Source organism: Rhodococcus sp. MEB064 (genome assembly GCF_000834565.1).
In the GTDB taxonomy this organism is placed as follows: domain Bacteria; phylum Actinomycetota; class Actinomycetes; order Mycobacteriales; family Mycobacteriaceae; genus Rhodococcoides.
Genome location: NZ_JXQS01000015.1, coordinates 1 through 57,671, shown reverse-complemented (window position 1 = coordinate 57,671; position 57,671 = coordinate 1). Strand labels below are relative to the sequence as shown.

52 protein-coding genes (1 of these 52 running past the window's edge) are annotated in these 57,671 nt (G+C 67.8%); 39 read left to right on the top strand and 13 right to left on the bottom strand.

The window, feature by feature from the left end:
- The 4 genes in view from RU01_RS08080 to RU01_RS08065 are tightly spaced (at most 23 nt apart) and all read left to right on the top strand, a layout consistent with a single transcriptional unit that may run on beyond the window.
- On the top strand, positions 1-806 hold the 3' portion of the coding sequence (locus RU01_RS08080) for a WcbI family polysaccharide biosynthesis putative acetyltransferase (protein WP_042574023.1). The gene continues 133 nt to the left of window position 1, outside the view; 806 of the gene's 939 nt are visible here — the last part of the coding sequence; the start codon falls outside the window, past its left edge; its stop codon occupies positions 804-806.
- Positions 803-1,804 (top strand): glycosyltransferase, encoded by a 1,002-nt coding sequence (locus RU01_RS08075; RefSeq protein ID WP_042574022.1) that lies wholly within the window; start codon positions 803-805, stop codon positions 1,802-1,804. The genes RU01_RS08080 and RU01_RS08075 overlap by 4 nt, the downstream gene beginning before the upstream one ends.
- Entirely contained in the window at positions 1,801-3,126 is a 1,326-nt protein-coding gene (locus tag RU01_RS08070) for a glycosyltransferase (RefSeq protein WP_042574021.1), read from the top strand. Before RU01_RS08075 ends, RU01_RS08070 begins: the two co-directional genes overlap by 4 nt.
- A 23-nt stretch (positions 3,127-3,149) precedes the next feature.
- Positions 3,150-4,331 carry an NAD(P)/FAD-dependent oxidoreductase gene (locus RU01_RS08065; protein WP_042574112.1) on the top strand — a complete coding sequence of 394 codons (1,182 nt, stop codon included), beginning with the start codon at positions 3,150-3,152 and terminating at the stop codon, positions 4,329-4,331.
- A 1-nt stretch (position 4,332) separates the two neighbouring features.
- On the opposite strand, the gene RU01_RS08060 is transcribed toward RU01_RS08065, so the two are convergent.
- Positions 4,333-4,962 (bottom strand): TetR/AcrR family transcriptional regulator, encoded by a 630-nt coding sequence (locus RU01_RS08060; RefSeq protein WP_042574020.1) that lies wholly within the window; start codon positions 4,960-4,962, stop codon positions 4,333-4,335.
- A gap of 87 nt (positions 4,963-5,049) precedes the next feature.
- On the opposite strand from RU01_RS08060, the gene RU01_RS08055 reads away from it, so the two are divergent.
- Positions 5,050-6,393: a cytochrome P450 gene (locus tag RU01_RS08055; protein WP_042574019.1), complete on the top strand. Its 1,344-nt coding sequence runs from the start codon at positions 5,050-5,052 to the stop codon at positions 6,391-6,393.
- Here RU01_RS08055 and RU01_RS08050 read toward each other — a convergent pair.
- Positions 6,335-6,763, bottom strand: a complete 429-nt coding sequence (locus RU01_RS08050; RefSeq protein WP_052493173.1) for a DUF1707 SHOCT-like domain-containing protein — start codon at positions 6,761-6,763, stop codon at positions 6,335-6,337. The genes RU01_RS08055 and RU01_RS08050 overlap by 59 nt on opposite strands.
- 97 nt (positions 6,764-6,860) lie before the next feature.
- On the opposite strand from RU01_RS08050, the gene RU01_RS08045 reads away from it, so the two are divergent.
- The gene (locus RU01_RS08045) at positions 6,861-7,367 is read left to right on the top strand and encodes a PadR family transcriptional regulator (protein ID WP_231568640.1); all 507 of its coding nucleotides are present in this window, start codon (positions 6,861-6,863) and stop codon (positions 7,365-7,367) included.
- A 55-nt stretch (positions 7,368-7,422) separates the two neighbouring features.
- On the opposite strand, the gene RU01_RS08040 is transcribed toward RU01_RS08045, so the two are convergent.
- Both RU01_RS08040 and aroQ read right to left on the bottom strand, forming a co-directional pair.
- Positions 7,423-8,241 carry an acyl-[acyl-carrier-protein] thioesterase gene (locus RU01_RS08040; protein ID WP_042574018.1) on the bottom strand — a complete coding sequence of 273 codons (819 nt, stop codon included), beginning with the start codon at positions 8,239-8,241 and terminating at the stop codon, positions 7,423-7,425.
- Positions 8,238-8,726, bottom strand: a complete 489-nt coding sequence (gene aroQ / locus RU01_RS08035; protein WP_042574017.1) for a type II 3-dehydroquinate dehydratase — start codon at positions 8,724-8,726, stop codon at positions 8,238-8,240. Before aroQ ends, RU01_RS08040 begins: the two co-directional genes overlap by 4 nt.
- A gap of 32 nt (positions 8,727-8,758) precedes the next feature.
- On the opposite strand from aroQ, the gene RU01_RS08030 reads away from it, so the two are divergent.
- Positions 8,759-10,039, top strand: coding sequence for an MFS transporter (locus tag RU01_RS08030; protein WP_042574016.1), 1,281 nt, complete (start codon positions 8,759-8,761; stop codon positions 10,037-10,039).
- Here RU01_RS08030 and RU01_RS08025 read toward each other — a convergent pair.
- A complete protein-coding gene (locus RU01_RS08025) occupies positions 10,008-11,219 on the bottom strand; it encodes an MFS transporter (RefSeq protein ID WP_042574015.1) in 1,212 nt (403 codons plus the stop codon). The genes RU01_RS08030 and RU01_RS08025 overlap by 32 nt on opposite strands.
- Positions 11,220-11,268: 49 nt before the next feature.
- Between RU01_RS08025 and RU01_RS08020 the strand changes: the two genes are divergently transcribed.
- The 4 genes from RU01_RS08020 (at position 11,269) to RU01_RS08005 (ending at position 14,761) form a co-directional block, all read left to right on the top strand.
- The gene (locus RU01_RS08020; RefSeq protein WP_156148832.1) at positions 11,269-12,300 is read left to right on the top strand and encodes a substrate-binding domain-containing protein; all 1,032 of its coding nucleotides are present in this window, start codon (positions 11,269-11,271) and stop codon (positions 12,298-12,300) included.
- Positions 12,301-12,412: 112 nt separating this feature from the next.
- Positions 12,413-13,357, top strand: a complete 945-nt coding sequence (locus tag RU01_RS08015) for a lysophospholipid acyltransferase family protein (RefSeq protein ID WP_042574014.1) — start codon at positions 12,413-12,415, stop codon at positions 13,355-13,357.
- 16 nt (positions 13,358-13,373) lie between these two features.
- Positions 13,374-13,757: a MerR family transcriptional regulator gene (locus RU01_RS08010; protein WP_042574013.1), complete on the top strand. Its 384-nt coding sequence runs from the start codon at positions 13,374-13,376 to the stop codon at positions 13,755-13,757.
- Between the two features lie 8 nt (positions 13,758-13,765).
- Positions 13,766-14,761 (top strand): aldo/keto reductase, encoded by a 996-nt coding sequence (locus RU01_RS08005; RefSeq protein WP_042574012.1) that lies wholly within the window; start codon positions 13,766-13,768, stop codon positions 14,759-14,761.
- 4 nt (positions 14,762-14,765) lie between these two features.
- Here RU01_RS08005 and RU01_RS08000 read toward each other — a convergent pair whose 3' ends face one another.
- Positions 14,766-15,527, bottom strand: coding sequence for a hypothetical protein (locus RU01_RS08000; protein WP_052493172.1), 762 nt, complete (start codon positions 15,525-15,527; stop codon positions 14,766-14,768).
- A 245-nt stretch (positions 15,528-15,772) separates the two neighbouring features.
- Between RU01_RS08000 and RU01_RS07995 the strand changes: the two genes are divergently transcribed.
- From RU01_RS07995 to tuf, 14 genes are all read left to right on the top strand, one after another.
- Positions 15,773-16,585 (top strand): TIGR03084 family metal-binding protein, encoded by an 813-nt coding sequence (locus RU01_RS07995; RefSeq protein WP_042574011.1) that lies wholly within the window; start codon positions 15,773-15,775, stop codon positions 16,583-16,585.
- Positions 16,582-18,312 (top strand): acyclic terpene utilization AtuA family protein, encoded by a 1,731-nt coding sequence (locus tag RU01_RS07990; protein WP_042574010.1) that lies wholly within the window; start codon positions 16,582-16,584, stop codon positions 18,310-18,312. Before RU01_RS07995 ends, RU01_RS07990 begins: the two co-directional genes overlap by 4 nt.
- Positions 18,309-19,457, top strand: coding sequence for an acyl-CoA dehydrogenase family protein (locus RU01_RS07985; RefSeq protein WP_042574009.1), 1,149 nt, complete (start codon positions 18,309-18,311; stop codon positions 19,455-19,457). The genes RU01_RS07990 and RU01_RS07985 overlap by 4 nt, the downstream gene beginning before the upstream one ends.
- Positions 19,454-21,052: an acyl-CoA carboxylase subunit beta gene (locus tag RU01_RS07980; RefSeq protein ID WP_042574008.1), complete on the top strand. Its 1,599-nt coding sequence runs from the start codon at positions 19,454-19,456 to the stop codon at positions 21,050-21,052. Before RU01_RS07985 ends, RU01_RS07980 begins: the two co-directional genes overlap by 4 nt.
- A gap of 4 nt (positions 21,053-21,056) precedes the next feature.
- Positions 21,057-23,036 (top strand): acetyl/propionyl/methylcrotonyl-CoA carboxylase subunit alpha, encoded by a 1,980-nt coding sequence (locus tag RU01_RS07975; RefSeq protein WP_042574007.1) that lies wholly within the window; start codon positions 21,057-21,059, stop codon positions 23,034-23,036.
- The gene (locus RU01_RS07970) at positions 23,033-24,193 is read left to right on the top strand and encodes an acyl-CoA dehydrogenase family protein (protein ID WP_042574006.1); all 1,161 of its coding nucleotides are present in this window, start codon (positions 23,033-23,035) and stop codon (positions 24,191-24,193) included. Before RU01_RS07975 ends, RU01_RS07970 begins: the two co-directional genes overlap by 4 nt.
- Positions 24,193-24,957 (top strand): enoyl-CoA hydratase family protein, encoded by a 765-nt coding sequence (locus tag RU01_RS07965; protein WP_042574005.1) that lies wholly within the window; start codon positions 24,193-24,195, stop codon positions 24,955-24,957. The genes RU01_RS07970 and RU01_RS07965 overlap by 1 nt, the downstream gene beginning before the upstream one ends.
- Positions 24,954-25,601 carry a TetR/AcrR family transcriptional regulator gene (locus tag RU01_RS07960; RefSeq protein ID WP_231568639.1) on the top strand — a complete coding sequence of 216 codons (648 nt, stop codon included), beginning with the start codon at positions 24,954-24,956 and terminating at the stop codon, positions 25,599-25,601. Before RU01_RS07965 ends, RU01_RS07960 begins: the two co-directional genes overlap by 4 nt.
- Positions 25,602-25,631: 30 nt before the next feature.
- Complete coding sequence (locus RU01_RS07955; RefSeq protein WP_042574004.1) at positions 25,632-26,165, top strand: DUF3558 domain-containing protein; 534 nt, start codon at positions 25,632-25,634, stop codon at positions 26,163-26,165.
- Positions 26,166-26,179: 14 nt separating this feature from the next.
- Positions 26,180-26,680 carry a DUF3558 domain-containing protein gene (locus RU01_RS07950; protein ID WP_042574106.1) on the top strand — a complete coding sequence of 167 codons (501 nt, stop codon included), beginning with the start codon at positions 26,180-26,182 and terminating at the stop codon, positions 26,678-26,680.
- Between the two features lie 299 nt (positions 26,681-26,979).
- A complete protein-coding gene (gene rpsL / locus RU01_RS07945) occupies positions 26,980-27,354 on the top strand; it encodes a 30S ribosomal protein S12 (protein WP_042574003.1) in 375 nt (124 codons plus the stop codon).
- A 1-nt stretch (position 27,355) separates the two neighbouring features.
- The gene (rpsG, locus tag RU01_RS07940) at positions 27,356-27,826 is read left to right on the top strand and encodes a 30S ribosomal protein S7 (protein WP_042574002.1); all 471 of its coding nucleotides are present in this window, start codon (positions 27,356-27,358) and stop codon (positions 27,824-27,826) included.
- A 90-nt stretch (positions 27,827-27,916) separates the two neighbouring features.
- Positions 27,917-30,019: an elongation factor G gene (fusA, locus tag RU01_RS07935; RefSeq protein ID WP_042574001.1), complete on the top strand. Its 2,103-nt coding sequence runs from the start codon at positions 27,917-27,919 to the stop codon at positions 30,017-30,019.
- 100 nt (positions 30,020-30,119) lie between these two features.
- Positions 30,120-31,310 carry an elongation factor Tu gene (gene tuf, locus RU01_RS07930; protein WP_042574000.1) on the top strand — a complete coding sequence of 397 codons (1,191 nt, stop codon included), beginning with the start codon at positions 30,120-30,122 and terminating at the stop codon, positions 31,308-31,310.
- Between the two features lie 64 nt (positions 31,311-31,374).
- Here tuf and RU01_RS07925 read toward each other — a convergent pair whose 3' ends face one another.
- A complete protein-coding gene (locus RU01_RS07925; protein WP_042573999.1) occupies positions 31,375-32,043 on the bottom strand; it encodes a hypothetical protein in 669 nt (222 codons plus the stop codon).
- Between the two features lie 99 nt (positions 32,044-32,142).
- On the bottom strand, positions 32,143-32,427 hold the full coding sequence (locus tag RU01_RS07920) for a hypothetical protein (RefSeq protein ID WP_042573998.1): 285 nt from the start codon (positions 32,425-32,427) through the stop codon (positions 32,143-32,145).
- 78 nt (positions 32,428-32,505) lie between these two features.
- Between RU01_RS07920 and RU01_RS07915 the strand changes: the two genes are divergently transcribed.
- The 3 genes from RU01_RS07915 to RU01_RS07905 all read left to right on the top strand — a co-directional run bounded on the left by RU01_RS07915 (position 32,506) and on the right by RU01_RS07905 (position 35,757).
- Positions 32,506-33,270 carry a glutamate racemase gene (locus RU01_RS07915; protein WP_042573997.1) on the top strand — a complete coding sequence of 255 codons (765 nt, stop codon included), beginning with the start codon at positions 32,506-32,508 and terminating at the stop codon, positions 33,268-33,270.
- Positions 33,271-33,365: 95 nt separating this feature from the next.
- Entirely contained in the window at positions 33,366-34,613 is a 1,248-nt protein-coding gene (locus RU01_RS07910; protein ID WP_042573996.1) for an MFS transporter, read from the top strand.
- 70 nt (positions 34,614-34,683) lie between these two features.
- On the top strand, positions 34,684-35,757 hold the full coding sequence (locus RU01_RS07905) for a HoxN/HupN/NixA family nickel/cobalt transporter (protein WP_231568638.1): 1,074 nt from the start codon (positions 34,684-34,686) through the stop codon (positions 35,755-35,757).
- 5 nt (positions 35,758-35,762) lie between these two features.
- Here RU01_RS07905 and RU01_RS07900 read toward each other — a convergent pair whose 3' ends face one another.
- Entirely contained in the window at positions 35,763-37,283 is a 1,521-nt protein-coding gene (locus tag RU01_RS07900) for a UDP-N-acetylmuramoyl-L-alanyl-D-glutamate--2,6-diaminopimelate ligase (protein ID WP_231568637.1), read from the bottom strand.
- A gap of 87 nt (positions 37,284-37,370) precedes the next feature.
- On the opposite strand from RU01_RS07900, the gene RU01_RS07895 reads away from it, so the two are divergent.
- Both RU01_RS07895 and RU01_RS07890 read left to right on the top strand, forming a co-directional pair.
- The gene (locus RU01_RS07895) at positions 37,371-37,868 is read left to right on the top strand and encodes a GNAT family N-acetyltransferase (RefSeq protein ID WP_197074717.1); all 498 of its coding nucleotides are present in this window, start codon (positions 37,371-37,373) and stop codon (positions 37,866-37,868) included.
- Positions 37,865-38,593: a GTP pyrophosphokinase gene (locus RU01_RS07890; protein WP_082042968.1), complete on the top strand. Its 729-nt coding sequence runs from the start codon at positions 37,865-37,867 to the stop codon at positions 38,591-38,593. Before RU01_RS07895 ends, RU01_RS07890 begins: the two co-directional genes overlap by 4 nt.
- Here RU01_RS07890 and RU01_RS07885 read toward each other — a convergent pair.
- The 3 genes from RU01_RS07885 to RU01_RS07875 all read right to left on the bottom strand — a co-directional run bounded on the left by RU01_RS07885 (position 38,561) and on the right by RU01_RS07875 (position 41,695).
- Positions 38,561-39,298 carry an aspartate/glutamate racemase family protein gene (locus tag RU01_RS07885; RefSeq protein ID WP_042573995.1) on the bottom strand — a complete coding sequence of 246 codons (738 nt, stop codon included), beginning with the start codon at positions 39,296-39,298 and terminating at the stop codon, positions 38,561-38,563. The two genes, RU01_RS07890 and RU01_RS07885, sit on opposite strands and share 33 nt — an antisense overlap.
- A 9-nt stretch (positions 39,299-39,307) precedes the next feature.
- Positions 39,308-40,891 (bottom strand): NCS1 family nucleobase:cation symporter-1, encoded by a 1,584-nt coding sequence (locus tag RU01_RS07880; protein WP_042573994.1) that lies wholly within the window; start codon positions 40,889-40,891, stop codon positions 39,308-39,310.
- Between the two features lie 102 nt (positions 40,892-40,993).
- Complete coding sequence (locus RU01_RS07875; protein ID WP_042573993.1) at positions 40,994-41,695, bottom strand: GntR family transcriptional regulator; 702 nt, start codon at positions 41,693-41,695, stop codon at positions 40,994-40,996.
- 419 nt (positions 41,696-42,114) lie between these two features.
- Between RU01_RS07875 and mftF the strand changes: the two genes are divergently transcribed.
- The 4 genes from mftF (at position 42,115) to RU01_RS07855 (ending at position 47,042) form a co-directional block, all read left to right on the top strand.
- Positions 42,115-43,515, top strand: a complete 1,401-nt coding sequence (gene mftF / locus RU01_RS07870; protein WP_042573992.1) for a mycofactocin biosynthesis glycosyltransferase MftF — start codon at positions 42,115-42,117, stop codon at positions 43,513-43,515.
- A gap of 110 nt (positions 43,516-43,625) precedes the next feature.
- Positions 43,626-44,900, top strand: a complete 1,275-nt coding sequence (locus tag RU01_RS07865; RefSeq protein ID WP_042573991.1) for a helix-turn-helix domain-containing protein — start codon at positions 43,626-43,628, stop codon at positions 44,898-44,900.
- A gap of 91 nt (positions 44,901-44,991) precedes the next feature.
- Entirely contained in the window at positions 44,992-46,515 is a 1,524-nt protein-coding gene (gene adh / locus RU01_RS07860; RefSeq protein WP_042573990.1) for an aldehyde dehydrogenase, read from the top strand.
- A gap of 32 nt (positions 46,516-46,547) precedes the next feature.
- Positions 46,548-47,042 carry a DUF779 domain-containing protein gene (locus tag RU01_RS07855; protein ID WP_042573989.1) on the top strand — a complete coding sequence of 165 codons (495 nt, stop codon included), beginning with the start codon at positions 46,548-46,550 and terminating at the stop codon, positions 47,040-47,042.
- Positions 47,043-47,063: 21 nt separating this feature from the next.
- Here the strand turns inward: RU01_RS07855 and RU01_RS07850 are convergent, their stop codons facing one another.
- On the bottom strand, positions 47,064-47,927 hold the full coding sequence (locus tag RU01_RS07850; RefSeq protein WP_042573988.1) for a type IV toxin-antitoxin system AbiEi family antitoxin domain-containing protein: 864 nt from the start codon (positions 47,925-47,927) through the stop codon (positions 47,064-47,066).
- A gap of 166 nt (positions 47,928-48,093) precedes the next feature.
- Between RU01_RS07850 and eat the strand changes: the two genes are divergently transcribed.
- The 5 genes from eat to RU01_RS07820 all read left to right on the top strand — a co-directional run.
- Positions 48,094-49,524 carry an ethanolamine permease gene (gene eat / locus RU01_RS07845; protein WP_027504632.1) on the top strand — a complete coding sequence of 477 codons (1,431 nt, stop codon included), beginning with the start codon at positions 48,094-48,096 and terminating at the stop codon, positions 49,522-49,524.
- Positions 49,521-50,933 (top strand): ethanolamine ammonia-lyase subunit EutB, encoded by a 1,413-nt coding sequence (locus RU01_RS07840; RefSeq protein ID WP_042573987.1) that lies wholly within the window; start codon positions 49,521-49,523, stop codon positions 50,931-50,933. The genes eat and RU01_RS07840 overlap by 4 nt, the downstream gene beginning before the upstream one ends.
- Positions 50,930-51,655, top strand: coding sequence for an ethanolamine ammonia-lyase subunit EutC (gene eutC, locus RU01_RS07835; protein ID WP_042573986.1), 726 nt, complete (start codon positions 50,930-50,932; stop codon positions 51,653-51,655). The genes RU01_RS07840 and eutC overlap by 4 nt, the downstream gene beginning before the upstream one ends.
- A gap of 14 nt (positions 51,656-51,669) precedes the next feature.
- Entirely contained in the window at positions 51,670-53,160 is a 1,491-nt protein-coding gene (locus RU01_RS07830; protein WP_042573985.1) for an amidohydrolase, read from the top strand.
- A 546-nt stretch (positions 53,161-53,706) separates the two neighbouring features.
- Positions 53,707-57,671: non-ribosomal peptide synthetase (locus RU01_RS07820; protein WP_042573983.1), on the top strand; the 3,965-nt coding region annotated here is incomplete at its 3' end.

Sequence of the window (57,671 nt, the reverse complement as noted above, 5' to 3'; positions counted from 1 at the left end):
TCATGCTCGACACCGTGCCGGACGTGCCGTTCCGCACCGTGCGGATGCCGCCGGTCCACGAGCTGGAGTCCGCGGATCTGGTGCACCTCACGGAGTTGGCCGGCCGGGCCTCGGTGCTTCTGGCGCAGCCGGTGCGGGACGACTACCGGGACCTGCCGATCGGGACATCGCAGGTCGCCGGGCTGCTGCCGGACGGGGCTCGGGTGGTCCGCTGGCCGGTCTTCCGGTACAGCGGCCTGTACCCGTTCCAGGTCATCGTCCGACATCCCAGCGACCCCTCGGCCACCCCGGCCGGCGCTCCGTACCACGACCTCAGGACAGTTCTTGCTGCTCACGTCGGCATGACGGACGCGGAGGTGCCGCCCGGCGCCGTTCTCGCCAACGCGGAGGCGAGCATCTCCGAACTCGCGCGACGTGAGCGCCGGGACTGCGATGTCGCGATCTCCGACGTCGTGACGCGCCATGGCGCCGAGGCCGCCCACACGATCAACCACCCCGGTAACCCCGTGCTTCTCGAGCTTGCGACGCGTGTGCTCGGCGCAGCCGGAGTGGATGCTGCGCCGACCGATCCCGGGCGGGTGCTGCTCGACTCGGTGCACACACCGCTGGAGGCAGATGCCGTCGAGGCGTTGTCCCTGGGTGTCCCGCCGCGTCCGGACTGGACCATCGGCGGCGAGACCGTCGCCGCGGAGGAGATCGAACGACAGCAGTTGCAGTGGTACGAGGAGCACCCGGTGTTCGTCGACGCGGCGCTGACCCGTCATGCCGACACCCTCGACCTGCTTTTTCCCGGAGCGGTTCGATGACCGCGGTGACCAACCTCGTGGTGGGTCCGGATCGCCACGGTGTCGTGCAGTTCGCCCTGCGGATAAGGGAGGGAGTGTCGGCCGCCGGTCTCGACACCGCGCTGGTGCGCGTCGAGACGGCCGAGCAGGACACGCAGCTGCCCGACGCCGACGTCGTGCACCTGCACGTCACGGATCGCCTGTTCGGATCCCCTGCAGGAAAAGCGGCGGACGTCGTCGAGAACGTCGCAGCGCGGGTGCACGCGGCGGGTGCCGCGTTCGTGGTCACGCTGCACGACCTGCCGCAGCCGTCGGACGGGCGATCCGCGCAGGCCCGGATCGACTGCTACTCGCGGGTGCTCGGGTGCTGCGACACCGCGATCGTCAGCAGCGAGCACGAACGTGCGCTACTGGCTGCCGCAGGAATCGCTGCGGCAGCACCGGTGGCGGTGATTCCGCTGCCGGTGGCGACGGGAACCGGCGTGCGCTCGGTGTCCGACGACGTGTCGGTCGGCGTCTTGGGATTCCTGTACCCGGGCAAGGGCCATGCCGAGGTGCTCGACGCAGTGCCGGCCGGCGCACGGATGGTGGCTCTGGGCACTCCCTCGCCCGGTCACGACGACCTGGTCACCGACCTCGAGAAGGCCGCGGCCGACCGCGGTATTGGGCTGCAGGTCACCGGTTACATCGACGACGTGGATCTGCCCGACGTGCTGAGCCGGGTGACGGTGCCGGTGGCGCACCACCGCCACATGTCCGCGTCCGGATCGATCAACACCTGGATCGAGCACGGCCGTCGGCCGCTGGTCGTGGCCGGTCCGTATACCCGGGAGTTCGCACGCAGGTCGCCGGGAACGGTCACGGTGTACGACGAGGACGACCTGGCCGGGGCTCTGCAGCGCGCATCGCTGGATCCCTCGTCGACGTGGATCGAGGACGGCGTCGTCGCACATCCGACGCTTCTCGAGGTCGGCGCCGCGCACGTGGACCTGTACCGCACATCGACCGGTGGACGATGACGGCGCACGCGCTGTCCGTCGACGGGACGTACGCCGTACCGGGCAATCGCTGGGACCTCGTGGCGAACGACGGTGCACCGCCCCGCACGGTGAGTGTGGTGGTGCCGTACTACGAGCAACCCGAGCAACTGTCGATGCTGCTGACCGCGCTCGAGCAGCAGACGACGGCGGTGACGGAGGTGATCGTCGCCGACGACGGATCCCGGACGCCGCCGGTGATCGAATCGCCGCTGAACATTCGCGTCGTGCGGCAGGAGGACGACGGGTTCCGCGCCGCCGCGGCGCGCAACCTGGGTGCTCGGGCCGCGTCGGGAGACATCCTGTGCTTTCTCGACGCCGATACGATCCCGGAACCCGGATACATCGAGGCCCTGGTGCGACTGCCCTCGCTGATCCCCGACGCGGTGACCGTCGGCAGGCGTCGGCACGCGGACCTGACTGCGCTGGGCCATCTCCCCGGCCCGGGGGACGACGTTCTCGACGAGCCCGGGTGGTTGGTCGACGCATACCGGGGATCACGGAACCTGCTCGACGCCGACTACCGGTCGTACCGCCACATCATCAGCGCCGTGATGTGTTGCACAGCAGCGTTCTTCGACGAGATCGGCGGATTCGACGAGTCGTTCACCCGCTACGGCGGGGAGGACTGGGAGCTGGCGAACCGCGCATTCCTGGCCGGTGCGGTGTTGGCCCACGTGCCGGACGCCGTTGCCTGGCACGACGGTCCCGACTGGGCCGGCCGCGCCACGGCCGAGCGCAGGCAGCACAAGAACGCCGAGGCTCTGTCGCTGCTGCCGCTCGTCACCGATCCTGTGGCTCGGACACACGGCGTGCGCTACGCCGTCCCGGACGTCACGGCCGTCGTCCACGCCGACGGGCACAGCGCGGCGTCGCTGCTGGCAACGGTGGGATCGATTCTGGCGCACGGCGATGTGACGGTATGGATCGACGGCACGGATGCCGACGACCTTCTCGCGCAGTGGGGTCTGGACGACTCCCGCATCGCGCCGGGACGCCCGACCGAGGACGACGTGCGTCGCAGCCGATTCGGACTCGAGGTACACGGCCGAGTCGTCTTCGGTGCCGACGCGCTGCGCCGACTGGAGAGTGCGACGCCGGCGAACGGCCCCGCCTGCGCCCGTATCGCGCGTCTCGACGCGTCGGTCACGTGGTGGTCCTGGCGCGGCGTCCGCCGTGCGCGCCGATGGTCATCCTTGTTGAACGAACCCGAGAACGACGTACTGACAACTCTTTTCGGCATCGTCGAGCTCGACGACGTCGACGTCACGATCGGGCCGGCGCAGCCGGACCTGTCGTGGTGACACCCGAACGACGAGGAGACCCCATGACACCCCAGCGAGACATCGTCGTCATCGGCGGCGGCAACGCCGGGATCAGCGCCGCGGCCCGGTTCCTGAACAAGGGAATCGACGACGTCACCGTGATCGAACCGCAGACCGTGCACACCTACCGCCCGCTGCTGTCCTACGTCGGCGGCGGACAGGCGTCGCTCCGCAGCGCACAGCGGTCACAGCGCAGCGTGACGCCCAAGGGGTGCCGGTGGATCCAGGACTCCGTCGTGTCCATCGACCCGGTGAACCGCACGGTCCGCTGCGCGTCGGGAACCGAGGTGGGCTACCGGGACCTCGTCCTGGGGCCCGGCCTGGTGCCGGACCACGACGCCCTGCCGGGAATCGATGCTGCCCTGGCCACGGCGTCGGTGGCCAGCAACTACCTCGACGAAGCAACGCGCACATGGCATCTGGTGCAGACGATGCCCGCCGACGGGCACGCCGTCTTCACGGTTCCGCGCGCGCCGGTCAGTTGCACGGGCACCACCCTGAAGCCGTTGTTCCTCGCCGCGGCGCACTGGCAGAAGACCGGGCGATCACCGTCGATCACGCTGGTGGTCGATCGGCGCGGACTCGTCGACGTTCCGGCGCTCGACGAGCGACTCGAGGTACGTCTGCGCGAACTCGACGTGCGCGTCCTTCACGACACCGCCGTCACCGCGCTCGATCCCGGGGACCGCTCGCTGACGGTCACCGGTCCCGCCGGTGCGGAGTCGATCTCGTACGACATGCTCCATCTCGTCCCGCCGTATCGGGGACCGAAGTGGCTCGAGAACTGCGGCCCGGACTTCACCGCGGCGCACGGCCTGGTGAACATCGATTCCCGGACGTTCCGGCATCGCGTTCACGACAGCGTGTGGGCAGTGGGGGACGGCGCGGCCATCGACACCGATCCGTCGGGCGGCGGACTACGACAACAGGTGTCGATCATGGTCGACAACGTGCTGGCATCGCGGAACGGCGGCACCTTCGGCGAGTACGACGGTTACACGGTGGCGCCGATCCCGGTGCGTGCGCGTTCCTTGATCGCCGCCGAGTTCGACCGGACCGGCGAGGTGACGTCGTCGCTGCCGTCGTTCCTCGATCCGCTGAAGCCGCGCCTGCTGTCCTGGGCCGGTGACCGCTACGGCCTTCCCGTCGCCTACTGGAACCTGCTTCTGAAGGGGCATCTCTGAGTCAGCTGGTCGGGCGCAGCATTCCGGTGACGAAGAGCTGCGCTGCCGCGTCGACGATGTCCTCGGGCGTTGCGGCGACGTGGCCCTGCAGGAGGGCGGACACGAGCTCGGAGCACGCGCCGATGAACATCAGCGCCATCAGCCTGTCCTGCGGTGGGGAGGGCGCCCGGTCGGCCCACAGTTCGTGCGACTGCTCGAGGACGACGTCCGCCACCGCGTCGATCGTCGACTGACGTCGGGCGCGCAGCGTCGGTGACGCCATCGACTCGACGAAGGCGACTCGGCCCTTCCTCGGGTCGTCCACCAGGATCGACACGACCGCGGTCAGGGCTGCGTGCACACGGTCGGTGATGTCGCCGTCCGTGGTGGTGACCGCATACAGCGCAGCGTGTCTGACCTCGGCGGCGACACCGTCGAGGACGGCGACGAACAGGTCGGCCTTGGTCTTGAAGCTCTCGTAGAAGTAGCGCTCGGTGAGGCCGGCCGCCGAGCAGACCGCGGTCATCGTGGTCTTCTCCGTTCCGGTCGACGCCATCAGGTCCAGACCCGCCTCGAGCAGTGCCGCGCGCCGTCGCTCGACGCGGTCGGTGGCGTCCATCCCGCCGTAGGTCCTGCGTGCGGGGTCCGTCATACGGCCAGTCTGTCAGGTCTTGACGCGGCGGCTCGTGTGACGCAGACTACATCTGACAGGACGCCCTGTCAGATACGAGGAGGCCTCATGGCTCGCGCTCTCGCCACCCCGCCCGCCGGCACCCACCTGCGGCCCGTCATGGGCGGCGGGGGGATCCCGTACGTGGGCCGGTCGATGGAGTACATCCGGGATCCGCTCGCACTCTGGCGGAGCCAGGAGCGTAAGTACGGCCGCGTCTCGTGGCACACGATGGCCGGGCGGCGCGTGGTGCTCGTGCTCGGTGCGGACGGATGCGAGGAGATCCTCACCAACCGTGACAAGGCCTTCAGCAACGCGCTGGGGTGGCGGCCGCTCATCGGACCGTTCTTCGACAACGGGTTGATGCTGATGGACCTCGGCGAGCACCGGCAGAACCGGCGGCTGCTGCAGCAGGCGTTCACCAAGGAACGGCTGGCGTCGTACGCGTCGACGATGGAACCGCTGATCGAGAAGCGTGTCCGCGCGTGGGAACCGGCCGACGCGTTCCCGGTGTATCCGGCGGTGAAGTCGTTGACTCTGGGGCTGGCCACCGAGGTCTTCATGGGCGGAGTGCGTGACGACGACACCCGTCTGGACGCCGTCAATGCCGCGTTCGTCGACTGCGTGCAGGCGGCGACCTCGATCGTGCGCGTCAACGTTCCGGGTGGTCGTTGGCGACGCGGTCTCGTCGGCCGTCGGTACCTCGAAGCCTTCCTCCGCGACTACCTGCCGGAGCGTCGACGCGGCGACGGGCACGACTTGTTCACCGTCCTCGCGCACCTCGAGAACGAGAACGGGGAGCGCTTCTCCGACGACGCGATCATCGACCACATGATCTTCCTGCTCATGGCGGCACACGACACGTCGACATCCACGATCTCGACGATGATCGACCAGTTGGGACGATCGCCGCAGTGGCAGGACGAGTGTCGCAGGCAGTCTCTCGCAGTGGGATCGGACATCTCGTCGCCGGAGGTCAGAGCGTCGTTGACGGCGCTCGACTGCGTCATGAAGGAATCGCTGCGCATGTTGGCGCCGCTACCCACGATGGCGCGATGGACGGTGCGCGACACCGTGATCGGCGGCCACCATGTTCCGGCCGACGTCATGGTCGTGGCCACCCCGCACTACTCCCATCACGACGCGGCGCTCTGGACGGACCCGGAGACGTTCGACCCCACCCGGTTCGACGGCCGGGCACTCCCGCACAAGTACGCGTGGCAGCCGTTCGGCGGCGGCGTCCACACGTGTCTCGGCCAGTTCTTCTCGGCCATCGAGATCACGATGGTCGTGCATCATCTGCTGCGGAACTACACGTGGACGGTGCCGTCCGATCGGCAGACGCCGATCGACTTCACCTCGCTGCCTTTTCCCAAGGACGGACAGCCCGTGAGGTTGCGGCGGCGCAACTGAAGGTGCCCAGACCCGTTGTCGCCGCGGCGATGCTGTGCACGAGCAGCACCATGCCCCACGGCCCGGCCACCCAGATCGGCCACGGGTACAGCATCGATCCCGAGGCGACGCAGGTCATCACGTAGATCACGCTGCACAGCGCGACGACCGCCGCCCATGTCAGCCACGACGCCGCCAGTCCCGCGCGGGCGGGACGCGGAACGGGTGAGGGTCGCGGGAGATCGCGGACGGTGGCGTCCAGTTCCTCGGCGGTGCGTGCGGCGACGACGGCCTCGGAACGGCGATCGAACTCGGCCAGCGTGAGGTGACCGTCCCCCACCGCGGCGGTGAGGACTGCGAGTGCCTGCTCGTGCGTCTGCGGTGCGGTCATCGATCACTCGATTCGTCAGGTGACAGTCCACTGTGGACTGTCCTGCCTCAGCGTGCACCGTCCACTGTGGACTGTCAAGATGTGCGACGATGTGGCCATGGCAGAGACGAACGCGACCGCGGCGTCGCTGCTGGGATTCCTGCACAAGGGCCCGATGTCGGGATGGGACCTCGTGGCCACCGCAGAACTCTGCATCGGAGGGTTCTGGTCCGTCACGCGATCGCAGGTCTACCGCGAACTGTCGAACCTGGCGGCAGCCGGGCTGGTCGAGGAACTCGAGACCGAGGCCCGCGACCGCAAGCCGTACCGCATCACCGAGGCAGGCCGGGCCGCGTTCGCCCGCTGGATCTCGGTGCTGCCCGAGCCCGAGGTCATTCGTCATCCGTTGCTGCTGATGATCTCGTTCGGCGAGCACGTGCCGGCGTCGCTGCTCGGGGAGGCGGTGGCGGCGCACCGGAAAGCCCACGAGGAGAACCTGCGCCGGTATCGCGAGCAGAAGGACGCCGCGCTCGACGATCCGTTCGCCGCAGCCACCCTCGACTTCGGCATCGCCTACGAGGAGATGGTGCTGAGCTGGCTCGACGAACTGCCCTGGCAGCGCTGACTACCGCGGGTTTCTTTGCTCCCCTCGCGCCGCCTGCGAACGGGATCCCGCCGAATCAGTCGGCGAGAGGAGCAGAAACGCCACCCACCACGCGGGCGATGGTCCGCACCGCGCCGTCGACCATGAACCACACCGTCACGGCTTCGGCACCGTCCACCAGGTGACGACGCCACCGCAGCGTCACGTGGTCCGGCGCCATGATGGGGGAGAGGTACTCGATGACGGCGCGGTGCGGTCCGCCCGTGATCTCACCGGGTGTCGACGACTCCGCCCGAGCCAGCACTTCCTCGACGGCCTGCCAGTACGCGGCATTGTTGACGTGGTTGAACGCGTCGATGTCGGTGATGCGCAGCGGGAAGAAGACGTCCGTCGGAGACTCTTCGGGCGCGGGGTCGCGCAGCCACTGCTTCCACTTGAGCCGTGTCTCCTCGGCGGTGCGGGTCAGCAGCGTCAGGCCCTCGTCGGAGATTCTGGTGGGCATGCCGGACGTCGAGGAGATGCTGATCCAGAATCCCTCGGTGCGGATGTCCGCGCCCTTGTCCCCGGTGATGTCGACACGCATGTTCGACCACCGCGTCGACAAGCCGGAGCACCAGCGGCGCAACGAGATCCGTTCCGGCCACACGGACGGTCGGATCACGTCGATGACGGTGCGGCGCACGATCCAGAAGGGATCCGTCTCGCCCAACCCCGACGCGTCGAGATTGTCGGAGCCGATGTCCTGGAGGTAGCGGGCGACCGAGTCGTACCGCAGACGATTGGCCGTGTCGACGTCGCCGGCGCGGATCGGCCAGGCCGTCTCGAATCCTTCGCCTGCCGGCGGCTGGGACCCGAGGGCGTACTCGGTGACGGGATGCCGTGTCGGTTCGGTCATGAGCGCGCGCAGATCTCGTCGACGGCGTAGCCGTACCCGCGGATGCCGCACCCGGCGATCACCGCGACCGCGACGGGCGAGACGAAGCTGTGGTGCCGGAACTCCTCGCGGGCGTGGATGTTCGAGATGTGCACCTCGACGACGGGAATCTCGGGGATGACCAGGGCGTCGCGCAGGGCCACCGATGTATGGGTGAGGCCGCCGGGGTTGATGACGATTCCCGACGCCGTCCCGCGCGCCTCGTGGATCCAGTCGATCAACGCGCCTTCGTGGTTGGACTGTTCGGCGCGCACGGTGCGCCCGTGCCGTTCGGCAGTGGCGCGGCACAGCTCCACGACGTCGTCGATGCTCTCGTGGCCGTACACCTCGGGCTGGCGTGTACCCAACGTGTTCAGGTTGGGGCCGTTGAGAACCAGGATGGGAAGCGGAAGCGGGAAGGCCGGAGGCCGGCCGGGATTGTGTGGTGTGGCCGGACCATCTGTCATACGCCCGGACTCTACCCGGGAGACTGGGCACCATGCGCGCGTGGATCGTCTGGGGTACCGGTGTCCTCGCGTACGTGATCGGAGTCCTGCACCGCACATCGTTCGGCGTCTCGGGCCTGGATGCGGCGGATCGTTATGCGGCCGGCCCGTCGGTGTTGTCGTCGTTCGTGGTGCTGCAGGTGGTCGTCTACGCGGGGATGCAGATCCCGGCGGGAGTGCTGCTGGATCGAGTGGGTCCTCGGGCGATGATCGTCACGGGTGCGATGGTGATGGCGTCGGGCCAGTTGGTGTTGGCGTTCACCGAGTCGCTGCCGCTCGCCGTCGCGGCGCGCGCCGTCGTGGGCGTGGGCGATGCCTTGACGTTCATCTCGGTTCTGCGTCTGGTGCCCAAGTGGTTCGCTCCGCGTCGGGTTCCGTTGCTCTCGCAGCTGACGGGCATCCTGGGGCAGATCGGGCAGGTGCTGTCCGCGGTGCCGTTCCTGACGTTGCTGCACGGAGCAGGCTGGTCCGCGGCGTACGGCGCCGCTGCCGCGACCGGCGTCCTGGTGGCGGTCGCGGCGTTCGTGGCGGTGTCGAACTCGCCCGATACGGGTGTCGAGTCCGGTCCGGCGCAGCAGGCGTCGACGTTCCGGGAAACCGTGCGCGGCATCGGTGTCGTCTGGTCGAGGCCCGGAACCCGCCTCGGGTTCTTCTCGCACATGGGCACCCAGTTCTCCATCACGGTGTTCGCGCTGATGTGGGGAGTTCCGTACCTGACGTCGGCTCAGGGTGTGTCGTCGTCGGTGGTGGGCGCGTTGCTGACGACGTCGGTGGTGTCGGCGATCGTGTCGGGCATCGTCGTCGGCATCCTCACGGGTCGGTATCCGATGCGTCGGTCGTGGATGGTGCTGGCGATCATGGCGAGCAACGCCCTGATGTGGGGCATCGTGCTGGCATTGCCGGGCCCGGCGCCGACATGGTTGCTGTTCGTCCTCGTGGTCGTGATCTCGGTGGGCGGCCCCGGGTCCGCGATCGGGTTCGATTACGCGCGGACGTTCAACCCGTCGGTCGCCCTGGGCACCGCGCAGGGGATGGTGAACATCGGCGGATTCCTCGCATCGCTGCTGGTGATGCAGGCCATGGGCGCCATCCTGAACGCGATGGGCGGGTACACCTTCGACGCGTTCCGGGTCGCGTGGCTCACGCAGTACGCGGTCTGGGCGATCGCGGCGACGGGTGTGCTGGTGGCCCGCCGCAAGACTCGTCGCGACGCGGGGATCTCGCCCCGGACCTGGCGCGAGGTCAGGGAGCGGATGCGGTCGCAGGCTCGCTGACGCGGTCCTCGCTCGGCGCGGTGAACGCGGAGCGTCCGAGCAGCACTCCGATCAGGGCCGCGAGCATCGACGCCGCGGCGACGATCAGCACCACCGTGATGGAGGAGGCGTCGACGATCCCGCCGCCCACGAGGGCGCCGGTCGCGATGGCGACCTGGAACGTGACGACGTAGACGGCGGACGCCCGGTCGGCTGCAGCCCCGGCGGGTGCCGAGTGCAGCACCGCCGACTGGATGCAGACCGGGATGGTCGTGAAGGCCATGCCCCACAGTGCGACGCACACGATCGCGAGGACGGCCGATCCCGTCGAGAGGGCGAGTACGAGCCCGACCAGTGCGGCCGTCACCGATCCGAGCACGACGATGGTCGACACCCACGGTCCCCGGTCGTAGGTGCGCCCGATCAGCCAGATTCCGGCGACTCCGGCCAGCCCGTAGACGAACAACATGGTCGACAGCACGACGCCGGATGTGCCGATGCCGTCCGCGACGATCAGCGCGAAGTACGTGTAGCCGGCGAAGTGCCCCAGCGCGGCGAGGAACGTGATGCCGCACAGCAGGGCCAACACGGGACTCACGCGCGCACGTCGACGCGGCGCGGCGGTCGGCGCCGGAACGGGCAGCGGGGGGAGCAGGCGCGTCAGGGCGATCGTGATCGCCAGCGCGACCAGTCCGAGCGTGGCGGCGGCGATGCGCCAGTGCGTCCACTGACCCAGTGCCGCGGTGAGCGGGTTGCCCGCGACCAGGGCGAGCGAGGTTCCGGCGTAGACGAGGGCGATGGCCTTCGCGCGTTTCCCCGGGGCGGCGAGCGACGCCGCGACGGGTGCCACGACGGCCCAGAACACGCCGTGGGTGGCGGCGCAGATCAACCGCGCTCCGACGAGCATCGGATATCCGACCGACACCGCGGACACCAGCTGGGAAACGGCGAGTGCGGCCGCGGTGATGACGACGACCTTCCGACGGTCCCACGTCGTCACGGCAGCCATCAGCGGGAGCGTGATGACGGCGACCGCGTAGGCGTAGAAGGTGAGCAGCAGGCCGATGGCCGATTCGCCGACGCCGAGGTCGGCCGACATCTCGGGGAGCAGGCCCACGGGCAGGGTCTCGGCCGTGACGTAGATGAACGCGGTGGCCCCCAGGACCAGCAGGGCAGGGGTGTTCGCGCGTTCCGTGGACATGGTGTGTAACGATACACACCTCGTCGATATCACGATAGAGTCGTCGGTGATGACCCAGCACACACGCGTCACCATGGCCGACGTCGCGGCCGCTGCCGGCGTCTCGGTCATGAGCGTCTCCTACGCCTACGGCCGCCCGGACCGAGTCTCGGAGGAGACCCGCGGCAAGGTCTTCGCCGCGGCCGAACGCCTCGGTTACACCGGCCCGCACCGAGGTGCACAGTCACTGCGCAGCGGGCGCACCAACAACCTCGCCGTCGTCCTGACCGAGAAGTTGACGTACGCGTTCGACGATCCCCAGGCACGCCGGTTCCTGTCGGGAGTCGCTGACGCCTGCCTCGACACCGACACCGGACTCGTCCTGCTCCCCAATCGGTCCGTCGATGCCGACGCCGACCGCGTGCGCGACGCTGCCGTCGACGGCTATGTCTTCTGGACGACCGTGACCGGCGACCCGCTGCTGGACGTCGCCGTCTCCACGGGACGACCGGTCTGCGTCCAGGGCGGCCCACAGCACCCCGGCACCACGTTGATCAGCATCGACGACGTCGCGGCCGCGGAGGCGATAGCCCGCGTCGCCCTGACCGGAGCCCGGCGACCCCTGGTGTCGGCCTTCCCGTCGGACAAGCACCGCGAGCGCCGGCTCGAGTACGGACCCGATCCCGAGGGGGTCGAGTTCCCGGTGACCCGGAACCGGCTCCGCGGATACCGGGCAGCGGTCATCGCGGCGGGTCTCGACTGGGCCGACGTCCCCGTGGCGTTCGGCACCGGCAGTTTTCGCGCCGAGGGTGTGCGGGCGATGCAGGACCACGGCCGTGCCCTGCGTGCCGACGCCGTGCTCGCGATGAGCGACGAGGTGGCACTCGGAGCACTCGAGGTGGTGCACGAGGACGGGCTCGTCGTGCCCGGCGACATCGCGATCGTCGGGTGGGACGACACGGAGGATGCCGCGGGCGCCGGCCTGACCACCGTGGCGCAGTCGCTGTACGAGCAGGGGCGCAGTGCCGCGCGCGCCGTGCTGGGCGGAGATGCGGTGGCGACGCCGCAGTGGCGCGTCGTGCGGCGGACCTCGACGCGGTGAGGCGTGCGCAGGGTGCACACGAACTACTGCTACAGGGACGGATGTGCTGATTCGTCACGGCCTGTGTACAACCGGGGTACAGCGCTTCTGACCGTGCAGTAAGTTGCGATGCATGAGTGGCCCCCATCACACCGATCGCCGGGATCCGGAACTGCAGGACCAAGCCGAACGCGTCGCGGCTGCCGCGCGGATGAAGATGAAGGACAAGCGCGAGGACGCCGAGGGTGGCCTCGGCGGCATCGTCGCGTCACGCGCGGGCGACTGGGACCTCACCGATCAGGATGTCGACTCGATGCGTCGGCAGGAGAAGTTCTGGAACCCGTTGGTCGACAAGTACTTCCGAATGGAAATCGACGGGTGGGAGACCATCCCGCCGCCGCCCGTCCTGCTCGTCGGCGTGCACAGCGGAGCCCCGTTCGTGTGGGACGCATGGACGGTCGGGGCGCAGTGGTGGCGTCGGTTCGGGCCGAGCCGCACCCTGCACGGCACTGCCCACGACGCGCTGATGGCCTTTCCCGTCATCGGCAAGGTCTTCCGCTCGATGGGCGTTCTGCCGGCCGCACCCGACTCCATGTCGACGGCCCTGGCAGCGGGCCGCGATGTCATCGTGTGGCCGGGCGGTGAAGTCGACTCGCTGCGGCCGTGGAGCGAACGCGACGTCGCCACGCTCGGTGGGCGGACCGGCTTCATCAAACTCGCCATCAGGACCGGGGTGCCGATCGTTCCCATCGCCACCGTCGGGGGTGCCGACGCCATGCCGGTACTCGTGCGCGGAGACCGCCTGTCGAAGGCGTTGAGGCTCGACAAGATCGCCCGGCTCAAGGTGTTCCCCATCGCCGTGTCGTTGCCGTGGATCATCGCTCCGGCGGCGCTGCCGCAGATCCCGCTGCCCGCCAAGATCCGCACCCGCTTCATGCCGCCGGTGGAGGTCGACCACGATCTTGCACTCGTCGACGACGACGCGTACGTGGAGGCGAAGTACGAGGAGGTGCGGGCTTCCATCCAGTCCGGCATGGATGCGCTGGCGACCAAACGGAAGTTCCCCGTCTTCCGGTGATGGCTACGCTGATCGGGTGAGCCACAGCATCGCGGAGGCGTCCGCGCAGACCGGGCTGAGCATCGACACGTTGCGGTACTACGAGCGCGACGGCCTGCTGCTGCGCCCGGTGCCGCGCTCGTCCACCGGCCAGCGTCGCTACGACGACGAGGACGTCACGTGGATCGTGCTCATCACCCGCCTCCGTGCGACGGGGATGTCGATCGCCGAGGTGCGGCACTACGCCGAGCTGGTCCGTCAGGGTGAGGGCACGCAGCAGGAGCGACTCGATGCGCTGCGCGCTCATCGCGAGCGGGTGCTGGCGCAGCTGGAGGAAGTGTCCGGCCACCTGCGGGCGATCGACGACAAGATAGCCCTCTACGTCGGCAGACTTGACCTGGAGCGCACTCCAGCACGTTGAGTGGAGGCATGACCCTCACTTCACGCACGCTCGGCACACAGTCACCGCTCACCGTGTCCGCACTGGGACTCGGCTGCATGGGCATGTCCGAGTTCTACGGCGACACCGATCGCGCGTCCGGCATCGCCACCATCCACCGCGCCCTCGACCTCGGCGTCACCTTCCTCGACACGGCCGACATGTACGGGCCGTTCGTCAACGAGGAACTGGTCGGCGAGGCGATCCGCGACCGTCGTGACCAGGTGGTTCTGGCGACCAAGTTCGGCAACGAGCGGCTCGCCGACGGCACGCGCCTCGGCATCAACGGCACCCCCGAGTACGTGCGCGCTGCCTGCGACGCGTCGCTGTCACGGCTCGGCGTCGACCACATCGACCTCTACTACCAGCACCGCGTCGACAAGTCGGTTCCGATCGAGGACACCGTCGGCGCGATGGCCGAGCTCGTCCAGGCCGGCAAGGTCCGTCATCTCGGTATGTCCGAGGCGTCGGCCGCCACGATCCGACGCGCGCACACCGTGCATCCGATCACCGCGGTGCAGACCGAGTACTCGCTGTTCACGCGTGACCTCGAGGAGACCGTGTTGCCGACGCTGCGCGAGCTGGGAATCGGCCTGGTGCCGTACTCGCCGCTCGGACGCGGACTGCTGACCGGTGCGATTTCGCACGAGTCGGAGCTGGCGGGACAGGACTCGCGTCGCACCGCCTACTTCCCCCGTTTCCAGGGTGAGGCGCTGAAGTCGAATCTCGAACTGGTCGGCCGGATCCGTGCGATCGCCGACGGGTTGGACTGCACTCCCGGCCAGCTGGCGTTGGCGTGGGTGCTGGCGCAGGGCGACGACGTCGCACCGATCCCCGGTACGAAGCGGGTGAAATACCTCGAGGAGAACGTCGCGGCGCTCGATGTCGCCGTCACACAGAAGATCCTGGACGAGCTGGAATCGGCCGTGCCGGCCTCCGCCGTCACCGGTGCGCGCTACGGCGACATGTCGAGCATCGACGAGTAGAGCGTCAGGACTGGTCGAGCCGCACGGCGCGCACGAAGGTGTACAGCAAGGCGGGGAGGGCCACGATGAGCGACATCACCGGTGCCCACACGACCAGCGCGCCGAGCGGCGGGACGTCCTGGAACAGCAGGTTGTAGCCGATGATGGCCGTGACCAGGGTGCCGGTGAGCCCGATGTGGGTGAGCAGCATCCAGCGGTCCAGGAAGACGCCGGCGAACAGGCCGAGCACCACGAAGAACGCGGTCTTGCCGACGGCGTAGGCGGGCGGCATGTTCGCGCTCATGTTCGCCGCCGCTATGCCCAGGTCGGACAGGATGACGAAGCCGAACGCGGTGCGCAGCCGTGGCCACGACGTCACGGTCCACCACAGTGCTGCGGTGAAGGCGAAGACGGCGGACCCGATCTGCACGCCCAGGGCGATCGGGTTCGTCGCGCCGAAGCCGTACAGGATCTCGAGCGTCGCGCAGACACCCATGGACGCGGTGAAGAAGGCGATGATCCAGCGCACCAGGCGCTCGTCAGTGAAGGACGACATCAGCCCGACGATCCACTCGTACCGGCGTTCGAGTTCGCCGAGGTCCTCGTCGGCGTCCATCTCGTCATCGGGGGAGTAGTAGTTCTCATCCGACGGTCGGCCGGGGGCGGCCAGGTGGGGCGAGTACTCCGCCCGCGGTCCCGATCCGGGTGTGAATGCCGTCGTGAAGGCTGCGCCGTATGCCTGTTGTGCCGGGTAGGTGCCGCTTCGGCCGTCTCGTGCAGTCGCCATGGTCCGGTCCTGTTCCCTTCGGACCCTCACGGATGGAGGGTCTTCCTCGTGTCACCCGGCGCGTCGCGGGCTTCGTGTCGGGTGGCGTGAGGTAAAGAGTCGTTCCCCCCGATGGGAACACCGTAAGCCAGGCTTTCGTACCTGATCGGCGGATGGATGGTAGCCCGTGTTTGTTTGTGCTGCATCACAAAGAGAACAAGCAAGCGTGCTTGCTTTTTTGTCGGGCTGATGCGACTGTTCTCGGCATGGCAGATCTGGATGCACTTCTGGCCGACCTCCGTGCGGAGGGCGACGCCCTCGATGCCCTCGTGACCGACGCCGGAGAAGAGGGATGGCGCTCCGACACCCCCGCGGCAGGCTGGACAGTCGCGCACCAGATCGCGCATCTGCACTGGACCGACCATGTCGCGGCCCTGACCACGGCCGGTGCCGGCGGTGACGAGGAGGCCACGACGGCCTTCGACGCGGTGATCGCCGACGCGTGGGGCAACCCCGCGTCGTTCGTGGACACCGCCGCCGCGGAACTGGCCGCCGAGCAGACCAGCACGCTGCTGTCCCGGTGGCGTCTGGGACGAACGCAGCTTCTCGACGTGCTGCCGCAGGTCCCGGCAGGGGTGAAGATCCGCTGGTTCGGTCCACCGATGAGCGCGACCTCGATGGCGACCGCTCGCATCATGGAGACCTGGGCTCACGGCCAGGACGTCGCCGACGCTCTCGGCGTCGTCCGCGAACCCACGGATCGGCTCCGCCACGTCGCGCACATCGGAGTCCGCACTCGCGACTTCGCCTACGCCGTCCGCGACATCCCTGCACCGACCGCGCCCTTTCGCGTCGAGCTCGCCGCACCCGGTGGGGACGTGTGGACCTGGGGGCCGGAGGACGCGGAGCAGCGCGTCACCGGAACCGCGCTCGACTTCTGCCTCCTCGTCACCCAGCGGATCCATCGTGACGACACCGACCTGACCGCCGTCGGCGACGACGCGTCCACCTGGCTGACCCTCGCGCAGGCATTCGCCGGTGCGCCGGGCAACGGTCGCGCCAAGCGGGTCGCGTCATGACGGACGTGATCAGGGTCGGGAACTGCTCGGGTTTCTACGGTGACCGCCTGTCGGCGATGCGCGAGATGCTCGACGGGGGAGACCTCGACTACCTGACGGGCGACTACCTCGCCGAGTTGACGATGCTCATCCTCGGCCGCGATCGGATGAAGGACCCGGCCAAGGGGTACGCGAAGACGTACCTCCGCCAGCTCGAGGACTGCCTGGGCACGGCCATCGACAAGGGCGTCACGCTGGTGAGCAACGCGGGCGGTCTGGCACCGGCCCACCTCGCCGCGGAGATCCGCGCATTGGCCGAACGGCTCGGGCTCGAGGTGTCCGTCGCCCATGTGGAGGGTGACGATCTCCACGCCCGTGCCGACGAGCTGGGACTGGGATCGCCGCTCACCGCCAATGCGTACCTCGGAGCGTTCGGCATCGCACGGTGCCTCGACTCGGGCGCGCAGGTCGTGGTCACCGGCCGCGTGACCGACGCGTCCGTCGTGGTCGCCCCCGCGATATCCCGGTTCGGCTGGGGCCGCGAGGATCTGGACCCGCTCGCGGGCGCCGTGGTCGCCGGCCACGTCATCGAATGCGGCACCCAGGCCACCGGGGGCAACTACTCGTTCTTCACCGAGATCGCCGATCTGCGGCACCCGGGATTCCCGATCGCGGAGATTCACGCGGACGGCTCCTCGGTCATCACCAAACACGAGGGAACGGGCGGTGCGGTCAGCATCGGTACGGTCACCGCGCAGCTGATGTACGAGGTCACGGGTCCCCGCTATCTCGGCCCGGACGTCACCGCGCGGCTCGATACCGTGCGGCTGTCCGACGACGGGCCCGACCGCGTACGTATCACCGGCGTACGGGGTGAGGCGCCGCCGTCGACGCTGAAGGTCTCCCGCAACACGCTCGGCGGGTTCCGGAACGAGATGACGTTCGTGGTGACGGGCCTCGACATCGACGCCAAGGCCGAGTTGGTGCGCGGCCAGATGACGGCCGCGATGACCGCGCCTCCGCGCGACGTCGAGTGGACCCTCGCGCGTACCGACCACGCCGACGCGGACACCGAGGAGGCTGCGAGCGCTCTGCTGCGAGTCGTGGTCCGGGACTCCGATCCGAAGAAGGTCGGCCGCGCGTTCTCCTCCGCCGCAGTCGAACTCGCACTGGCCAGCTACCCCGGATTCTGCGTGACGGCACCGCCCGCCGAAGGCTCGCCGTACGGCGTCTTCGAGGCCGGCTACGTCGATCAGGCGGTGCCGCAGCACGTCGCGGTGTTGCCCGACGGAACCCGCGTGGACATCGATCCACCGTCGGTGACAGTCGAACCCGCACCCGAGGAGTCCGTCACGGCGGAGCCGGCCGAACCGATCGGCGAGCCCACGCGCGACCTGCCGCTCGGCACCCTTGCGGCGGCGCGCAGTGGCGACAAGGGCGGTAACGCCAATGTCGGCGTCTGGGTCCGGACGGACGCCGAATGGGACTGGCTCCGCACCACTCTCACCGACGACCGCATCGTCGACCTGCTCCCCGAGGCCGCGGTGTCGACCGTGCGCCGCTACGAGTTCCCGCACCTGCGGGCCGTCAACATCGTCATCGAGGGGATTCTCGGGGAGGGCGTCGCATCCGGCGCCCGCTTCGACCCTCAAGCCAAGGGGCTCGGAGAATGGCTGCGCTCGCGCCACGTCCCGATCCCCGCATCACTGCTTCCCGTATCCGACCGTGCAGAAAGAGGAATCGCATGAGTGCCTGGGGTGGACCCGACCGTCAGCAACTGCGCAAGACGGTGCGCGGCTTCGTCGACCGCGAGGTGCTCCCGCATCTCGCCGAGTGGGAGCGCGACGGCGAGATCCCCCGCAGTCTGCACCGCACGGCCGGTGAGCTGGGGCTCCTCGGCGCTCCGTTCCCGGAGTCCGTCGGCGGTGGAGGCGGCACGCTCGTCGACGCCACCGTCATCTGCGAGGAGATGCACGAGGCAGGGGCATCTGGCGGAGTGTTCGCATCTCTGTTCACCTGTGGAATCGCGTTGCCGCACATGGTCGTCGCGAACAACCCCGACCACATCGCGAAGTGGGTCACCCCGACGATCGAGGGCGAGTTGATCGGCTCGCTCGCCATCACCGAGCCGGGCGGCGGATCCGACGTGGGACATCTGCGCACCCGTGCGGTCCGCGACGGTGACCACTACGTCGTCAACGGATCCAAGACGTACATCACCTCGGGCTGCCGGGCGGACTTCGTCGTCACCGCCGTGCGGACCGGGGGAGACGGCGCCGCCGGCGTCTCGCTGCTCGTCGTCGAGAGGGACACACCGGGATTCGAGGTGTCCCGCAAGCTCGACAAGATGGGCTGGCGAGCATCGGACACTGCCGAGCTGTCGTACACCGACGTACGGGTTCCGGTCGAGAACCTGGTCGGCGCAGAGAATTCCGGCTTCGCCCAGATTGCGCAGGCCTTCGTGTCCGAGCGTGCCGGTCTCGCGGCGCAGGCGTACGCCTCCGCGCAGCGCTGCCTGGACCTCACCGTCGCGTGGACACGGGACCGGTCGACCTTCGGCAAGCCACTGATCGCACGACAGGCAGTGCAGAACACTCTCAGCGAGATGCATCGCAAGGTGGACGTCGCGCGGACCTACACCCATGCCCTGGTCGACCGGTACGTCGAGGAGGGCGACGACTGCATCGCCGAGGTGTGCTTCGCCAAGAACACCGCCGTCGAAGCCGGTGAATGGGTCGCGTCGCAGGCTGTGCAGTTGTTCGGCGGTCTCGGGTATATGGCGGAGACCGAGGTCGAACGTCAATACCGCGACATGCGCATCCTCGGCATCGGCGGAGGTACCACCGAGATCCTGACGTCGTTGGCCGCGAAAAGGTTGGGGTACACCGCATGACGACACTCGTCTCACGTCTCGACACCGTCGGCGACGCGTACGCGTCCGCCGCCGAGACGATGACGTCCAAGCTCACCGAGGTGGAGGCCGAGCACGCGAAGGCACTCGGCGGCGGCGGCGAGAAGTACGTCGCCCGTCACCGCGGACGCGGCAAGATGACGGCCCGCGAGCGCATCGAGCTCCTCGTCGACGCGGACTCCCCGTTCCTCGAACTGTGTCCTCTCGCGGCATGGGGTACCGACTTTCCGGTCGGCGCCAGTGTCGTCACCGGCATCGGCACCGTCAGCGGTGTCGAATGCCTGATCGTCGCCAATGACCCCACCGTCCGGGGCGGCACGTCGAACCCGTGGACCCTTCGTAAGACATTGCGCGCGAACGACATCGCGATGCAGAACCGGCTCCCGGTCATCTCGCTGGTCGAGTCGGGCGGCGCCGATCTGCCGACCCAGAAAGAAGTCTTCATTCCCGGCGGCCGCATCTTCCGCGACCTCACACGGTTGTCGGCGGCAGGCATTCCCACCGTCGCGCTGGTGTTCGGCAACTCCACCGCCGGCGGTGCCTACATTCCCGGCATGTCCGACCACGTCGTCATGATCGAGGAACGCTCGAAGGTGTTCCTGGCCGGTCCGCCGCTGGTCAAGATGGCCACAGGCGAGGAGACCGACGACGAGTCCCTCGGCGGCGCGCGGATGCACGCTCGCACGTCCGGTCTGGCCGATCACCTCGCGGTCGACGAACGCGACGCCATCCGCATCGGCCGGAACATCGTGTCCCGGTTGAACTGGCGCAAGCAGGGTCCGTCGCCGCGCGCGGAGGTGATGCCGCCGCGCTACTCCGAGGAAGAGCTCCTCGGCATCGTGCCCGCGGACCTGAAGGTGCCGTTCGACCCGCGCGACGTCATCGCGCGCATCGTCGACGACAGCGACTTCGACGAGTTCAAACCCCTCTACGGATCGTCGCTGGTCACCGGGTGGGCCGAGTTGCACGGCTACCCGGTCGGCATCCTGGCCAACGCCCGCGGGGTGCTCTTCAGCGAGGAATCGCAGAAGGCGACGCAGTTCATCCAGCTGGCGAACCGCTCGAACACCCCACTGTTGTTCCTGCACAACACCACCGGCTACATGGTGGGCAAGGAGTACGAGGAGGGCGGGATGATCAAGCACGGAGCGATGATGATCAACGCCGTCTCCAACTCCACCGTCCCGCACATCTCCGTTCTCCTCGGTGCCTCCTACGGCGCCGGTCACTACGGCATGTGCGGTCGAGCATTCGATCCGCGCTTCCTGTTCGCGTGGCCCAGTGCCAAGTCGGCGGTCATGGGCGGGGCTCAACTCGCCGGTGTCATCTCCATCGTCTCCCGCGCCTCCGCCGAGGCTCGCGGACAGGCGTTCGACGAGGAAGCCGACGCCGGGATGCGCGCGATGATCGAGCACCAGATCGAGGCCGAGTCGGTGCCCATGTTCCTGTCCGGGCGTCTCTACGACGACGGCGTCATCGACCCCCGCGATACCCGCACGGTGGTGGGGATGTGCCTGTCGGCCATCGCTTCCGCCCCGATCGAAGGCACCGCCAACTTCGGTGTCTTCCGGATGTGACGTCATGACCATTTCGTCAGTACTCGTCGCCAACCGCGGCGAGATCGCCCGCCGCGTCTTCACCACCTGCCGCGCCGAGGGCATCGACACGGTCGCCGTGTTCTCCGACCCGGACTCCGCGTCACCGCACGTCGCCGACGCCGACGTCGCCGTCCGGCTACCGGGATCCGCGTCGTCGGAGACCTACCTGCGGGGCGACCTGGTCATCGAGGCTGCGCAGCGCGCCGGCGCCGATGCCATCCACCCCGGTTACGGATTCCTCTCCGAGAACGCCGGATTCGCGAGAGCCGTCATGGACGCGGGTCTGACATGGATCGGTCCGCCGGTGAAGGCCATCGAGATGATGGGCTCCAAGGTCGAGTCCAAGATCATGATGCAGAGGGCCGGCGTCCCGGTGCTCGACCGCCTCGACCCCGAGACCGTGACCGCCGACGACCTGCCGGTGTTGGTCAAGGCGTCCGCGGGCGGCGGCGGCCGGGGCATGCGCGTGGTGCGCGAGCTGGCGTCGCTGCAGGACGAGATCGATGCGGCGTCGCGGGAAGCATTGTCCGCCTTCGGCGATGCGACCGTGTTCTGTGAGCGGTACCTCGAGACGGGCCGACACATCGAGGTCCAGGTCATGGCCGACCGACACGGAACGGTGTGGGCGGTGGGCGAGCGTGAGTGCTCGATCCAGCGTCGTCACCAGAAGGTCGTCGAGGAAGCTCCGTCGCCCCTCGTCGAGCGGGTGCCGGGCATGCGCGAGAAGCTTTTCGACGCCGCGCGCCTGGCCACCGAGGCACTCGACTACGAGGGCGCCGGAACAGTCGAGTTCCTCAGCGACGATCGAGGCAACTTCTACTTCCTCGAGATGAACACCCGCCTGCAGGTGGAGCACCCGGTGACCGAGTGCACCACCGGGCTCGACCTCGTCGCCTTGCAGATCCACGTCGCATCAGGTGGTGCTCTGCCCACCGAGCAACCCGCGTCCCGCGGTCATTCGATCGAGGTCCGCCTTTATGCCGAGGACCCGTCCAAGGACTGGCAACCGCAGAGCGGCGTCGTCCATCACGTGGACTTCGGTTCCGCCGCGGAGTTCGAGGTGCTGGACCGCACCGGCGTTCGGGTCGACTCGGGCATCGTGAGCGGCAGCGTCGTCGGAACGCACTACGACCCCATGCTGGCCAAGGTGATCTCGTTCGCGCCGACGCGCGAGCAGGCGGCCTCCATCCTGTCGAAGACGTTGTCACGCGCTCGGATCCACGGTGTCCGCACGAACCGGGACCTCCTCGTGACGGTGCTGCGGCATCCGGCGTTCCTGGCGGGCGACACCGACACCGCGTTCTTCGCGACCCACGATCTGGCCGTCCTGGCCGAACCTCTCGTGGACGAGCGAGGAGTGCGACTGTCCGCGCTCGCAGCCGCCCTGGCCGACGCCGCAGGAGCACGCGCGAGCGCGACTGTCGGCCGGTCGCTTCCGAGCGGCTGGCGCAACATGCCGTCGGTACCGCAGCGTAAGGCCTACACCGTGAACGGGACCGAGATCGTCGCCGAGTACCGACTGGCCCGCACCGGCCTGGTCACCGACCTCGCGGAATGCGAGCTGGTGGAGTCGAGCGCCGATCACGTGGTGCTGGTCGCGGACGGGGTGCGCCGCACGTTCGACGTCGCCGCGTACGGAGGCGACGTGTTCGTCGATTCCTCGCTGGGGCCGGTACGGCTGGAGCGGGTGCCGACGTTCGTCGATCCGAGCGAGATCGTCGCGGCAGGGTCGCTGTTGGCGCCCATGCCCGGCAGCGTCGTGCGTGTCGGTGCGGCCGTCGGCGACACGGTCACGGCAGGGCAGCCCCTGCTGTGGCTCGAGGCCATGAAGATGGAACACACGATCACGGCCCCGGCAGCAGGTGTGGTGACGGAACTGAACGTCACGGTGGGACAGCAGGTGGAAGTCGATGCGGTGCTCGCAGTCGTGAGCGACGCTCAACCAGAGGAGAACGAGTCATGAGCTTCATCGAGACCGACGAGCAGAAGAGCCTCCGTGCCGCGGTTGCCGGGCTGGGCAAGCGTCACAACTACATCGACTACGTCCTGCCCAAGGCGCGAAAGGGCGAAGCCCTCACCGAGCTGTGGCACGAGGCCGGCAAGCTCGGCTTCCTGGGTGTGAATCTCCCCGAGGAGTACGGCGGCGGCGGTGCCGGCATCTACGAGCTCGCGCTCGTGCAGGAGGAGATGTCGTCCTTCGGTGCAGGTCTGCTGCTCGTCGTCGTCAGCCCGGCCATCTGCGGCACGATCATCGCCAAGTACGGCACGGCCGATCAGAAGCAGTCGTGGCTGCCGCGCTTGTCGGACGGCTCCGCGATCATGGCCTTCGGCATCACCGAGCCCGACGCCGGATCCAACTCCCACCAGATCACCACCACCGCGCGTCGCGACGGCGATGACTGGATTCTCCGCGGAAGCAAGATCTACATCTCCGGTGTGGACCAGGCCGACGCGGTGCTGATCGTCTCGCGCACCGAGGACTCCAAGACCGGCAAGCTCAAGCCCGCGCTGTTCATCGTCCCGACCGACGCGCCGGGGCTGAACAAGACGCAGATGCGCATGGACATCATCGAGCCCGACCACCAGTTCACGCTCTTCCTCGACGACGTCCGGCTCCCTGCCGACGCGCTGGTCGGTGAGCCCGACGCGGCGCTGATGCAGCTGTTCGCCGGCCTGAACCCCGAGCGCATCCTCGGTGCGGCGATGGCCGTCGGCATGGGCCGTTACGCGCTCGACGCCGCCGTGAAGTACGCCAACGAGCGCACGGTGTGGAAGAGCCCGATCGGTGCGCACCAGGGCATCGCCCACCCGCTCGCGCAGTGCAAGATCGAACTCGAACTGGCCAAGCTGATGATGCAGAAGGCCGCGGCGCTCTACGACAGCGGCGACGACTTCGGTGCCGCCGAGGCCGCCAACATGGCCAAGTACGCAGCCGCCGAGGCCAGCATCAAGGCCATCGACCAGGCGATCCAGACGCATGGCGGCGCAGGCCTCACCGAGGAGTACGGCCTGGCGTCGATGCTGGGCGCGGCGCGCATCGCCCGTGTCGCCCCGGTCAGTCGAGAGATGATCCTCAACTTCGTCTCCCAGCACTCGCTGGGCCTGCCGAAGAGCTACTGATGGCGGTGGATGCGCAGACGGTGGACGCCGTCACCACGCTGACTCTCGACACTCCGCGCAACCGCAACGCCCTGTCGACGGCCTTGGTCACCGAACTCACCGACGGGTTGAGGGAGGCGGGGGCGGATCCCGGCGTCCGAGCCGTCGTCGTCACGCACACCGGCGGAACCTTCTGTGCCGGAGCCGATCTGAGCGAGACCGGTTCATCGGTCGAGTCTCGGACCGGCCTCATGGTCACCGTGATGCGAGCCGTCCTCGAGACGCCGAAACCGGTGATCGCGAAGATCGACGGCCACGTGCGCGCCGGCGGTATGGGGCTCGTCGGCGCGTGCGATCTTGTGGTCGCCGGACCGAAGAGCACGTTCGCGTTGACCGAGGCGCGTCTCGGTCTGGCACCGTCGATCGTCTCGCTCACCCTGCTCCCGCGGATGACCTCGCGCGCGGCGAGTCGCTACTTCGTCACGGCCGAGACGTTCGGTCCGCACGAGGCGGAGGCCATCGGGCTGATCACCGAGGCGGCGGCCGACACGTCCGTGACGGTCGCCGAGCTGCTCGACGCGATCCGTCCGTCGTCGCCGCAGGGTCTGGCGGAGTCGAAGCGGCTCACCACCGCGTCGATGCTCGCCGATTTCGATCTCCACGCCGACCGCCTCGCGGAGCAGTCGGCCGGGCTGTTCGCATCCGACGAGGCGCGAGAGGGGATGATGGCCTTTCTCCAGAAACGTCCGCCCGCGTGGGCGGCGCCCCGCGCGGAAGGATCGTGAGACTCGCAGTGTCGACACTTCCCGCGAGCCGACGGACGAGTGACGCACGCGGTCCGAAGCAGGACCGCAGCCGGGCGACCAGGCTCAAGCTGCTCGAGTCGACCATCGACGCGCTCGCACAGGACGGGTGGAGTGCCACCACGGTAGCCGTGGTGGCCGAGCGTGCCGGGGTCTCCCGCGGCGCGACCCAGCACCACTTCCCGACGCGGGAAGACCTGATCACCGCGGCGCTGGAGTACATGTTCGACACCCGCATGGCCCAGGCGCGGGCCGAAGCGGTGGCGTTGCCTCAGGGTCCCGGCCGCACCGAGGCCGTCGTCACGCGGTTGGTGGACTACTACACGAGCCCGATCTTCCGGGCCGCACTCCAGGTGTGGACCGCGGCCGCCGCGGATCCCGAGATGCGGGCCCGTGTTCTCCCGCTGGAGGAGAAGTTCGGTCGCGTCGCGCACCGCACGGCAGTCGACCACCTCGGCGCCGACGACAGCGACCCCCGCACCCACAGGCTGGTGCAGGCCACTCTGGACCTGGCGCGCGGGCTCGGCCTCGCCGACGTGCTCAGCGACGACTCCCGTCGCCGCGGCGAGATCGTCAAGGTGTGGGCATCGGTTCTCGACGCCTCCCTGTCCGTCGACGCCACCTGACCGGACCCCCTCTCGGATAGAGTCGCAGCCATGACCTCCGCCCGCCTCGCAGTTGCGATCGCGGGTGCGGCGGTCGCCCTCGCGAGCTGTTCGGGAGCGTCGGGGGACACTGCGTCCGACACCCCGGCCACCACCGCGTCGGAAGGTCCCGGCCCGTTCTTCGGAGTCTGCGGCGGCCTCACCGACGACGAGGTGCTCGCCGCGTTCGCCGTGCCGGCTTTTGCTGTCGTGACCCGTAATTCGGTGGGATGCGAGTGGGAGACGTCCGGTCCGACGGGTCCGTCCGTCAGCTTCTCCTGGTACCGCGGCAGTCCCATCGGACGCGAGCGCATGGGCTCGGAGCTCATCGGGCGCCCGGCCGAGGACATCGAGATCGACGGCCAGCCCGGGTTCGAGGCCAGGTCGGAGAACGCGACGGGCCAGACCTATCTGTGCGAGAACGGGCTGCAGTACGGAGACGACTTCGTGCACTTCTCTGTCATGTACGCGGACAGTGTGCCGACGGCCGATCCGTGCGCTGTCGCACGGGGCCTGCTCGAGACGGTTGCGGAGCGTGCGCAGTGAGGAAAGTCGTACCGATGCTGGCCGGCGCCGCGCTGGTGCTGAGTGCATGCGGCACCACCATCGAGGGTCGTGCGGTGGCCGAGGGGATCGATACCGACGGCGGCGAGTTCCAGTCACTGCTCGAAGAGTGCAACACGGTCACGCCGGAGCAGATCGCCGACGTGGTCGGCGGCGACGCGATCGACCAAGGATTCATCGGCGCCATCTGCCGGTGGGACCTGACCGGCCCGGGCGGCGCGGTGAAGGTGACCTTCGACTGGTTCGAGACCGGATCGCTGGCCGCGGAGAAGGACGCCAACGAGCGGATGGGGTGGACGGTGACCGACGTCGAGGTGTCCTCGCGGAAGGCCCTCGAGATCCGTCAACCGGACGACCCGGCGTCGTGCGGCGTGGCGGCGCAGTCGCCGAATACCGGGGTCATCGGCTGGTGGGTGCAGTACCGGCCCGGGAATCCCACCGATCCGTGCCAGGCGGCGACGAAGTTGATGCAGCTCTCGCTCAACCTGTCGGCCTGAGAGTTCGTACTGTCGACAGCGCGCACGCGTTACCCGATGCCGGGCCGTTTTGACCATCAGGCGCGCCGCCGGGTACCGTTACAGGTCGTGCCCGGCCTAGCCGGTACGTCTGTGTGCCTATGCGAGGTACAGCCGTGCTCGTGTTCCTATCGAGCAAGCAACAACGGCTGCCGTGTGGGGGTATGCGACACACCCGACCGCGGGGTGCACGATCCCGCGGAAGCACTACTGGGTGAGGGGCAGCGTTCTCTTGCCCCAACTGCTTGATCCCTGATCATCGACACGAAGAAAGCCGGTTCATGCCAACAATCAACCAGCTGGTCCGCAAGGGTCGCACCGACAAGGTCGCGAAGCTGAAGACCGCTGCCCTCAAGGGCAGTCCGCAGCGCCGTGGTGTGTGCACTCGCGTGTACACCACCACCCCGAAGAAGCCGAACTCCGCTCTCCGTAAGGTCGCGCGCGTCCGCCTGACCACCTCGGTGGAGGTCACGGCCTACATCCCCGGTGAGGGTCACAACCTGCAGGAGCACTCGATGGTGCTCGTTCGCGGTGGCCGTGTGAAGGACCTCCCGGGTGTGCGTTACAAGATCATCCGTGGCTCGCTCGACACGCAGGGCGTCAAGGCTCGCAAGCAGGCTCGCAGCAAGTACGGCGCCAAGAAGGAGAAGAGCTGACATGCCACGTAAAGGCCCAGCACCCAAGCGCCCGCTGATCAACGATCCCGTCTACGGGTCCCCGCTGGTCACGCAGCTCGTCAACAAGATCCTGATGGACGGCAAGAAGTCCACCGCAGAGCGCATCGTGTACCAGGCTCTCGAGCAGGCACGCGAGAAGACGGGCACCGATCCCGTCGTCACGCTCAAGCGCGCACTGGACAACGTCAAGCCGGCCCTCGAGGTCCGCAGCCGTCGTGTCGGTGGCGCCACCTACCAGGTCCCGGTCGAGGTTCGTCCGGGCCGCTCCACCACGCTGGCTCTGCGCTGGCTCGTGTCGTTCTCCCGCGCTCGTCGCGAGAAGACGATGGTCGAGCGCCTGGCCAACGAGCTCCTCGATGCCAGCAACGGTCTCGGCGCAGCAGTCAAGCGTCGCGAGGACACGCACAAGATGGCGGAAGCCAACAAGGCATTCGCGCACTACCGCTGGTGATCGCGTTTCGGGGGCGTCGGGAAACATCCGACGCCGCCCGAGCGTTGACACTTCGACTCACTTCTCTCAACACCAAGGCGGGATGAATTCGTGGCACAGGACGTGCTGACCGACCTGAACAAGGTCCGCAACATCGGCATCATGGCCCACATCGATGCCGGTAAGACCACCACTACCGAGCGCATCCTCTTCTACACCGGTATCTCCTACAAGATCGGTGAGGTCCACGACGGCGCAGCCACCATGGACTGGATGGAGCAGGAGCAGGAGCGTGGCATCACCATCACGTCTGCTGCCACGACGTGCTTCTGGAACGACAACCAGATCAACATCATCGACACCCCCGGGCACGTCGACTTCACCGTCGAGGTGGAGCGTTCGCTCCGCGTCCTCGACGGCGCTGTCGCGGTGTTCGACGGCAAGGAGGGCGTCGAGCCCCAGTCCGAGCAGGTGTGGCGTCAGGCCGACAAGTACGACGTGCCGCGCATCTGTTTCGTCAACAAGATGGACAAGCTCGGTGCAGATTTCTACTTCACCGTGCAGACCATCAAGGATCGCCTCGGCGCCAAGCCGTTGGTCATCCAGTTGCCGATCGGCGCCGAGGACAGCTTCGAGGGCATCGTCGACCTGATCGAGATGAACGCGAAGGTCTGGCGCGGAGAGACCAAGCTCGGCGAGACCTACGAGACCGTCGAGATCCCCGAGGAGCTCAAGGAGCGGGCCGAGCAGTACCGCACCGAGCTGCTCGAGACCGTCGCCGAGTCGGACGAGGCACTGCTGGAGAAGCACTTCAGTGGTGACGAGCTGACCATCGACGAGGTCAAGACGGCCATCCGCAAGATGACGGTCAACTCCGAGCTGTACCCGATCCTGTGTGGCTCCGCGTTCAAGAACAAGGGCGTCCAGCCCATGCTCGACGCGGTCATCGACTACCTCCCGTCCCCGCTCGACGTCGCCGAGACCATCGGTCACGCCGTCGGCGACGAGGAGAAGGAGATCAAGCGTCTCCCGTCGGCGGACGAGCCCTTCGCGGCTCTGGCCTTCAAGATCGCCACGCACCCGTTCTTCGGCAAGCTGACGTACGTGCGCGTGTACTCGGGCAAGGTCGACTCCGGCTCGCAGGTCATCAACTCGACCAAGGGCAAGAAGGAGCGTCTGGGCAAGCTCTTCCAGATGCACTCCAACAAGGAGAACCCGGTCGCGACGGCGAGCGCCGGCCACATCTACGCCGTGATCGGTCTGAAGGACACGACGACGGGTGACACGCTCTGCGATCCGCAGAACCAGATCATCCTCGAGTCGATGACGTTCCCGGACCCGGTCATCCAGGTGTCGATCGAGCCGAAGACCAAGTCCGACCAGGAGAAGCTCGGCACGGCGATCCAGAAGCTGGCCGAAGAGGATCCCACGTTCTCGGTCAAGCTCGACGAGGAGACCGGCCAGACCGTCATCGGCGGCATGGGCGAGCTCCACCTCGACATCCTCGTCGACCGCATGCGTCGCGAGTTCAAGGTCGAGGCCAACGTCGGCAAGCCGCAGGTGGCCTACCGCGAGACCATCACCAAGACGGTCGAGAAGCAGGAATTCACCCACAAGAAGCAGACGGGTGGCTCCGGCCAGTTCGCGAAGGTCATCATCGCCCTCGAGCCCTTCATCGGCGAGGACGGCGCGACCTACGAGTTCGAGAACAAGGTCTCCGGCGGTCGTATCCCGCGCGAGTACATCCCGTCCGTGGATGCCGGCGCGCAGGATGCCATGCAGTACGGCGTTCTCGCCGGCTACCCGCTGGTGAACGTCAAGCTCTCGCTTCTCGACGGTGCGTACCACGATGTCGACTCGTCGGAAATGGCGTTCAAGATCGCGGGCTCGCAGGCCTTCAAGGAAGCTGCCCGTAAGGCCGGTCCGGTCATCCTCGAGCCCCTCATGGCTGTCGAGGTGATCACGCCCGAGGAGTACATGGGCGACGTGATCGGCGACGTGAACTCCCGCCGTGGCCAGATCCAGGCCATGGAGGAACGCAGTGGTGCCCGTGTCGTGAAGGCGCTGGTTCCGCTGTCGGAGATGTTCGGTTACATCGGTGACCTGCGGTCTCGCACCCAGGGTCGCGCGAACTACTCCATGGTCTTCGATTCCTACGCAGAGGTTCCCTCGAACGTCTCGAAGGAGATCATCGCGAAGGCCACCGGAGAATAAGTCTCCGAAGCTGGACCAGGTACCACTCGTCACACCGCACCACCCGTAAGTACATCCGTAATGCTGCATAACGCAGGCAATAACAGTCCAGGAGGACACAGTGGCCAAGGCGAAGTTCGATCGGACCAAGCCGCACGTCAACATCGGCACCATCGGTCACGTTGACCACGGTAAGACGACACTGACGGCTGCAATCACCAAGGTTCTGCACGACAAGTTCCCGGACCTGAACGAGGCGTCGGCCTTCGACCAGATCGACAAGGCTCCGGAGGAGAAGGCTCGTGGTATCACGATCAACATCTCCCACGTCGAGTACCAGACCGAGAAGCGTCACTACGCACACGTCGATGCTCCCGGCCACGCCGACTACATCAAGAACATGATCACCGGCGCGGCACAGATGGACGGCGCGATCCTCGTCGTCGCAGCAACCGACGGCCCCATGCCCCAGACGCGCGAGCATGTCCTGCTCGCTCGCCAGGTCGGCGTGCCGTACATCCTGGTTGCACTGAACAAGGCCGACATGGTCGACGACGACGAGATCATCGAGCTCGTCGAGATGGAGGTTCGCGAGCTCCTCGCCGCACAGGAGTTCGACGAGGACGCTCCCGTCATCAAGGTCTCCGCACTCAAGGCCCTCGAGGGCGACGAGAAGTGGGGCGAGTCGGTTCTGGAGCTCATGCAGGCAGTGGACGACTCGGTTCCGGACCCCGTCCGTGAGACCGAGAAGCCCTTCCTCATGCCCGTCGAGGACGTCTTCACCATCACCGGTCGTGGCACCGTCGTCACCGGTCGTATCGAGCGCGGCTCGGTCAACGTCAACGAAGATGTCGAGATCGTGGGCATCAAGGAGAAGTCGACCAAGACCACCGTCACCGGTATCGAGATGTTCCGCAAGCTGCTCGACTCGGGCCAGGCGGGCGACAACGTCGGCCTCCTCGTCCGCGGCATCAAGCGCGAAGATGTCGAGCGTGGACAGGTCGTCGTCAAGCCCGGAACCACGACTCCCCACACGGAGTTCGAGGGCCAGGCATACATCCTGTCGAAGGACGAGGGCGGTCGCCACACCCCGTTCTTCAACAACTACCGCCCGCAGTTCTACTTCCGTACCACGGACGTGACGGGCGTCGTGACCCTTCCCGAGGGCACCGAGATGGTCATGCCCGGTGACAACACCGAGATGTCCGTCAAGCTGATCCAGCCGGTCGCCATGGACGAGGGCCTGCGGTTCGCCATCCGTGAGGGTGGACGTACCGTCGGCGCCGGACGCGTCACGAAGATCAACAAGTAACACCTGCTCCACACACCGAACGGCGCTCACCCTCGCGGGTGGGCGCCGTTCGGCGTTTCGGCTGTCAGGGCTGGACGACGAGATCCGCCGGGAACCGGGCGTCGATCTCGTAGTGGTCCTCGTACTGGCTGCTCATGCCCGTCACCTGGACCACCGACCCCACTCGCACGGCGGACGTGTCGATACCTGTCTGCGTGTTGATGTAGACGGTGGTCTCACCGCTCTGGTCGGCGATGGTGAACTTCCGACCGAACGGCAGGTCGTCGAGGACCGGGGAGGTCACCCGACCGACCGTGGTGACCAGTGACGACTCGGTCGACTCCCCGATCACCCGCGTGACGACGCGTCGCGGGGCCACCGGATCGGCCGGTCCGATCGGCGTTATCGCGGTGGGCTTCACCACGAGCAACCCGGATTGATCGGCGAGCGTCCCCGTCACGGTGACGGCTGTTCCGATGCCGAGGGTCGATCTCTCGGCCGCGCTGATGTAGATGCCGGCCGTCCGGTCCTCGACGGCGAACCCGACGTCGAAGAAGCTGGACTCGAACGCGCCCGGGGGCGTCGTGATCGTCCCCGATACGGTGACCGTCGCTCCCACACCCTGTGCGCGTGCCTGCGCGATGGGCGGAGCGCCCGGCGGAGCAGCGGTGGCGGTCGGCGCGAGCATTACCGCCGACGTCGCGACGACGGTGAGTGCAGAGCCGACGATGCGGCCTACGGACCCGATGATCATGAGTGTCCTCTCGTCCGATGCGCCGATCCCGTTCGGCGCATCGGATCAACCCTGGTCGTGAAAGCTGCTGTGCAGCAACCCGAGTTGGAGAGGTTCCAGTCAATCGACGGTGAGGTCCTCCACCGTCACGACGACGGGTGTGCGGACCGTGCGGGCGAGGGTTTCCTGGACCGCGAGTGCCACGGCATCGGGATTCCCGGGGTAGCGCACGATGATGTGCACCGAGCACGACTCGTGACCGACGACGACGCCGTCGATACGGCGGCCGGGCAGCACTGTCACGGCTTCGCCGAAGATGCCTGCGTGCAGTCCCGCGACACCGGGAACCTCGAGGACGGCCGCGGCGATCAGGTCGGCCTGTTCGGGTTCGAGCGGTGCGGTCATCGATACAGTCTGCGCGTTGCGCGACCGCGGCGCTCACCTGCGCCGTTCCGGTGCGACGGGACCGGTAGATTGAGGGCCGTGAACGTCGCACTGATCGACTCGGGGCTGGGGTCGCTGCCCACGGCAGCGCACCTGCGTCGTCTGCGTCCGGGTCTCGATCTGCACCTCTACCTCGACCCGGACAACGCACCGTGGGGACCCAAGCCCGCCCAGTGGACGCTGGCGCGAGTCGTGGAGACGGCCGTGCGGGCCGTCGAGGAGGGTGCGGACGTCGTGGTGCTGCCGTGCAACACGGCCAGCGTCATCGCGCTCGACGGGACCCGTGCAGCGTTGGGGTCGGTACCCGTGATCGGCACCGTTCCCGCGGTCAAACCCGCTGCACGCGATCATGACTCGATCGCCATCTGGGCCACGGCCGCCACGACGGCCTCCGCGTACCAGGCGAGGTTGGTGCAGGAGTTCGCCGGATCCGCATCCGTCGCCGCGATCGCCTGCCACGGTCTCGCCGACGCCATCGACCGCGGTGATCTAGACGCGATCAGCGCGTCCATCGCCTCGGCCGCCGAGCGCACCCCGGACGACGTCCAGGCCATCGTGCTGGGGTGCACCCACTATCCGCTGGTCGCCGACCAGATCATGGCATCGCTCGACCCGTCGGTCCGCATGTTCGACAGCGCCGAGGCCGTCGCCGCGCAGACGCTCCGCCGGCTCGACGAGGTCGACATTCAGCATGAAGGATCAGGGTCGCTGTCGGTGACGCTGTCCGGACGCGCCGGCACCCTCCCCGAGAGCGCCCTGCGGTTCGCCGCCGGCCGCGCACTGCTCGCACCCGCAGGAATCTGACCGAGTCGGGAATCAGGACGGGGTCCGGCCGGTTGACCCCGACGGTTACCCGAGCAAACGACTGCGTCGGGGTGCCGCCACGGAAGGGATTCTCGATGACGGTGCGTGACGGAGCAGTGGTCGACAAGGCCGACGTCGGCACGGTCGGACCTCGATGGATGACCAGGACACGCGGCTTCTGGGTCGTCGCGATCGTCTTCTTCGCCGTGATGGCGTCGTCCGCGGCTCCGTCCCCTCTCTACCCCGTCTACCAGGCGCAGTGGGGTTTCGGCGCCTCCACGTTGACCATCGTCTTCGCGGTGTACGTGTTCGCGCTGCTGGCCGCGTTGCTCACGGTGGGATCGCTGTCGGATCACCTCGGTCGCAAGCCCGTCGTGGTCGCATCGTTGCTGCTGCTCGTCGCCAGCCAGGTCGTCTTCGTCCTTGCCGACGGCGTGGGATGGCTCATCGCCGCACGGATCGTGCAGGGTCTCGCCGCAGGTGCGGCCATGGGCGCGCTCACCGCCGCCATCATCGACCTGCAGCCGACGGACACGCTCGGCCCGCTCGTCAGCTCGGTCGCCCCGGCCTTCGGTCTGGGCGCGGGCGGCATCGGCGCCGGACTGTTGGTGCAGTTCGCCCCGGCACCGACGACGCTGGTCTACGTGCTCATCGGCGCGGCGCTCCTGGTGCTGACCGCGTTGATCGTCGCCGTCCCCGAGTCCGCTGTCCGATCCGGCTTCACCGACCGTCGACACGTCGTGCGGGTGTTGACTCCCCGCGTCGGACTGCCCGTCTCGATCCGCTCACGGTTCTGGCCGGTGATTCCCGCGCTGGTGGCGACGTGGTCGCTCGGTGGCTTCCACCTGTCGCTGGGGCCCTCCATCATGGGGTCCGTCTTCGGATTCCGCGGCGCGGTCGTGGGTGGGTTGGACATCTTCGCCATGTTCACCGCCGGAGCACTCGGCGCCGCATCGGCACGCCGGCTGCGCCCTCGGACGGCGATGATCGCCGGAGCGTCGACCCTTGCCGTCGGCATCGTCCTCAACGTGATCGGACTGCACATCGCGTCCGCGCCGCTGTACTTCGTCGGAACCTCGGTATCCGGTTTCGGGTGGGGCGCGACGTTCCTCGGCGCCATGAGCATCATCGGACTGATCGCGCCCGCAGAGCATCGGGGCAGCGTCTTCGCCACGACGCTGGTCCTGAGCTACCTCGCCTTCAGCGTGCCGGCGATCGTCGCGGGTGTCGCCATCCATTCCGCGGGCCTGCTCGTCACGGCCACCGTGTACGGCTCGGCCGTCGTGGCGCTGGCTCTCGGCGCCGTCGTGACGACGACCCTGCGGTCGGACCGACCCGCCTGACCCCACTCGGCGAACGGTGCCCGGATAGGGAAGTATCGGGCCGGTGGATACGGACCTTGCGGTAGGTGACGTGACGGGTCGTGCACGCTTCACGCGCGACGAGATCCCCCGCCTGCTGGGTATGGCGAGCGTGCTGGTTCTTCTGCACGTGATCGGCTGGGGCTTCTTCCTCCATTACGACTCCATCCCGACGATCCACGGACTGACCGGTTCCGACGGTGCCGTGGTCTACGCGGGCGCCGGGGCGCTGGCCTACACGCTCGGCATGCGCCACGCGTTCGACGCCGACCACATCGCCGCGATCGACGACACGACGCGTTTCCTGCTGCAGAAGGGCAAGCGTCCTCTCGCAGTGGGGCTGTTCTTCTCCCTCGGGCACTCGACGGTCGTCTTCGTCTTCGTCGCGGCCATCGCGTTCGCGGCGTCCCGCGCGACGGCGTTCCAGGAGGCGTTCGCGGGAACGGGCGGCATCATCGGAACGCTCGTGTCGGGAACGTTCCTGTACGTCGTCGCCGCGCTGAACATCGCGGTGCTCCTGGGCATCGTGAAGGTGTGGCGGACAGCGAGATCTGGGCAGATCTCCACGGAGACGCTGGATCACCTGCTGGCCAAGCGTGGCCTGATGAACCGCATCTTCCGGGGTCGTTACGACACGATGATCGACCACTCGTGGCAGATGTACCCGCTGGGCCTGCTGTTCGGTTTGGGGTTCGACACCGCCACCCAGGTGGGTCTCCTCGCCGTCGCGGGCACGACGGCCATCGCCGGCGGGCTGCCGCCGATGGCGATCATCGCGCTCCCGGTCCTCTTCGCTGCAGGCATGTCCACGATGGACACCCTCGACGGCGTCTTCATGTCCAAGGCGTACGGCTGGGCCTTCGTCACCCCGGTGCGCAAGATCTACTACAACATCACGATGACGAGCCTGTCGATCTTCGTGGCACTGGTCATCGGCAGTGTGCAGATCCTGACCTTGCTGGGCGACGAGTTCGGGCTCACCGGCGGTGTCTGGGACCTGGTCGCCGCCATCGATCTCAACCTCGCGGGACAGGTGGTCGTCGTCACGTTCGTGGTCGTCTGGATCGGATCCCTGACCTACTACAAGGTGGCACGTATCGACGAGCGGTTCCAGCGCGACACCTGACCGGGTCAGCGCAGGGTGGCCGGCGTGAGCGCGACGATGGCGTCGTGGAGTTCGGCGCGGTCGTCGAAGTACACCGAGGTGCCGCCGAAGTGTTGCCAGGTGTCACTGCCCCGGCCGGCGACGACCACCGTGTCGCCGTGGCCTGCCGACGCCACGGCATGCTCGAAGGCGGTGCGACGATCTGCGACCTCGACCACTCGCACCCCGCGGCCGACCGACCGCACACCGCGGAGGACGTCGGCGCGCAGCGCGGCGGGATCTTCACCGTTGGCACTCTCGTCGGTCACCACGATGTCGTCGGCGTACCGGGCTGCGGTCGCACCGATCTCGAACCGCTTGCCGACGTCGCGGTCACCGGTCGCACCGATGACCAACACCAGCCGACCCGTCGTCGTGCTGCGGAGGTAGGGGAGGATCGCGTGCTGGCCGGACACGTTGTGCATGTAGTCGACGACGGCGGCGAAATCCTGGCCGGCCGCGACGACCTCGCACCGACCCGGAATGCTGTGCAGCGCGGAGATCCCCGCCGCGGCGCGGTGGGCGTCGACGCCGCCCGAGATGAGCGATGCCAGCGCGACGAGAGCGTTGGACACCTGGTGCGGACCCAGCACCTGGAGTGACATCGGAATGTCGGCGATCGGGGTGCGGGCGACGAACCGGGTCCGGTGGCTGGTGCAGTCGATGCGGTCGGCGTAGTAGTCGGCACCCGGGTCGAGCGTCGAACACGTCACCGACGGCACCGCGCACTCCGACGCGAGACGGCGTCCGTGGTCGTCGTCGATCCCGATCACGGCACGCCGGGTGCGGTCGGGCGCGAACAGTGACGCCTTGGTCCGGTAGTACTCCTCCATCGTGGTGTGGAAGTCGAGGTGGTCGCGTCCGAGGTTGGTGAACGCTGCGACCTCGAACTCGACTCCGTCGATCCGATGCTGGGCGATGGCGTGCGAGGACACCTCGAGCGCCGCCGCGCTGCATCCGTTGTGCACGAAGGTCGACAGGGTGCGCTGCAGCACCGTGGCCTCGGGAGTCGTGCGGACGGGAGTCTCGTCCGTGCCTCCGCCGCTGACGGCGACACCGGAGATCACCCCGGCGTGTACTCCCGCTGCTCGTAACCCGGCGTGCAGGAAGTGCGTCGTGCTGGTCTTACCGTTGGTGCCGGTCACGCCGAACATCGTCAGCGCAGTGGACGGGCTGCCGTGGAACCAGGCCGCGAGCGGACCGACGACGGCGCGCGGGTTCGGCACGACGATGGTGGGCAGCGACGACGCCGGTCGATCGCTGAGCACCGCGACAGCTCCGGCTCGAACGGCGTCCTGCTCGAAGTCCAGGCCGTGCCACCTCGCGCCGGGCAGCGCCACGTACAGGTCGCCCGGCTGGACTGCGCGCGAGTCGTCACACAGATCGTTCACCGTGGCGGACTCGACAGGAGAGGTGAGGCGGCCGCCTGCCGCGTCGGCGACGGCGGTGAGAGATCTCTCGGGGCGTCCGCCGGACGGCCGCTCCGGGCGGCGTGACAGTGCGCTCACAACCGGGTAAATACCCGGAAGTGGACACGTCAACCATCGGAGCACCGCTCGTCGGCGCGTCGCGAGGCCACCCGGGACACTGGAACCGTGAGCAGCCCGAACCGCGCCGACGTGTCCTTGGCCCCGATGGCCGCCGATCGCCTTCCCGCATGGATCGAGGAGAGCAAGAGTGAGTACCGGGCTGACCGTGTGCGTTCCGGCGAGACGCTCGAGCAGGCCACCGACAATGCGGAGCAGAGTTTCACGGCGTACTTCGCGGCCGGAGAACCCGCTCCCCACCACCACGTGTTCGACGTGATGGAACGGGACGAGCGCGTCGGGTCGCTGTGGATCGGTCCGCAGTCTCTCGGCAACACCACCGACTGGTGGGTATGGGACATCGCAATCGACGAGCCCCACCGCGGACGGGGTCTGGGCCGTGCCGCCATGCTGCTGGCCGAGCAGGAGGTCGCCGCGTTCGGCGGAACCGTGTTGGGGCTCAACGTCTTCGGATTCAATACGGCGGGTCGACGGCTGTACGAATCGCTCGGCTACGAGACCTCGTCGATACGCATGCAGAAGGTTCTCACCGAGGGCGCACGATGAGCGCAGCGGAGCCGGCACTGTCCGATCTCGTTGCTGCGCGTGAGGATTTCACCCGGTTCATGATGTCGTACCAATTCGGCATGAACGAGCTGACCACCAAGATCGACATCCTGAAGGAAGAGTTCACGCATCTGCACTCCTACAGCCCGATCGAGCACGTGGTGTCGCGGCTGAAATCGCCGCGCAGCATGGTGCAGAAGGCCGTTCGCAAGAACATCCCGCTGACGTTCCCCGCCCTACGCGCGGGACTGTTCGACATTGCCGGCGTCCGGATCACTTGCAGCTTCATTGCCGACACCTACCGGGTCAAGGACATGCTGGCGTCGCAGAACGACGTCCGAATCCTCGACTTCGAGGACTACATCGCCGACCCGAAGCCCAACGGGTACCGAAGCCTGCATCTGACCGTCGAGATCCCGGTGTTCCTGTCCGACCGGGTCGAGCACGTCTACGTCGAACTGCAGATTCGTACCGTCGCCATGGATTTCTGGGCCAGCCTGGAGCACAAGATCTTCTACAAGTACGACGGCGAGGTGCCCCGGTCGATCCGCGACGAATTGCAGGACGCGGCCGACGTCGCCAATCGTCTCGACGTCACCATGGAGCACCTCCACACCGAGGTGCGGGGACTCGATGCCCAGCCGCCGAGGACGACCCGGGGCGCACCGGGTGTCCAGGAGTTGTTCCTGCGATCACTCTTCGCCGGTGGTGAACCCGGCCAGTAGGCCGGTGTACGTCTTCGGGAGAGGCTGCGCGAACTCGCCGCGTCGGGACGTCCGCAGTCCCAGTGTCACCAGCGACTGGACGAACAGTGTTGCGGCGGAGACGCCGTCGACGACGGGGACGCCGATCTCGTCGGAGATGTGCCGACACAGGTCTGCCATCCCTGCGCATCCGAGGACCACCGCGTCGGATCCGTCGACCTCGACGGCCGTACGGCACGCTTCGGTGATGATCTTCAGGGCATCGGGATCGGTCTCGAGGTCCAGCACGGCGATCTCGCAGGCATGAATCCCGCGGCACGCCCGCGCGAATCCGTAGTGGTCGGCCAGATCCTGTGCGCGACCGACGGTGCGCCCCAACGTGGTGACCACGCTGAAGCCCCGCCCGAGAAAACTGGCGGCATGCATGGCGGCCTCGGCGATTCCGACGACCGGTCCGCTCGCGAGCTCCCTCGCTGCATCCATCCCCGGGTCACCGAAGCAGGCGATGACGTATCCGTCGACTCCGTCCTTCTCGCCTTTCGCTATCTCGTCGAGAATTCCGGGGACGGACAGAGCCTCGTCGTAATGACTTTCGATGGATGCCGGTCCCATCGACGGGCTGACCGCCTCGACGCGTGTGCCCGGGCCGACGACGGCCCGGGCACACTGTTCGATCGTGGCGGTCATCGACCACGTGGTGTTGGGGTTGATGACCTTGATGAGCACGTCGTGATGCTAGCTCGACACGGGTGCGTCGAAGTTGGTGACCGCGAGCTTCGTCTTGGTCGCCAGCACGTAGTAGACGACGAATCCGAGGACGCAGCCGATGAACCAGCTGTACTTCGACGCGGTGGACATGCCGGCGATCTCCATACCCTCGAGTGCGCCGTTGAACAGCACCGTGAACATGGCGACCACGGCGCCGACGACGGTGGCGTACACGGCAGCCGGGTTGTATCCCTTGGAGTACCAGTACTGTCCGGTCTTCTCCATCGAGAACAGTTCGTCCACGGTCACCTTCTGCTTGCGGACCAGGTAGTAGTCGGCGATGAGGATGCCGAACAGTGGTCCGATGAACGCCCCCAGCGTCTCGAGAGTCAGGTGGATGACGTCCGGGTTGTTGTAGAGGTTCCACGGCGTGATCAGCACCGACCCGACCGCGGCGATCATGCCGCCGGCGCGCCAGCTGATGCGCTGCGGATCGACGTTGGAGAAGTCGAAGGCCGGGGAGATGAAGTTGGCGACGATGTTGATGCCGATGGTGGCGATCGTGAACGTCAACGCGCCCAACACGATGGCGAAGGTGCTGTCGATACGGGCCACCGTCTCGACCGGGTCGGTGATCAGTTCGCCGAACACCGGCACGGTCAACGACGCCGTGACCACGACGAGAATGGAGAAGACGAGGAAGTTGACGGGCAGTCCGAGGAAGTTGCCGCGCTTGACCGCTCCGTACGACTTCCCGTACCGCGAGAAGTCACCGAAGTTGAGCATCGGACCCGAGAAGTACGACACCACCAGGGCGATCGCGCCGAGCATCACGGGCACCGAACTCCACCCCGTGTGAACGACACCGCCGAGGTTCAGGTCGATCGCGCTCCACCCTGCTTTCCAGATCAGGTATCCGCAGAGCAGGAACATCACGACGTAGACGGCGGGACCACAGAAGTCGATGAACTTGCGGATCGACTCCATGCCGCGCCAGAACACTGCCGCCTGGACCACCCACAGGAACAGGAAGCTCGCCCAGCCCAGGAGTGAGAGTCCGAGGAAGCCGTAATCCCCGACGACGGCATACTTTCCGAGGCTGGGAAAGAGTTTGATCAGCACGATGTCCAGCGCGGCGGACGCCAGGAATGTCTGAATTCCGTACCAGGCAACGGCGATCAATCCGCGGATGATGGCGGGAATGTTGGCGCCGAGGACCCCGAAGACGCTCCGGCACATGACCGGATACGGCACTCCCGTCACCTGAGACGGTTTGGCGACCAGATTGCAGAAGAAGTAGACGATCGAGATACCCACGAGCAGCGAGATCAGAACCTGCCAGCTGGCGAGACCGAGCGCGAAAAGGCTACCGGCGGTGACGTATCCGCCGACGGAATGCACGTCCGACATCCAGAATGCGAACAGGTTGTACGAGCTCCACGTCTGCTTCTTCAGCGGCGCGAGATCGTCGTTCGTCAGGCGTGGGTGATAGCTGTCCTTGATCAGACCCCCGCCGACCGGGTGGCCGGCTGCTTCGACCAGATCATGGGCTCCCGGCTTTGCGCCGGGTGGCGGGTCGAACGGACCCGAATGCGGAACGGTCTGCGTCATGTACTTCTCCTGATCACCGAAGATGCGGAGTGCGAATGACGTAAAAGTAGTGCCGAAGTATTTCGCATTCGTGACGCCGGCGATATATCTTCGCGACTGCCGTCAGGGGTCGGGACGCAACCCGGCCTCGTCTCCGATCCGGGAGATCACCACGTTCAGGCGGTCGTGGTGACGCGACGCGGCGGCGAGCAGTGCCGGGGTGTCCCGCGCGACGAACGCGTCCAGCATGTCCTGGTGATCGGCGTGCAGAGCAGCCCTGTCGGCACCGGCCACGTGCACCATCGGCTGCAGCGGTTCGGTGATGTTCCATGCCGCACCGAGCATGTGGAGGAGTCGACCCATTCCCGACGGGCGCGCGAGAGCCATGTGGAACTCGCGGCTCAGCCGGTGGTACTTCGACGGATCGTCGATGGAACCGCGAAGTTCCGCGTCGACGGCGACGGCCAGCGCATGGTCCTGCTCGGTCGCCGTCTGCGCCGAGGCCGCCAGTGCGGCAGTCTCCAACACCTCGCGGACGATGTACATCTCGCGGAGCTCGGCCGACGTCAACTGCGCCACCGTGTATCCCGCGTTCGGGCGGTGGTCGACCAGTCCTTCGCCGATGAGCGTCTTCAGCGATTCACGCACCGGGATCCGGCTGACCCCGAAGAGCTCGGCCACCTCGCCGAGCGGGATGGGCGTCCCTGGCGGAGCGTCACCGGACAGCACGACGCGGCGGAGCTCGTCGAGAATGACGCTCTGGGACCCGCCGGGAGCATCGATCGTCAGCTGCGCGAGCAGGACTGATCGGCGGCGGGCGGGCACGCGTCGGACTCTAGGCCCAGTCCGTCGGCGCCGCAGGACGGACCGCTCACCTCTGGTGAGTGCTCACGGTTGCGTCCGGTCGTCGTGGCGGACTTCTTCCGGGTGTCGGCGGGGTCCTCCGCGGCGGCCGATCCGAGGGCGAGTCGTCACCGGGAATGCCGGCGGCGAAGGTCGTCACGGCCGCCGACCCCGGGGCTTGTTCGGCGCGAACCTCATGTCTCGCTTGAGAGTCGAGACATGCGGCGATACTCCTGCGCGTCCACGGACGTGTCGTCGATACCGTTCCTGCGTCGGTGTCGGTCATTCGGGGGACAGCCCGATCCCGGGCCGGCGCCACGTGATCTGCGTCGACGATCGGGTTCACCGCCGATAGTGGCCGACTTATGACAAATACCGATGGCGCCCCTTACGATGACCCGATGCGCGACGGTCGTCTACCCGATGGATTCGGAGTGCGTATCGACCCACGGGTACGGACCCTCTCGGGCGGTCGGGTCCTCATCGGCGGCTCGCCGACCCGGATGATCACACTCGCTCCCGCGGCGGCCGCGATGATCGGCGACGGGTTCCTCCGCGTCTCCGATCCCGACTCCGCCACGGTGGCTCGGCGCCTCCTCGATTCCGGTGTCGCGAACCCCCGGCCGATGAGCACGCCGTCGGCCGCCGATGTCACGGTGGTCGTGCCGGTCCGCAACAACCACGAGGGTCTGCTCCGACTCGTCCGGGCTCTGCGCGGTCTGCGCGTGGTCGTCGTCGACGACGGGTCCTCGGTGCCGGTTCGACTGCCCGAGACTGCGGGCACCGATCTGTGCGCGGCGGTGACGATCATCCGACACGAGATGTCGCGTGGGCCGTCCGCTGCGCGCAACACGGGCCTGGCCGCCGCCACGACCGACTTCGTCGCATTCCTCGACTCGGATGTGGTTCCACGCAAGGGATGGCTCGAGGTCGTGCTCAGTCATTTCTCCGATCCGTCGGTCGGCTTGGTCGCGCCCCGCATCGTCGCGCTCGAACCGGAAGGCAGTGCTCTCGCGCGCTACGAACGATCCCGGTCGTCGCTGGATCTCGGGCGCCGCGAGGCACCGGTGTCGGCGGGTGGCCCCGTGTCCTACGTTCCCAGCGCGGCCGTCGTCGTGCGTCGGCGCGCCATCCTCGACTCGCACGGTTTCGACGAGGCGATGCACGTCGCCGAGGACGTCGACCTGTGCTGGCGCCTCCAGGACGCGGGATGGCGGCTGCGGTACGAACCGGTCGCGCGCGTCGCCCACGATCACCGTGTCACCCTCCGAGAGTGGTTCGGCCGCAAGCTCTTCTACGGAACCGGTGCTACCGCGCTGGCAGCTCGACACCGCGGCAAGGTTCCCCCCGTCGCGATGTCGCGCACCACTCTGCTGGCCCTGCTGCTGACCGCGTCGGGAACCCGCACGGGACTGCTCGGCGCGGTCGCCACTCTCGCCGTCACGATCGTGCGGCTGCGTCGACTGTTCGTCGGTCTCGATCACCCGACCCGTCTGGCAGCAGTCTTCGCCGCTCGTGGGTTCGTCGGTGGGGCGTGGCAGTTGGCGTCCGCCGCGGTGCGTCACTACTGGCCTGTCACGGTGCTCGCCGTGCTGTGCTCGCGGCGGATCCGGCGGCTCGCGATGGCCGTCGCGATGGCCGAGGGCGTCCGCGACTGGGCCGAGCATCGCGAGCCCGGCGGGCTGGGGCCACTGCGGTACTCCGCGTACAAGAGGATCGACGACGTCGCGTACGGCACAGGACTGTGGATGGGCGCGGTGTCGAACCGGGACGCCCGCGCGCTGGTTCCCCGGCTCGGGTGATCGAGGCCCCACCGAGCGGAGTGTGAGCTGAGTTACAGTGGACCTCACATCCTCCAGGAAGAGAAGTCGGGTGAACAGGTGAGTGCTGGTCGGCGCGAACGGGGACGGGCATGACGCTCAGTCCCTGGGTCGCCATGCGGAACGGCGACGATGCCGCGACACTCGCCCGGTCCGTCTCCCGCGCCCACGAAACGTTCGTCGGGCACCCGCTGCGTCGCCCCTCCGACTCCGACGACCCGGTCCGTTCCGTCGTCCTCGACTCGTGGCACCGCAGCCGTGACATGGGAGTCGACCCGGATCGCGGTGCCGACAACCTCCTCGACGACGTCACGCTGGCGCAGTACCGCGCCGACCACCCCATGTCGGTCATCCGGCCCGTCGTCCGGAAACTGCTCGTCGAGGATGCTGCGGACACCGGTCTGCTCGTGGCCATCACCGACGCGTCGGGACGCCTGCTGTGGGTGGAGGGCGACTCCGCCGCGAAGGATCGCGCGAACGTCATGAATTTCACCGAGGGCGCCGACTGGAGCGAGAGCCGGATGGGCACCAATGCTCCCGGCACCGCGCTGGCCATCGACCACTGTGTGCAGATCTTCGCCGCCGAGCACTTCTCGCGTCCCGCGCACGAGTGGAGCTGCAGTGCCGCTCCCGTGCACCACCCCGTCACGGGTCGCATCCTCGGCGCCATCGACATCACCGGCGGCCCCCGCGTCGCCGTTCCCGAGGTGCTCTCCCTCGTGCGTGCAACCGTCGCCGCGGCCGAGTCGGAGCTGCGCCTGCATCTGCTCGAGTCGCCGCGTAACGGCATCGACACGCGACTGCGCCTGGAGGTACTGGGCTCCGGGAGGCCGGCCCTGGTGCGCGGGGGAGAGCGGATCACGCTGTCCGGCCGTCACGCCGAGATGTTGCTGCTCCTGCATGCGCACCCGGAAGGTCTCAGCTCGGACCACCTCGCCGTACTCCTCGACGAGAACGACCTGGACTCGGTGACCGTCCGCGCCGAGATGTCCCGCCTCCGCAAGGTTTTCGGTGCCGACGGGCTCGCCTCTCGCCCGTACCGCCTGGTCGCCGAACTCGCGTCCGACGTCGAGGACGTCCGCGCAGCGCTCGATCGCGGCGACGTCGACTCCGCGCTGCGCTCGTACGTCGGCGTCGTGCTGCCGTCCTCCTACGCACCGGGAATCGAGGAGATCCGCGAGGAGTTGCGGGTGCGCGTGCAGGCGGCGCTGCTGCGGTCGGGCGACCCGGTACTGCTCGCGCGCTGGACTGCGTCGGTACACGGCCGCGAGGATGCCACGGCGTGGTCGGCCTATCTCCGCACTCTCGACCCGTCCTCCGTGCTGTTCTCGCAGGTGCAGGCCCGTCTCGCGCTGCTGGGTCGCTGACGCAACGTAGTTGCAACTGTCCGCGTTCTAGTGTTCCGCATCACAGCCCCCGATCACTCGGGGGCGTATCACCGATGAAGGAGCACGTTCGATGACTGTCTACGCTCGCCCGGGTACACCCGATGCCGCCATGTCATTCGAGAGCCGTTACGACAACTGGATCGGCAACGAGTGGGTCGCGCCGGTCAAGGGCCAGTACTTCGAGAACCCGACTCCCGTCACGGGCCAGAACTTCTGCGAGATCGCCCGGTCCACGGCCGAGGACATCGACCTCGCTCTGGACGCCGCGCACAAGGCAGCGCCGGCATGGGGCAAGACCTCGCCCGCCGAGCGCGCCGTCATCCTGAACAAGATCGCCGACCGCATCGCGGAGAACCTCGACTCCATCGCACTCGCCGAGGCCTGGGACAACGGCAAGCCGATCCGCGAGACGCTGAACGCCGACATCCCGCTCGCGATCGACCACTTCCGCTACTTCGCCGGATGCATTCGCGCGCAGGAAGGTTCGCTGTCCGAGATCGACAGTGACACCGTGGCGTACCACTTCCACGAGCCCCTCGGCGTCGTCGGCCAGATCATCCCCTGGAACTTCCCGATTCTCATGGCCGTGTGGAAGCTCGCGCCCGCACTCGCCGCCGGCAATGCCGTCGTCCTCAAGCCGGCCGAGCAGACTCCCGCGTCGATCATGTACCTGATCAGCGTCATCGGTGACCTGCTGCCTCCGGGCGTGCTCAACATCGTCAACGGGTTCGGCACCGAGGCCGGCAAGCCGCTGGCGTCGAGCCCCCGCATCAAGAAGATCGCGTTCACCGGTGAGACCACGACCGGGCGCCTGATCATGCAGTACGCCTCGCAGAACCTCATCCCGGTGACGCTCGAGCTCGGCGGCAAGAGCCCCAACATCTTCTTCTCCGACGTGCTGTCGCAGAACGACGACTACCAGGACAAGGCACTCGAGGGCTTCACGATGTTCGCCCTCAACCAGGGCGAGGTCTGCACCTGCCCGTCGCGTTCGCTGATCCAGGAGGACATCTACGACGACTTTCTCGCACTGGCCGCGATCCGCACGAAGGCTGTGCGCCAGGGTGATCCGCTGGACACCGAGACGATGATCGGTGCGCAGGCCTCGAACGACCAGCTCGAGAAGATCCTGTCGTACATCGAAATCGGCAAGGGTGAGGGCGCCAAGATCGTCACCGGCGGTGAGCGCGCAGAACTCGGCGGTGACCTCAACGGTGGCTACTACGTGCAGCCCACCATCTTCACCGGCAAGAACAACATGCGCATCTTCCAGGAGGAGATCTTCGGACCCGTCGTCTCGGTCACCTCCTTCACCGACTACGCCAACGCCATCGAGATCGCGAACGACACGCTCTACGGCCTCGGCGCCGGTGTCTGGTCCCGTGACGGCGGCGTCGCCTACCGGGCCGGCCGCGACATCCAGGCCGGTCGCGTGTGGACCAACACCTACCACCAGTACCCGGCCCACGCGGCTTTCGGTGGCTACAAGCAGTCCGGCATCGGCCGCGAGAACCACAAGATGATGCTCGACCACTACCAGCAGACCAAGAACCTGCTGGTGAGCTACGCCCCGAAGGCTCAGGGCTTCTTCTGATGCTCCCGAGGCTCAAAGCAACCGCCGGGGCGATGGAGCTTCTCCGTCGCCTCGGCGGTCTCCACGGCGCCCTGATGATGCATCAGAGCGGTGGATGCTGTGACGGGTCGTCGCCGATGTGTTATCCCGCAGGCGAATTCATCGTCGGTGACCGCGACGTCCTGCTCGGCATCCTCGATCTGCGGGCGGAGGTCGGCACCGTCGCCGACGACCTCCCGACCGGCAGCGACCTGGTTCCCGTGTGGATCTCGGGGTCGCAGTTCCAGGCGTGGAAGCACACCCAGATGGTGCTCGACGTGGTGCCGGGCCGTGGTAGCGGCTTCTCCCTCGAGACGCCGGAGGGGCTGCGGTTTCTCAGTCGTGGCCGCGCCTACACCCCCGAGGAGAACGCGGAACTCGAGGCGCAAGACCCCCTCACCGGTGCGCAGTGGGAGGAGGGTGCTCGTCCGCCCGTCCCCACCGAGTCGATCGTCGTCGCCGAGGCCGCGGACGCCTGCCCGGTGCCAGGGATGGCGATACAGGGTTGAGTCGGGTGCGCTGAGCCGCGATTACCGCGGTTCAGCGCACCGTCCGAGCGTCGCTCGGACTTCGGCGATCACCTCGTCGGGTCTCTGTGTGAGGTCGCGCCACGTGTATCGCAGCACCGTCCACTCCTGAACGACGACGTTCTGCCGAGTTCGGTCTCGGTGAAAGGCGGTGGGGTCCGAATGGAAGGCCCAGCCGTCGATCTCGATGCAGACGCGTTCGTCGAGAAACACGAAGTCCAGCACGTAGCCGCGCCACGGAAAGTTGACCAGGAACCCCGTGATGCGGCCGTTGCGCATCACGGCGACGAAGAGGCGCTCGGCCTCCGACCGAGTTCCTTCTTCCGCTGCTACGAGAAGCTTCTCGGCCGCGGGGGCGCCACGTCGCCGAGGGTTCCGATCGTGTGCGCGCCGGAGCACGGACGGCGACATCCGCCCACGCAGGGCGACGTCGACGATGCCCATCCCCATCTCCTCGGACGCTTCGAGAACCGTGAGACCCGAGGCTGTGACGCGGATTCCGCGGATCGCCACCACATCGGCGGGGTCGAGGTTCCGGCGCCGCACCCGAACACCCGACGGTGCCCTACTCCGTCCTCCGCGCGGGACCGTGACATCGACGATGCGTGGTGCAACCGAAACGAGTCCGTGCCAGTACGCGGCACTGACCGATGTCACCACGGCCCCGTCGCCGGCCCAGTACGCGGCGCACCGCACACGGGCGGCATCCGTCCACGGTCTGTCACAGGCGACGTAGACGCCTCGCGTGACGCGACGCCATCTGCCGGCTCGGACGCGTCGATCGATCGCGTCCTGGCTCACCCCGGCGTCGTGAGCTTGCTTCGCGGTGATGACACCGTCGTGGAGCGCGAGAAGTCGATCGATCACAGGCGTTGGACGGATGCGTCGGCACTCCTGGTTCCGCCGGGTGCGCGCAGCCGCGGTTCCCGCGGGTCAGCGCACCGTCCAGTGGAAAAACAATCGCAACGTCCCCGCAACACGGCAGTCCTAGCCTCACCTCACCACCCGCCCACACTCCGAAAGAGGCTCACCCATGGCCGTGAAGGAACCGCGCCCCGTAGCGTCCGATTCTCAGGCAGAATCGTCCGACTACCTGGCCAAGCGCACGCTCAAGACCGGCAGTGCGGGGTGGGTGCTGCTGGCGGGGCTGGGCGTCAGCTATGTCATCTCGGGTGACTACTCGGGGTGGAACTTCGGGCTCGAGCAGGGCGGGTTCGGTGGTCTGCTCATCGCGGGGATCCTCATCGCGGGCATGTACCTGGCGATGGTGCTGGGGATGGCGGAGATGTCGTCGGCGCTCCCGGCCGCGGGCGGCGGGTACACGTTCGCCCGGCGCGCGCTCGGACCGTGGGGTGGGTTCGCCACCGGCACAGCCATTCTCATCGAGTACGCGATCGCCCCCGCGGCCATCGCGACGTTCATCGGTGCGTACGTCGAGTCGCTCGGCCTGTTCGGGATCACCGACGGGTGGTGGGTGTACCTCGCCGTCTACGCCATCTTCATCGGCGTACACCTCGCCGGTGTGGGCGAGGCGCTGAAGGTCATGTTCGTCATCACCGGCATCGCCCTCGTAGGCCTCGTGATCTTCGCGGTCGCCGCGATCTTCCAGTTCGACGCCTCCAACCTCACCGACATCGCCCCGACGGACGCCGCGGGCGCGTCGAGCTTCCTGCCGATGGGCTACCTGGGGATCTGGGCCGCCGTACCGTTCGCCATCTGGTTCTTCCTCGCGATCGAGGGAGTGCCGCTCGCTGCCGAGGAAGCGAAGGATCCGGCGCGCAACGTCCCGCGCGGCATCATCGCGGCGATGGCAGTTCTGCTGGTCACCGCGACCGCGATGCTGATCCTCGTGACGGGCGCCGGCGGTGCCGACGCGATGCAGGCGTCGGGCAACCCGTTGGTGGAGGCGCTGGGGGACAGCGGCGCCGCGACGGTGGTCAACTACATCGGCCTCGCAGGTCTGATCGCCAGCTTCTTCTCCATCATGTACGCCTACTCCCGGCAGCTGTTCGCGCTGAGCCGCGCCGGCTACCTGCCGAAGTCGATGTCGGTGGTCAACAGCCGGAAGGCGCCGACGCTGGCGCTGATCGTGCCCGGCATCATCGGCTTCGCCCTGACGTTCACCGGCAAGGGCTCGATGTTGTTGAACATGGCCGTCTTCGGGGCAGCGCTGAGCTACGTTCTGATGATGGTGAGCCACATCGTGCTCCGTCGCCGCGAGCCCGACATGCCGCGTCCGTACCGCACCCCGGGCGGCACGGTCACGACCGGATTCGCGCTCGTCATCGCCGCCTTCGCCGTGATCGCGACGTTCCTCGTGGACAGTCAGGCGGCGCTGTGGTGCCTGGTCGTGTTCGCGCTCTTCATGGTCTACTTCGGCGTCTACAGCCGCCACCACCTGGTGGCCAATTCTCCGGACGAGGAGTTCGCGGCGCTCGCCGCCGCCGAGGACGAACTCGGGTGAGTACCTACCACCGGCAGATCTCGGGAACCACGTACACCTTTCACGGACTCGTCGAGGTGATGGCGAAGGCCACGCCGGCGCGATCGGGCGATCAGCTCGCGGGATGCGCGGCGGAGTCTGATGCCGAACGTGCCGCCGCCGCGTGGGTTCTGGCGGATCTCCCGCTCCAGACGTTCCTGGACGAGCAGGTGGTGCCGTACGAGAGCGACGAGGTCACCCGTCTCATCATCGACAGCCATGACGCGCAGGCGTTCGACGCGGTCTCGCACCTGACGGTGGGTGGCCTGCGCGACTGGTTGCTCACGGTCGCAGCGGAACCCGACAGCGCCCGGACACTGCGGGACGTCGCGCCGGGCCTCACCCCGGAGATGGTGGCCGCGACGAGCAAGATCATGCGCAACCAGGATCTGATCGCGGTGGCGAAGGCGGCGACGGTGATCTCCGCGTTCCGCACCACTATCGGCCTGCCCGGCACGATGGCAACGAGGCTGCAGCCCAACCATCCGACGGACGACCCGCACGGTATCGCTGCAGCCACCCTGGACGGTCTGCTCATGGGCTCGGGCGACGCCGTCATCGGTATCAACCCGGCCACCGACTCACCCGCTGCGACAGCCGATCTGCTGTACCTGCTCGACGAGATCCGGCAGCGTTTCGAGATTCCGGTGCAGTCGTGTGTGCTCTCCCACGTCACCACCACCGTGGACCTGATCGGCAAGGGTGTCCCGGTGGATCTCGTGTTCCAGTCCATCGCCGGAACCGAGGGTGCCAACTCCAGTTTCGGGGTCACGGTGCCGATGCTCCTGGAGGCGAACGAGGCGGGAAAGTCGTTGAACCGCGGCACCGTCGGAAACAACGTCATGTACCTGGAGACGGGCCAGGGATCGGCGCTGTCCGCCAACTCGCACTTCGGTGCCGGCGGCAAGCCCGTCGATCAACAGACCCTCGAGACCCGCGCGTACGGGTTGGCCAGGGCGCTCGATCCGCTGTTGGTCAACACGGTGGTGGGCTTCATCGGACCCGAGTACCTCTACGACGGCAAGCAGATCATCCGCGCCGGCCTCGAGGATCACTTCTGCGGCAAGATCCTGGGCCTCCCCATGGGTGTCGACGTCTGTTACACCAACCATGCCGAAGCGGACCAGGACGACATGGACACCCTGTTGACGCTGCTCGGCGCCGCGGGCGCCGCCTTCGTCATCGCCGTGCCCGGTGCCGACGACATCATGCTCGGCTACCAGAGCCTGTCCTTCCACGACGCCCTCTATGTTCGACAGGTGTTGGGCCTCAAGCCCGCTCCCGAGTTCGAGGCGTGGATGCACAGGCTGGGGATGACCGACGACGCGGGGCGGGTCCTGCCCATCGACGCATCCACCTCACCCCTTCGAGCATTGACGACGCCGGCATGAGCACACCGGACTTCTGGACCGACCTCCGTGTGACGACGCAGGCGCGCATCGGACTCGGCCGGGCGGGCGACGCGCTGCCGACGACGCGGGTGCTCGAGTTCCGTGCCGCCCACGCCGCGGCGCGGGACGCGGTCCACATGCCGCTCGACACCGACAGCTTCGCTCGGGAGATCGCCGCGGTCGGACTCGGTGATCCGGTGGTCGTGTCCAGCAAGGCGTCCACCCGCAGCGAGTACCTGCGTCGTCCCGATCTGGGGCGGCAACCCGAGGACCTGTCCGGTGTCGACACGGTCGACGCGGACATCGGAATCGTGTTGTGCGACGGTCTGTCCCCGCGGGCACTGATGGATCACGGCGCAGGATTGCTCGCTGCGCTGAAGGACTCGCTGGGCACGTTCACGATCGCACCTCCGGTGATCGCCACCCAGGCGCGGGTCGCGCTGGGCGACCATGTCGGAGCAGCACTGGGCGTGTCGACGCTCATCGTCGTCATCGGTGAACGGCCGGGACTCTCGGTCGCGGACAGCCTCGGCATCTACCTGACGCACGGTCCGAAGCCCGGGCGCAACGACTCCGAGCGCAACTGCATCTCGAACATCCACCCACCCGGCGGCATGCACTACGACCATGCCGCGAGGGTGACGGCGTCGCTGGTGGCGGGAGCACGCACGCTCGGACGGTCGGGTGTCGATCTGAAGGATTCGTCTCGCGAACTGACCTGACTAGAGTTCCGGGCGTGCTTGTTCAGCGTGTGCGGGTCGATCCCGCGCGGGACACCCTGTCGGACGTCCGTATGACCGGTGACACGGTCACCGAGATCTCTCGACCCGGCGAGCGACTGCCGTCGATCACGGGGGAGGAGGTGGTCGACGGTCGCGGTGGTGTGCTTCTGCCGGGCTTCGTCGACGGGCACGTGCACATGGCGCAGTGGGCTCTCGCGCGGCGCCGTCTCGACGTCGGCGCGGCCACCGGGGCGCGTCACCTCGTGGACCTGCTGGTGGCGTCGGGTGCCACGGGAGATGTTCGTGCGCAGGGGTTCCGGGGCGCGCTGTGGACGGACACGCCGCACAAGGACCTGCTGGAGTCGGCGCTCCCGGGTGTCCCTGTCGCGGTGACCAGCATGGACCTGCACACGGTGTGGTTGTCCCCCGCGATGATGTCCGAGCTCGGTGTCGACCACCCGACCGGAGTCTTCCGCGACCACGAGGCCATCGCGATGGGGAGTGCGATCGACGCTCGGGTCGGGAGCGACGTGCTCGACGGCTACATCTGCGACGGGACCGTGGATCTGGCGGCGCGGGGTGTGACCGAAGTGCTCGACTTCGAGTTCGACGACAACATCACGGCGTGGACGCGACGGTTCGCGGCCCGTGAGCCCGCGGTGCGGGTCAGTGCGTCGACATGGCCCACGTGGCTCGAGCAGACGCTCGCGGCGGGACATCGCACGGGTGACGTCGCACCGGACACCGGCGGTGGGCTGCGGATGGGGCCGCTCAAGATCATGGCGGACGGATCGCTGAACACCAGGACCGCCTGCTGTCACGACGCCTACCCCGACTCGGTCGACGAGGAGGAATCGCACGGTCTGCTGCTGGTCGATCACGAGGAGCTGGTTCGGTTGATGACCCGCGCCGCCGCCGGCCACATCGCGTCGGCGGTCCACGCGATCGGGGATCGCGCGAACACTGTCGTTCTCGATGCGTTCGAGACGGTGCGGGACTCCGCGGCGGCGGGGCTCCATCCCCCGGTCGGTGGACGCGTGGAGCACGCCCAGCAGGTGCGTCCGGAGGATCTCGACAGGTTCGCCGAACTCGGTGTCGTCGCGTCGGTCCAGCCGCAGCACGCGGTCACCGACCGCGACGTCGCCGACACGTTGTGGCGTGGCCGACGCTCACGGGCCTATCCCTACGGTTCGCTGCACTCGCACGGCGCGAGACTGCAGTTCGGGTCCGACGCGCCGGTGTCGCCGCCCGACCCGCGCTCGGCGATCGCCGACGCCGTCTTCCGCACCGACGACGGGCGGCCGTCCTGGACACCGGCGGAAGCAGTACCGATGGACGTCGCGCTGGCGGCGGCGTCGGGTGGCCGGTCGGGTGTGTCGATCGGTTCACCGGCCGACCTGGTGGTGCTCGCCGAGTCGCCGTACGTGGTGTCCAATGCGGACCTGCGCGCCGTCCCCGTCGTCCTCACCGTCAGCGGCGGGCGCGTCACGCACCGGGGACACTGACCTTCGCGCGACGGCGCGGTGTCCCTACCCGGCGGTAGTGTCGAAGCGTGGTCACGGTCCAGGAGAACTTCCCGTTCGCAGGAGCGCGAATGCTGCGCACGCGAGGTCGTGGAAACGCCGCAGAAGCGGGTAGACGGACCGTTCCGAGCGTTGTTTTCCAGCGGTTCACCCCCTCTGACATGCGGTCCGAGCTTCGGTGCCGCGACACGAATTCGGATGCACCCGTCTGCGTCAACTAGCATGGAAGGCTGCCTGACAAACGAAGGGATCACTATCAACCTCGCCGGATCATCGTCACTACTCACAGGTGTGGCGCATGGGTACTGCATGTCCCTGTCCCGCGACGACGCGCTCTTCGGCGCCGGCGTCACGAGTGGATACCGGAGTGCAGACGCGGGGTGCAGCGACAGAATCAACGGCAGCAGTACCGAGTGTTCGGGGCGAAACGGGGGAATCGCACCGAACGGACCGTCGACGACGGTCGGCTCGGACAGCTGGGACCACGCGATCGTTCGCGGTGTCACGAGAGAACACGGGGAGTAGAACGTGGACGACGATTCGCGCTCGGGCGGCGACGATGCACGCCCGGACAGTGCCGAGGGCACCGAACCCGGACAGGTCGAGTCGACGCTTCCGGAGGGGGCTTTCCCTCTCTCCGGTGCCCAACGAGGAATCTGGTTCGCGCAGCAGTTGGCGGGCGACGTCCCCATCGCGATCGCGCACTACGTCGAGCTGAACGGTGAGCTCGACCTCCAGCTGTTGAACGACGCGCTCGATCGCGCCGGTCGGGAGTTCGGATCGGGCTACCTCCGTCTGACCGAGGTCGACGGCGAGCCGTTCCAGTACGTCGACCTGAGCATCGACGACCACGTCTCCTACCTCGATCTGCGGTCGGAGGACGACCCCGAGGCCGCGGCCATGGCCTGGATGACGCGCGAGTACAGCGCGCCCGTGGACATGCTGGTGGATCGACTCGTCGTCTCGCACGTCCTGCAGCTGTCCGACAAGCGCTGGTTCTGGTACTCCCGCATCCACCACGTCGCTCTCGACGGGTTCGGCGCGATGACGATGATCCAGCGCACGGCCGCGCTCTACTCGGCCGCTGTCGACGGCGTGGAGGTCGAACCGTCGAAGGCGGTCGATCTGCACAACCTGTACGAGGACGATGCGAAGTACCGCTCCTCCGAGCGCTTCGAGAAGGACGGCGCCTACTGGGCGGAGAAGGTCCGCAGCCTGCCCGACCCGCCGTCGCTCTCGCCGATCACGGCGCCGCCCACCTCGCCCGCCCTGATCGCCGGCGGATACGTGTCGGAGGACCTCGCCGAGCGGCTGGACGCCCGCGTGACCGAGCTCGGCACCGCGTCGGCACCCTTCGTCGTGGCCGCGTTCGCCGCCTTCGTCGCCCGGATGACCGGCACCGAGGACGCCGTGCTGAGCCTGCCCGTCTCCGCGCGCACCACCGCCGTGATGCGGCGCTCCGGCGGCATGGTGTCCAACGTCGTCCCGCTGCGTATCGCGCTGCCTCCCAGTTGCACGGTCGCCGAGTCCGCGTCGCGTGCCCAGCTCGAGCTGACCGGGGCGTTGCGCCGTCAGCGGTATCGGCACGAGGACATCCGCCGCGACAGCGGTGAATCCGTCACCCAGCGTGGACTGTTCGGCCCGTCCATCAACATCATGTTGTTCCACGACGATCTGCGCCTCGGCGACATGCACGGGTCGTACAACGTTCTGACCACCGGTCCCGTCGAGGACCTCGCGCTCAACATCTACCCGGGTGCCGACGGCCGCGAACTGCGAATCGACTTCGAGGCCAACCCGTTGCGTTACACACAGGAGCGGCTGAACGCGCACCGCGCACGGTTCGTCACCTTCCTCGATGCGCTGATCGAGGCGTCCCCGGATGCGCCGATCGGATCGCTCGATCTGCTCACCGAGGACGAGCGTGAACGCATCGTCCCGGCGCTGGGAGCCGAGAGCTTCCCGCAGATCACCTTCGCCGAGATCATCGCGCGCGCAGTCGATTCCGCACCCGACCGTGTCGCCGTCACGTGCGGCTCGGAGTCGGTCACGTACGCCGAACTGGACGCTCGCTCGAACCGTTTCGCCAGGTTGCTCACCTCGCGCGGAGTGGGCCCGGAAAGTGTCGTCGCGGTGGCACTCGGCCGTTCGGTCGAGATGATCCACGCGACGTGGTCGATCGTCGCCTCCGGTGGCGCGTTCCTCCCGATCGATCCCGCGTATCCGCTCGACCGCATCGTGCACATGCTGGGCGACTCGGGAGCCCGCGTCGGTGTGACGACGCGTCGGCACGTGGACTCGCTCCCCGACACCGTCGAATGGCTGGTCATCGACGATCCGGAGCTGTGCGGAGATCTCGAGGTCTGCTCTCCGGCGCGGATCACCGATGCCGACCGCTCCACCCCGATCCGCCCCTTCACCGCTGCCTGGATGATCTACACGTCGGGCTCGACGGGACTGCCCAAGGGCGTGGTCGTCGGCCACGACGGACTCTCCAACATCATCGGCGAGATGACGGTGTCCTACGGGGTCTCGTCCGACTCGGTGATCCTCGGCGTGGCATCACCGAGCTTCGACGCGTCCATCTTCGAGCAGCTCATGGCGCTCTCCGCGGGCACCACGCTGGCACTGGCTCCGTCCGGCGTGTTCGGCGGCGAGGAACTCGCGGACTACATCCGTGAGAAGAACGTCACGCACGTGGTCATCACGCCCGCCGCGTTGGGGTCGTTGGACCCGGACGGTCTCGAGCAGATCGAGAGCATCATCAGCGCCGGCGAGGCGCTGCCGTCGGAGGTCGCCGCCCGCTGGACACCGCGCACCGCGCTCCGGAATGCATACGGCCCCACCGAGACCACGATGATCGGGTCGATCTCCGCCCCTCTCGAACCCGGTGCCCCCGTCACCATCGGATCACCCATCCGTGGCACCCGGCAGGTCGTGCTGGACAACAGGCTCCGTCCCGTCCCGATCGGCGTCGTGGGTGAGCTCTACCTCGCGGGCGTCGACCTGGCACGTGGGTACGCCAACCGCGTCGGGCTCACGTCGACACGGTTCGTGGCCGGCCCGTGGGCGGAGCCGGGCGGCCGCATGTACCGCACCGGTGACCTGGTGCGGTGGACCGACGACGGCGACATCGTCTACGTCGGACGCGCCGATTCGCAGGTCAAGATCCGTGGCTTCCGCATCGAGCTCGGTGAGATCGACGCAGTACTGGCGACCCATCCGAGCGTCCGGACGTCCGTCACCGTCGCGCACCGTCAGGCATCCGGTGCCACCGTCCTCGCCGCGTACGTGGTGTTGCGGCCCGGGGTCTCGCTGGATCACACCGAGCTGCTGCGCCATGCATCGCACCAACTTCCGTCCCACATGATCCCGTCGGCAGTCGTCGTGCTCGACCAGCTGCCGGTCACGGTCAACGGCAAGATCGACCACCGCCGTCTGCCGGAACCGGTCCTCGCCACTCGCGAGTTCCGGGCTCCGACAACCGTTGTCGAGGAGATCGTCGCCTCCGTCTTCACCCAGCTGATGGGTGTGGAGAAGGTCGGTCTGGACGACGACTTCTTCGCGCTCGGCGGCAATTCACTGATCGCGACGCGCGCGGTATCGCGGCTCGGCGCGGCGCTGGGCACCCAGGTCTCGGTCCGCACCCTGTTCGAGGCCCCCACCGTGGAGTCGCTCGCGTCCCGTCTGCAGCAGGGCGGGCACGGCGTGTCGCGGGCACCGCTGGTGCGTCGCGAACGCACCGGCCCCGTCCCGCTGTCGCCCGCGCAGCGCCGCATGTGGTTCCTCAACCAGTTCGATCCGTCGTCTGTGGCCTACAACATTCCGCTGGCGCTGCGACTCGAGGGTGACCTCGACATCGCCGCCCTGCAGGTCGCGATCATGGACGTCGTCGACCGTCACGAGGCGCTGCGCACGTCGTACCCCGACACGCAGGACGGCCCGGTGCAGGTGGTCCACGATCCGGAAGCCGTCGTTCCCGATCTGACTCCCGTGCCCGTCACCGCGGAGGACCTGCCCACGGCACTGTTGTCGTTCGCGATGACGACGTTCCAGGTGACCGAGCACGTTCCGTTGGTGGGCAGGCTCTTCCAGATCGACGAGACGCATCACGTGCTGGCCATCGTCGTGCATCACATCTCGTCCGACGGTGCCTCGCTCACGCCGCTGGCCCGCGACCTCATGGCCGCCTACAGCGCCCGCATCGCCTTCTACGCGCCCACCTGGACGCCACTTCCGGTGCAGTACACCGACTACACGCTGTGGCAGCGCGAGGTGCTCGGCTCCGAGGACGACCCCACGTCGTTGATCGCCCAGCAGGAGCGGTACTGGGTCGAGACGCTGCGCGATGCACCGGATCTGCTCCCGCTGCCGCTCGACAGGGCGCGCCCGACGCGGTCGTCGCTGAGCGGTGGACTGCACTCGTTCGACATCGACCCCGAGCTGCACCGCGCGATGATCGAGCTGGCCTCCCGGAACCGCACGACGCTCTT

Excerpts from the sequence above, each read along its gene's own strand:
- RU01_RS08075 (WP_042574022.1), top strand. The coding sequence starts at position 803 with ATGACCGCGGTGACCAACCTCGTGGTGGGTCCGGATCGCCACGGTGTC.
- RU01_RS08070 (WP_042574021.1), top strand. The coding sequence starts at position 1,801 with ATGACGGCGCACGCGCTGTCCGTCGACGGGACGTACGCCGTACCGGGC.
- RU01_RS08065 (WP_042574112.1), top strand. The coding sequence starts at position 3,150 with ATGACACCCCAGCGAGACATCGTCGTCATCGGCGGCGGCAACGCCGGG.
- RU01_RS08060 (WP_042574020.1), bottom strand. The coding sequence starts at position 4,962 with ATGACGGACCCCGCACGCAGGACCTACGGCGGGATGGACGCCACCGAC.
- RU01_RS08055 (WP_042574019.1), top strand. The coding sequence starts at position 5,050 with ATGGCTCGCGCTCTCGCCACCCCGCCCGCCGGCACCCACCTGCGGCCC.
- RU01_RS08050 (WP_052493173.1), bottom strand. The coding sequence starts at position 6,763 with ATGACCGCACCGCAGACGCACGAGCAGGCACTCGCAGTCCTCACCGCC.
- RU01_RS08045 (WP_231568640.1), top strand. The coding sequence starts at position 6,861 with ATGGCAGAGACGAACGCGACCGCGGCGTCGCTGCTGGGATTCCTGCAC.
- RU01_RS08040 (WP_042574018.1), bottom strand. The coding sequence starts at position 8,241 with ATGACCGAACCGACACGGCATCCCGTCACCGAGTACGCCCTCGGGTCC.
- aroQ (WP_042574017.1), bottom strand. The coding sequence starts at position 8,726 with ATGACAGATGGTCCGGCCACACCACACAATCCCGGCCGGCCTCCGGCC.
- RU01_RS08030 (WP_042574016.1), top strand. The coding sequence starts at position 8,759 with ATGCGCGCGTGGATCGTCTGGGGTACCGGTGTCCTCGCGTACGTGATC.
- RU01_RS08025 (WP_042574015.1), bottom strand. The coding sequence starts at position 11,219 with ATGTCCACGGAACGCGCGAACACCCCTGCCCTGCTGGTCCTGGGGGCC.
- RU01_RS08020 (WP_156148832.1), top strand. The coding sequence starts at position 11,269 with ATGACCCAGCACACACGCGTCACCATGGCCGACGTCGCGGCCGCTGCC.
- RU01_RS08015 (WP_042574014.1), top strand. The coding sequence starts at position 12,413 with ATGAGTGGCCCCCATCACACCGATCGCCGGGATCCGGAACTGCAGGAC.
- RU01_RS08005 (WP_042574012.1), top strand. The coding sequence starts at position 13,766 with ATGACCCTCACTTCACGCACGCTCGGCACACAGTCACCGCTCACCGTG.
- RU01_RS08000 (WP_052493172.1), bottom strand. The coding sequence starts at position 15,527 with ATGGCGACTGCACGAGACGGCCGAAGCGGCACCTACCCGGCACAACAG.
- RU01_RS07995 (WP_042574011.1), top strand. The coding sequence starts at position 15,773 with ATGGCAGATCTGGATGCACTTCTGGCCGACCTCCGTGCGGAGGGCGAC.
- RU01_RS07990 (WP_042574010.1), top strand. The coding sequence starts at position 16,582 with ATGACGGACGTGATCAGGGTCGGGAACTGCTCGGGTTTCTACGGTGAC.
- RU01_RS07985 (WP_042574009.1), top strand. The coding sequence starts at position 18,309 with ATGAGTGCCTGGGGTGGACCCGACCGTCAGCAACTGCGCAAGACGGTG.
- RU01_RS07980 (WP_042574008.1), top strand. The coding sequence starts at position 19,454 with ATGACGACACTCGTCTCACGTCTCGACACCGTCGGCGACGCGTACGCG.
- RU01_RS07975 (WP_042574007.1), top strand. The coding sequence starts at position 21,057 with ATGACCATTTCGTCAGTACTCGTCGCCAACCGCGGCGAGATCGCCCGC.
- RU01_RS07970 (WP_042574006.1), top strand. The coding sequence starts at position 23,033 with ATGAGCTTCATCGAGACCGACGAGCAGAAGAGCCTCCGTGCCGCGGTT.
- RU01_RS07965 (WP_042574005.1), top strand. The coding sequence starts at position 24,193 with ATGGCGGTGGATGCGCAGACGGTGGACGCCGTCACCACGCTGACTCTC.
- RU01_RS07955 (WP_042574004.1), top strand. The coding sequence starts at position 25,632 with ATGACCTCCGCCCGCCTCGCAGTTGCGATCGCGGGTGCGGCGGTCGCC.
- RU01_RS07950 (WP_042574106.1), top strand. The coding sequence starts at position 26,180 with ATGCTGGCCGGCGCCGCGCTGGTGCTGAGTGCATGCGGCACCACCATC.
- rpsL (WP_042574003.1), top strand. The coding sequence starts at position 26,980 with ATGCCAACAATCAACCAGCTGGTCCGCAAGGGTCGCACCGACAAGGTC.
- rpsG (WP_042574002.1), top strand. The coding sequence starts at position 27,356 with ATGCCACGTAAAGGCCCAGCACCCAAGCGCCCGCTGATCAACGATCCC.
- RU01_RS07925 (WP_042573999.1), bottom strand. The coding sequence starts at position 32,043 with ATGATCATCGGGTCCGTAGGCCGCATCGTCGGCTCTGCACTCACCGTC.
- RU01_RS07920 (WP_042573998.1), bottom strand. The coding sequence starts at position 32,427 with ATGACCGCACCGCTCGAACCCGAACAGGCCGACCTGATCGCCGCGGCC.
- RU01_RS07910 (WP_042573996.1), top strand. The coding sequence starts at position 33,366 with ATGACGGTGCGTGACGGAGCAGTGGTCGACAAGGCCGACGTCGGCACG.
- RU01_RS07890 (WP_082042968.1), top strand. The coding sequence starts at position 37,865 with ATGAGCGCAGCGGAGCCGGCACTGTCCGATCTCGTTGCTGCGCGTGAG.
- RU01_RS07880 (WP_042573994.1), bottom strand. The coding sequence starts at position 40,891 with ATGACGCAGACCGTTCCGCATTCGGGTCCGTTCGACCCGCCACCCGGC.
- mftF (WP_042573992.1), top strand. The coding sequence starts at position 42,115 with ATGCGCGACGGTCGTCTACCCGATGGATTCGGAGTGCGTATCGACCCA.
- RU01_RS07865 (WP_042573991.1), top strand. The coding sequence starts at position 43,626 with ATGACGCTCAGTCCCTGGGTCGCCATGCGGAACGGCGACGATGCCGCG.
- adh (WP_042573990.1), top strand. The coding sequence starts at position 44,992 with ATGACTGTCTACGCTCGCCCGGGTACACCCGATGCCGCCATGTCATTC.
- RU01_RS07855 (WP_042573989.1), top strand. The coding sequence starts at position 46,548 with ATGGAGCTTCTCCGTCGCCTCGGCGGTCTCCACGGCGCCCTGATGATG.
- eat (WP_027504632.1), top strand. The coding sequence starts at position 48,094 with ATGGCCGTGAAGGAACCGCGCCCCGTAGCGTCCGATTCTCAGGCAGAA.
- eutC (WP_042573986.1), top strand. The coding sequence starts at position 50,930 with ATGAGCACACCGGACTTCTGGACCGACCTCCGTGTGACGACGCAGGCG.